Here is a 55051-nt window from a genome sequence, read left to right on the forward strand (position 1 = left end):
GGGACAGCCGGGGCGCGGGCCCGTGCCGTCCCCTCTCCGACCGTCGCTGTTCCCGTGCGATGCGCATGGGAAAAAGCTAAGTGCCGCGCGCGCCCCCTGCGACGGGCCGAGTGGCGAACGGGTGGCACCCGTGCCCCGTGGTGCGCCATCCGAGTTGCCGTTCCCAGGAATTTTCTGACGGTCCGTGACCTGCGGCTATATCCGATTGTCAGGTTGTCGTGCGGTGTGTCGGATCACCAGGACGGACCATTCTCGACATGCGGGCGTGTTCCGCGCGCCCGAGGGTCTATGCGGGAGGCGCTTTCTCGCCGATCGACCGGGGACGGGCCCCGGGGTGCCTTCCGCGGAGGATCACATGCGAAACCAACGCGCCCTGGCGGCCGCGTGCACCGCTGCCGCCGTGCTCGGGCTCGCCGCCCCCGTGGCCGTCGCGGACGGCATGGGCAACGGGGGCGGCGCCACGGGGGGGACGGGCACGGGGAGCATCGTGGGCCCGGGCACCGGCGTAGGGAACTTCGGGAACGGCAACGGGGACTTCGGGGGCGGCGGCGGTGGTGGTGGCGGCAACTTCGGAGGCGGTGACAACGGCAGAGGCAACGGCAACTTCAACGGCAACGGCGGCTTCAGCGGCAACGGCCGCTTCGAGGGCCACTTCAACGGCACCATCAGCGGCAACGGCCGGATCAGCAGCAACGGCAGGGGCGACGAGTTCGGCAACGGCAGGGGCGACAACGGCGAGCGGGGGCGCGGGAACGGACGGGGTGACGAGTTCGGCGGTCCCGGCGACAACGGCCTCGGCGGCGACTTCGGCAACCGGCCCGGCGGCGAGGGCCTGCGCGACATCGTCGTCACGCCCGGTGTGGTCGCCGCCGGAGGCCGGCTCACCGTCACCGTGCACGGCTGCCGGGGTGGTCAGATGGCCTCCCGCGCCTTCCGGACGGCCCCGCTGACACCGTTCCGCGACGACATCTCACGGGGTGTCGTCTACGTCGACCGCGACGCCCGCCCAGGCCGGTACGACATCACCATCCGCTGCGAGCGCCACACCCTGACCCGTTCTCGGGCCTTCACCGTGATCGGCGGCGTCAACGGTGGCATCGGCGGCAGCCGGACCAGCGGTGCGACGACCGCCGACATGGCCATCGGAGGCGCCCTGGTCGGCGCGGCCGTGATCGGCGGTGGCGTCTACTGGCTGCGCCGCAGGGGCGAGAGGCGCGCCTGAGACCCCAAGAACCCCCGGACCGGCGGCCACCGTGCGCGGGCCGCCGGTCCGGGTCTGTCGCGTCGGCCCGGTCAGCCCTTGATGCCCGGGAACAGGTTCCAGAACGGCTCGGCGGTCACGGCGATGCCCCGGCTGTAGGGGGCGTCGAGGTCCCAGATGAGGAAGAGCATGAAGGCGATGGTCGCGGAGAACAGCCCGGCCAGCACCAACTCCCGCCTGGTGCGCCGGATCTGGAGCGCGAACACCATGCCGACGGTGATCACCGCCCCGATGAGCAGCCCCCACCACACCACGGTCGGCATGGTGGCCCCGGTTGAGTCGGCACGCTCGTTGCGCGCCTGGTCGGCGGCGGTCATCTGGTCCAGCAGCGGCTGGTAGGCCTGCGCCTCGAAGTCGTTCTTCGGCCGGTAGTCCGTGACGTCCTGACGGACCTTCTGCAGCAGCGTGGCACCGCGGTCGGTGACGCGCTCGTGGCGGGTCATCGTCGACCACTCGGTGTGCACGACATAGCTCACATAGGCGTTGACATCAGCCCGGATGTGGTCACGCACGTCCGGGGGATAGACGCGGACCCGCTCCGAGATCTCGTGCAGGGCCTGCGCCTCGGACTGCACGTAGTCCTGCGCGGAGCTACGGGCCTCCCACACGCCCGCGATGGCCAGACCCAGGACGATCGCGTAGACCACGCCGATCCACATCGTCATGTACTCGATGACGTCCGGGGTCTCGTTGGGATCCTCGTCCTCGGGTGCCCGCTTGTGCCGTAGGAAGGTCACGGCGACCACCACGGCGCAGGCCCCCAGCATCCCGAGGACGAGAACAAGCCAATCCGACAAGGGATACCTCCAGAGTTGAGCGGCCCGGCAGGTCAGCGCGGGCGGAGGGCCGCGACGGCGACGATCGCGGGCAGAGCGATGAGCAGGACGTAGGTGACGGGCCGGGTGTGGCCCGCCGCGGGCCGGGTGGCCGGATGCGGGTGGTACGCCGGGTAGCTGACCGGGGTGATCGCCGGGCGCGGGGCACTTCGGACCGCCCGGCGCACCGGCAGTCCCGCCCCGGGCGCCCCGCGCCGGCCCGGCCCCGCCGTCGCGGGGCCCGAGCACCCTCACCGTTCCCTCAGCATCCGCTGAAGCTCCCGCGCCGCCCGCGGTGGAGCGACGTCCGTGCGGTGGGCCAGGGCGATGGTCCGGTGCAGGCCGGGGCGGGCCAGCGGGGTGACCCGCAGGCCCAGGCCCGCCCGGGTCGCCACCATCCGCGGCACGACCGCCACCCCCAGGCCCGCCCGGACGAACCCCAGCACCGCGTCCATCTCGCCGCCCTCCACCGCGAAGTCCGGCTCGAAGCCCTCGGCGCGGCACGCCGCCACGGTCAGTTCCCGCAGGTCGTAGCCGTGCCGGAACATCACCAGACGCTCGCCCGCCAGCTCGGCGATGCGCACCACCCGCCCGCCGCGCCCTGGGGCCGGCGCCTCCGGCGAGGAGACCACCACCAGGTCCTCGCGCAGCACCTCCAGGGTGGTCAGCGCGGGTGAGGACGGCGGCAGCGGCAGCACGATCAGCGCCAGGTCGAGCGCGCCCCGGGCCAGCTCGCGCACCAGGTCGTGCGAGCCGCCCTCCTCGATCAGCAGCCGGATGCCGGGGTAGCGGTCGTGGAAGGCGCGCAGCACGTCCGGCAGCAGGCCCGTGCACAGGCTCGGCGTCGCCCCGAGCCGCACCCGGCCGCGCCGCAGCTGCACCAGTTCCTGCACCTCCTGCCGGGCGGTGTCCGCGTCCGCGAGGATCCGCCGGGCCAGCGGCAGCAGCGCCTCGCCCGCGTCGGTGAGCGTGATGTTGCCCCGCGCGCGCAGGAACAGATCCGCCCCCAGCTCCCGCTCCAGCGCCTTGATCTGCTGGGACAGCGAGGGCTGGGCCACGTGCACCAGCTCGGCGGCCCGGGTGAAGTGCCGGGCCTCGGCGACGGCCACGAAATACTGGAGCTGCTGGAGCTGCATACAGCAACGATAGCCGCTTCCTATGGAAACAAGCTGCACCATGTCTTGGACCGATCGGGACCTTCGGCCCTAGCGTGCTGTTCCATGGCTCTGGCAACGCGGACGGACCGACGGCCGTCCATGGCACGCACGATGTGGGACTCCTCCGTCGGCAAGAAGACGGTGATGGCCGTCAGCGGTCTGATCATGCTGCTCTACCTGGTGGTGCACATGATCGGAAACCTGAAGATCTACTTCGGGGCGGGCGAGTTCAACCACTACGCCCACTGGCTGCGCACCATCGGCGAACCCTTCATGCACTACGAGTGGACGCTCTGGATCATCCGGGTCGTCCTCGTCGTCGCCGTGGTCGCCCACGCCACCTCCGCGTACCAGCTCAGCCGCCGCGACATCAAGGCGCGGCCCAGCAAGTACGTGCACCCGAGGCCCCGGGCGAGCTACGCCACCCGCACCATGCGCTGGGGCGGGATCATCCTCGGCCTGTTCATCGTGTGGCACATCCTCGACCTGACCACCGGCACCGTGCACTCCGGCGGCTTCCAGCCGGGCCACCCGTACCAGAACGTCGTGGACACCTTCTCCACCTGGTACGGCAACGTGATCTACATCGTCGCGATGCTCGCGCTCGGCCTGCACGTCCGGCACGGCTTCTGGAGCGCCGCGCAGACCCTCGGCGTCGGCAGCCGCGCCCGCGACCGCGCCCTGAAGACCGTCGCCAACGTTCTCGCGCTGCTGCTCACGGCCGGCTTCATCGCCGTACCCGTGGGCGTGATGACCGGAGTGGTGAGCTGACATGACCGACTACGTGAACTACCGCACCGGCGAACCGGTCGCCGACACCAAGGCCCCGGCCGGCCCGATCCACGAGCGCTGGGACACCCGCCGCTTCCAGGCCAAGCTGGTCAACCCCGCCAACCGGCGCAAGCACACCGTCATCGTGGTCGGCACCGGTCTCGCCGGCGGCTCCGCGGGCGCCACCCTGGCCGAACAGGGCTACCACGTCGTCCAGTTCTGCTACCAGGACTCCCCGCGCCGCGCCCACTCCATCGCGGCGCAGGGCGGCATCAACGCGGCGAAGAACTACCGCAACGACGGCGACTCGATCCACCGGCTCTTCTACGACACCGTCAAGGGCGGCGACTTCCGCGCCCGCGAGTCCAACGTGCACCGCCTGGCGCAGATCTCCGTCGAGATCATCGACCAGTGCGTGGCCCAGGGCGTGCCCTTCGCCCGCGAGTACGGCGGCCTGCTCGACACCCGTTCCTTCGGCGGTGTCCAGGTCTCCCGCACCTTCTACGCCCGCGGCCAGACGGGCCAGCAGCTGCTGCTCGGCGCCTACCAGGCGCTGTCCCGGCAGATCGCCGCCGGGAACGTGGAGATGCACCCGCGCACCGAGATGCTGGACCTGATCGTCGTGGACGGGCGGGCACGCGGCATCGTGGCCCGGGACCTGATCACGGGCCGGATCGACACCTACTTCGCGGACGCGGTCGTCCTCGCCTCCGGCGGCTACGGCAACGTCTTCTACCTGTCGACCAACGCCATGAACTCCAACGCGACCGCGATCTGGCGGGCGCACCGGCGCGGCGCCTACTTCGCCAACCCCTGCTTCACCCAGATCCACCCGACCTGCATCCCGCGCACCGGCGACCACCAGTCCAAGCTCACCCTGATGAGCGAGTCGCTGCGCAACGACGGCCGGATCTGGGTGCCCAAGGCCAAGGGCGACAACCGTCCGCCGAACCAGATCCCCGAGGACGAGCGCGACTACTACCTGGAGCGCATCTACCCCTCCTTCGGCAACCTGGTCCCGCGGGACATCGCCTCCCGCGCCGCGAAGAACGTCTGCGACGAGGGCAGGGGCGTGGGCCCCGGCGGCCAGGGCGTCTACCTGGACTTCGCCGACGCGATCAAGCGCATGGGGCGCAAGGCCGTGGAGGCCAAGTACGGCAACCTCTTCGACATGTACCAGCGGATCACCGACGAGGACCCGTACGAGGTGCCGATGCGCATCTACCCGGCCGTGCACTACACGATGGGCGGGCTGTGGGTCGACTACGACCTCCAGACCACCGTCCCGGGCCTGTTCGCGGTCGGCGAGGCCAACTTCTCCGACCACGGCGCCAACCGGCTGGGCGCCTCCGCGCTGATGCAGGGCCTGGCCGACGGCTACTTCGTGCTGCCGGCGACCATCAACGACTACCTGGCCCGCAACCCGCACCAGGACCCGGTCACCCCCGAACACCCGGCGGTACAGGAGGTGCTGGCGGAGACCGAGGACCGGCTGAACCTGCTGCTGGCCGTCGACGGAGACCGCACCCCCGACTCCTTCCACCGCGAACTCGGCGAGCTGATGTGGGAGTTCTGCGGCATGGCGCGCACCGAGCAGGGCCTGCGCAAGGCCCTGGAGCGCATCCCGCAGATCCGCGAGGAGTTCTGGCGGCGGATCAAGGTCCCCGGCACCGGCGAGGAGTTCAACCAGTCGCTGGAGAAGGCCAACCGCATCGTCGACTACCTCGAACTCGCCGAGCTGATGTGCCTCGACGCGCTGCACCGCGCCGAGTCCTGCGGCGGCCACTTCCGCGAGGAGTCCCAGACCCCGGACGGCGAAGCAGCCCGCAAGGACGAGGAGTTCGCGTACGCGGCCGCCTGGGAGTTCGCCGGTACGGGCGCCGCTCCCGTCCTGCACAAGGAAGACCTGGTCTTCGAGTACGTCCACCCCACCCAGCGGAGCTACGCATGAAGCTCACCCTGCGCGTCTGGCGGCAGAAGAACGCCGACGCCGACGGCACCATGTCCACCTACGAGGTGGACGGCATCTCGCCCGACATGTCCTTCCTGGAGATGCTGGACGTCCTCAACGAACAGCTCATCCTCTCCGGCGAGGACCCCGTCGCCTTCGACCACGACTGCCGCGAGGGCATCTGCGGCGCCTGTTCCCTCGTGATCAACGGCGACGCCCACGGGCCCGAGCGGACCACCACCTGCCAGCTGCACATGCGGTCCTTCAAGGACGGCGACACCATCGACATCGAGCCGTGGCGGGCCGCCGCGTTCCCGGTGATCAAGGACCTCGTGGTGGACCGCTCCGCCTTCGACCGGATCATCCAGGCCGGCGGCTACATCACCGCGCCCACCGGCTCCGCGCCGGAGGCCCACGCCACGCCGGTGCCCAAGGCGGACGCCGACTTCGCCTTCGAGCACGCCGAGTGCATCGGCTGCGGCGCGTGTGTGGCCGCCTGCCCCAACGGCGCGGCGATGCTGTTCACCTCCGCGAAGATCAACCACCTCAACGTGCTGCCGCAGGGGGCGCCCGAGCGGGAGACGCGGGTGCTCGACATGGTGACGCAGATGGACGCGGAAGGCTTCGGCGGCTGCACGCTGACGGGGGAGTGCGCCACGGCCTGCCCCAAGGGCATCCCGCTGATGTCCATCACGAGCATGAACAAGGAGTGGCTGCGGGCGACCCGCAAGGCCGGGAAGCGTTAGCAGCACGCGGAAGCGGTCGGTACGACACACAGACGTTCGCCGGCTTCGTGCGGACGGGCGGGGTCGGGACGGTGCTCCCCGGCCCCGTCTCGCATGTCCGCGGGCGGTCCGGCACGCACGTCCCGACGGGGTTCAGCGCAGGAAGTCGCGCCGGATCAGGGTGCTGCCCAGCGCCGCGGCCGCCGCGCGCACCGCCGTCGCCTGGGCCTCGGGGCGGAACCGGCTGCCCGGTCCGGCCACGCTGATCGCGGCCAGCGGCTCGTCCTGACGGCCGAGGACGGGCGCGGCCACGCACACCAGCCCCACGGCGGACTCCTCCCGCTCGAACGCCACCCCCGTCTCGGTCACCCGCTGCAACTGACGGCGCAGGATGCCCGGTGCCACCACGGTGTGCGGGGTACGGCGCTCCAGCGGCCCGGTGAGCACCGCGCGCCGCAGGTCGGCGTCCGCGTGCGCGAGCAGCGCCTTGCCGATCGCGGTGCAGTGCAGCGGCATCCGCCCGCCGGTGCGCGAGGGCACCCTGGCCTGGCGGTGCCCGCCGATCTTGGCGACGTAGACGACGTCATGGCCCTCGCGCAGCCCGAGGTGCACGGTTTCGTGCGTGCGTTCGTAGAGGTCCTGGAGGAAGGGCATCGCCACTTCGAGGAGGCTGCGCTCCAGCGAGGCGAGCATGCCGAGTTCGAAGAGGCCGCCGCTGAGCCGGTACCCGCCGTCGGTCCGCTCCAGCAGCCGGTTGGCGACCAGCTCTCCGGAGAGCCGGTGCACCGTCGCCTTGTGCAGGCCGGTGCGCTGTACCAGTTCCGCGAGGCTCACGGCCTGGTCGTCGGGCCGGAAGGCGCGCAGGATCGTCACCGCCTTGCCCAGCACCGTGTTCAGGTCGGCCGTCTCGGTCATGTCCGCCAGCGTATCGCTGAGCGAGACGAAGTGCTGGTCCGAGGGGTTCGGCCGACCGCACAGTGAGGGGCGTGGACGAAAGCAATCGGCTCGCCCCCGCGAGCCCCTCCGACATCGCGGCCGCGGCCGAGCGCATCGCCGAGGCCCTCGCCTCCGGCGTGCCGTGCGCGCCGGTGCGCGACCTGATCGGCCGGGACGACCTGGCCGCCGCGTACGCCGTGCAGGACCGGCTCACCGAGCGGCGGCTCGCCGCGGGCGCGGCGGTCGTCGGCCGCAAGATCGGGCTCACCTCCGAGGCCGTGCAGCGGCAGCTCGGCGTCGACCGGCCCGACTTCGGGTTCCTCTTCGACGACATGGCGTACGCCGAGGGCGACACCATCCCGTTCGGCGAGGTCCTCCAGCCGCGGGCCGAGGCGGAGATCGCCTTCGTGCTGGGCGCCGACCTGGCCGACGGCGCGCTCACCCGCGAGCAGGTCGCCGCGGCCATCGCGTACGCCGTGCCCGCGCTGGAGATCTGCGGCAGCCGGATCGCCGGATGGGACATCAGCTTCGGCGACACCGTCGCCGACAACGCCTCCGCGGGCGCGTACGTGCTCGGGGAGCAGCGCCTCGGACTCGACGCGTTCGATCCGGTGGCCGTCGCCATGACGATGACCGTCAACGGCGAGGAGGTCTCCACCGGGTCCGGCGCGGACTGCCTCGGCGACCCGGTCGAGGCGGTCGTCTGGCTCGCCCGCACCGCCCGCGAACTCGGCGAGCCGCTGCGCGCCGGCCAGGTCGTCCTCTCCGGGGCCCTCGGCCCGATGCGCCCGGTCGCCGCCGGTGACACCGTCACCGCCACCCTGTCCGGCCTCGGCGCCGTCACAGTCCGCTTCAGCGAGGGAGCAGCATGAGCAGGACGAAGGTCGCGATCATCGGCTCGGGCAACATCGGCACCGACCTGATGATCAAGGTGCTGCGCGGGTCGCGGCACCTGGAGATGGGCGCGATGGTCGGCATCGATCCGGCCTCGGACGGGCTGGCCCGTGCCGCCCGGCTCGGCGTGCCGGTCACCCACGAGGGCGTGGACGGGCTGGTCGCGCTGCCGGGCTTCGACGAGATCGAGATCGTCTTCGACGCCACCTCCGCCAAGGCCCACGAGGCGAACGCCGCCACGCTGCTGCCCCTCGGGAAGCGGCTGATCGACCTGACGCCGGCCGCCATCGGCCCGTACGTCGTCCCCGCCGTCAACCTCGAAGAGCACCTGGACGCGCCCGACGTCAACATGGTCACCTGCGGCGGCCAGGCCACGATCCCGGTCGTCGCCGCGGTCGGCCGCGTCGTGCCGGTCGCGTACGCCGAGATCGTCGCCTCCATCGCGTCGAAGTCGGCCGGTCCGGGCACCCGCGCCAACATCGACGAGTTCACCGAGACCACCTCGGCCGCCATCGAGCGGGTCGGCGGTGCCCGCCGCGGCAAGGCGATCATCGTCCTCAACCCCGCCGAGCCGCCGCTGATGATGCGCGACACGGTCTTCTGCCTGGTGACGGCACCGGACCCGGCGACGCACGACGAGATCCGCCGGTCGGTGCAGAAGATGGTCGCCGACGTCGCCGCGTACGTCCCCGGCTACCGGCTCAAGCAGCAGGTGCAGATCACCGAGCTGCCCGCCGACCAGCCGGTGGGCACGCTCCTGTCCGACGGCGGCGCCGCCCTGCCCACCCACCAGGTGTCGGTCTTCCTCGAGGTCGAGGGCGCCGCGCACTACCTTCCGGCCTACGCCGGCAACCTCGACATCATGACCTCCGCCGGCCTCCAGGTCGCGGAGCGCATCGCAGCACGGAAGGCGGGCCGCTGATGGGCACCCCGATCTTCGTCCAGGACGTGACCCTGCGCGACGGCATGCACGCCGTACGGCACCGGATCACTCCCGAGGACGTCGCACGCGTCGTCGCCGCGCTCGACCGGGCCGGCGTCGACGCCATCGAGGTCGCGCACGGCGACGGCCTCGCGGGGGGCTCGGTCAACTACGGCCCCGGCTCGCACACGGACTGGGAGTGGATCGAGGCGGCGGCCTCCGTGCTGGAGCGCGCCCGCCTCACCACCCTGCTGCTGCCCGGCGTCGGCACCATCCACGAGCTGAAGCGCGCCCACGAACTGGGCGTCCGCTCGGTCCGCGTCGCCACGCACTGCACCGAGGCCGACATCTCGGCCCAGCACATCGCCGCCGCGCGGGAACTGGGCATGGACGTGTCGGGCTTCCTGATGCTGTCCCACATGGCCCCGCCCGAGGAACTGGCCCGGCAGGCCAAGCTGATGGAGTCCTACGGCGCGCACTGCGTCTACGTCACCGACTCCGGCGGCCGGCTCACCATGAACGACGTGGCCGCGCGGGTACGGGCCTACCGTGACGTCCTGGACGCCGGCACCGAGATCGGTATCCACGCCCACGAGAACCTCTCGCTGGCGGTCGCGAACTCGGTCGTCGCGGTGGAGAACGGGGTGCGCCGCGTCGACGCGTCGCTCGCCGGGCACGGCGCGGGCGCGGGCAACTGCCCGCTGGAGGCGTTCATCGCGGTCGCGAACATCTCGGGCTTCGAGCACGGCTGCGATCTGTTCGGGCTCCAGGACGCCGCCGACGACATCGTCCGGCCGCTCCAGGACCGACCGGTGCGCGTCGACCGCGAGACCCTCACCCTGGGCTACGCCGGTGTCTACTCGTCGTTCCTGCGGCACGCGGAGGCCGCCGCCGAGCGCTACGGCCTCGACGTGCGCGACATCCTCGTGGAGTGCGGCCGGCGCCGTCTCGTGGGCGGCCAGGAGGACATGATCGTCGACGTGGCGCTCACGCTGGTCGCCGAGCGCGCGGACCAGGCCGCCTGAACCGTGGCCGGCTCAGCGGCCGGGCAGGAGGGCCTCGCCGAGCGACACCAGGCCGTCGGCCAGTTCCGTCATGAACCGCGCGATCGGAATGCCGTCCGCGGACTGGAAGGAGACGAAGGCGCCGTCGAACCCCGCCATGCCGAAGGGGGCCAGGGCGTCCGCGACCGCGTCGGCCGCCGCCCCGCCCGCGCCCGCGAAGGCGGAACGGATCATGTGCCGCATATAGGTGCGGCCCTCGTCGCGGACGGTCCGCACGGTCCGCAGCGCCTCCGGCGCCTCGGCCGCCTCGTGGCTCATCACCAGGACCAGCAGGAGCCGCAGGAACTCTTCGCGGTTCTCGATGACCTCACCGGTCCTCAGCAGATACCAGCGCATGCGCTCGCGCGGCGTGCCGCCCTCGGGCGGATCGCGGTGCGCGTCGCGCATCGCGTCGAAGAAGCCCTGCGCGCCCTGCGCCATCACCGCCGACAGCAGTCCGGCCTTGGACTCGAAGTGGTGGTAGAAGGCGCTCTTCGGCAGGCCCGTCTCCTTGACGAGCGTCGACATCGACGTGCCGGCGTACCCGCGCACGGACATGACCCGTGCGGCCGCGTCCAGGATCTCCTGCCGTGACCGCCGGCCCCGGCGGTTGCTGGTGTGCGCTTTCGGCGCGGGCGTTTCCACCTGCCGAAGTCTAGGCCGCGCCGCCCGGACCATGATCCGCGCGTCGATCGGCCGTCCGCTTTTGTCAGTTGATCATCTGACAACCCTTGACATATCGCCGTGACGGGTTGTTAACCTCCCGGCAAATGGACCGACCGATCGGTCCAAAACTTCCGCACGCGGGACGTGCGGACAGGACAACGGAGTCTGCGCATGCCCCAGAGCCACGACGCGGATGTCGCGATCGTCGGGTACGGCCCGACCGGTGTGATCGCCGCCCTCACCCTCGCCCGCCACGGCGTCAGCGCCATCGCCCTGGAACGGGACAAGGACCTCTATCCCCGCGCCCGTGCCGTCACCGTCAACGACTGGACCATGCGGATCTTCCAGGACCTCGGCGTCGACGAGCGCGTCGAGAAGAAGATCGATCCGCAGCGGGCCCTGCGCTGGATGACCTACGACGGCACCGAGATCCTGCGGATCGAACACCCGCCGTCCACGCTCGGCCGCACGCCGCGCTTCTACAACATCTACCAGCCCACGATGGAGGCCGAACTGCGCGCGGCGGCCCAGGAGGCCGGCGACCTCGTCACCGTCCGCTACGGCGCCGAGGTCACCGGCATCGACCAGGACGCCGACGGGGTCACCCTCACCACGACGGACACCACGACCGGTGAGACGCGCACCGTCCGCACCCGGTACGCGATCGCCGCCGACGGCGGTTCCAGCGCCACCCGCGGCCGCATCGGCTGCCGGCTCGACGGCGACACCAACACCGTCACCTGGGTGGTCATCGACTGCCGCGTCAAGCGCTGGTGGCCCGACCGCGACTTCCTGACCTTCTGGTCCGACGCGGAGCGCCCGGTCGTGGACATCGCCCTGTCCGCGGGCAACCACCGCTGGGAGATCCCGCTCAAGCCCGACGAGACCCCGGAGGACTACCCGACCAGCACCGAGGTGTGGCCGCTGCTCAAGGCGCTCGGGGTGACCGAGGACGACGTCGACATCCATCAGCACGCCTTCTACCGGCACCACGTGCGCATGGCCGACACCTGGCGCCAGGGCCGGGTGTTCCTGGCCGGCGACGCGGCCCACCTGATGCCGCCGTGGGCCGGGGCCGGCATGCAGACCGGCATGCGCGACGCCCACAACCTGGGCTGGAAACTCGCCCGCGTCGTCAAGGGCGAGCTGCCCCAGGCCTGGCTCGACACCTACGAGGCCGAGCGGCGCCCGAACGCCGCCTTCTACACCTCTCTCGCGGTCGGCCTCGGGCGCGTCATCAAGCGGGAGGCCTCCGAGGAGGAGCAGGCGGCGATGAACGCGGTGCCCGAGAACACGGTCACCCCGTACGAGCCGCCGCTGATCGCCCCGCCGGTGCTGGAGGGCGGCTGGCTGCGGGGCCCGCTGGGCGACGCCAGCGTCGTCGGCCGGATGGTGCCGCAGCCCGTCATGGGCGACACCGCCGGCCGGATGGCCCGCCTCGACGACCTCCTCGGCCACGGCTTCGTCCTGCTCGGCGACGACATCGACCCCGCGACCCTGCTGACGCCCGAGGAGAAGGCCGGCTGGGACGCGCTCGGCGCCCGCTACCTCGCCGTCCGGCCCAAGACGGCGTACACGCAGGGCCCGGACGAACTGGTCGACCTCTACGAGGCGCTGCTGCCGTGGCTGCGCCGCTACGGCGCCCGCGCGGTGGCCGTGCGCCCCGACCGGTTCGTGGCCGCGGCGGACGTCAGCGGCCTCGCCGTCCCCACGCTCTGAGAAGCCCGAGAGCCCGAGAGAAGGAGAAGGACATGTCCTCAGTCAAGGAACTCGGATACGTCGTCTACGAGGTCAGCAGCCTCACCGACTGGGAACACTTCGGCGTCGAACTGCTGGGCATGCAGTACGGCGAGAGGACCGACGACGGATTCACGCTGCGCACCGACGAGAAGGCCCACCGCTGGGTCGTCACCGAGGGGCCCGCCGACGACCTCGTCGCCACCGGTTACGAGGTCTCGGACGCCACCGCGCTCGACGCGCTCGTCGCCCGGCTGCGCGCCGCCGGGATCGAGGTCGCCGACGGCGGCGAGGCCCTGGCCGCCGCCCGCAAGGTGGAGCGGATCTTCGTCACCGCCGACCCGATGGGCAACCGCGTCGAGCTGGTCACCGGTCTCGCCGACGCCGCCACCCCGTTCGAGTCGGCGAAGCTGCTCGGCGGCTTCGTCACCGGCGCCGGCGGCGCGGGACACCAGGTGCTGCTCGCCCACGGCGTCTCCCGCGAGACCTACCTCGGCTTCTACATCGACCTGCTCGGCTTCAGGATCAGCGACATCATCGTCGAGGAACTGGCCCCGGGCGTGGTCGCCGACCTGATCTTCCTGCACTGCAACGGCCGCCACCACACCGTGGCCTTCGGCGACATGCCCTCGCCGAAGAAGACCCACCACTTCATGGTCGAGGTCACCGACATCCGCGACGTCGGTCTCGCCTACGACCGCTGCATGGACGCCAAGCAGCCGTTCGAGATGACCCTCGGCATGCACCCCAACGACCAGATGTTCAGCTTCTACGTCTTCACCCCCTCGGGCTTCAGCGTCGAGTACGGCTGGGGCGGGCTGATCATCGATGACGAGACCTGGGAGGTGAGGACGCTCGACAGGCTGCACAGCTGGGGCCACCGCCCGCCGGGTGTCGTCGCCGACCTGCTCGCCGCCGCACCCGCACCGCACGGAGAGGCCCACTGATGACCCTGGACCCGAACGCCATCGCCCGCACCGTCGAGACCCCCGACTGGACGCTCCGCTACTACGAGGCCGGCTCCGGCCACCCCCTCGTGCTGCTGCACGGCAGCGGGCCCGGCGCGACCGGCTGGAGCAACTTCGCCGGCAACATCGAGGCGCTGGCCGAGCACTTCCACGTGTACGCCGTCGACATGCCCGGCTGGGGCGAGTCGTCCGCGGCCACCGTCGACCGGCTCGACCATGTCACGGCGGCGATCCAGTTCCTGGACGCCCTCGGCATCGACAAGGCCGCGTTCGTCGGCAACTCGATGGGCGGCCAGACCTCGCTGCGGCTCGCCACCGAGCACCCCGACCGCATCTCGCACCTGGTCACCATGGGCCCGCCGGTCGGCCGGATGCCCACCCTCTTCGGCGCCGGCGACGGCCCCTCCGAGGGACTCAAGGTGCTGATCGAGGCCTACCGGGACGCGAGCCCCGAGAACATGCGCCGCCTCGTCGAGATCATGGTCTACGACAAGGCCCGCTTCGCCACCCTCGAGCTGTGCAAGGCCCGCTCCGACGCCGCGCTCGCCCGGCCCGAGCACCTGCGCAACTACGTGGACGGCCTGCCAGGGGGCGCGCCGCTGCCCAAGTGGGTCAAGCCCGAGCTGCTGCCGGCCATCCAGGTGCCGACCCTGCTCATCCACGGCCGCGACGACCGCGTCGTCTCCTACGAGAACTCGCTGTTCCTGCTGGCGAACATCCCGAACAGCCGGCTGGTCGTGCTCAACCACTGCGGCCACTGGGCGATGATCGAGCACGCCGACGAGTTCAACCGGTTGGTCGTAGACTTCGTCGCGAACAACTGACCCGCACCCACCGGGGGTTCGCCCGGCACCCCCACCCGTTCAGCAACCGCACATCCGCTCTCCGGGCGCATGTCACGCGCCGGCCAACCGGCGTCGGAAGAACAGGAGTGGCGGGCCGTACGCCACGGCCCGCCGCCGCTGTCGCCGAACCGGCCCCGTGACCAGGAGAGTGCCATGACCGGCGTTTCCACCCTCGACCGTCCGCCGCAGCCCGCGGCGCCCGCCCGCTACACCGTCGCCCTCGCCCGCGACGAGGACGACGTGCGGGCCGCGCAACGGCTGCGGCACGACGTCTTCGCCGGGGAGCTGGGCGCCCTTCTCACCACCCCCGAGCCGGGCCTGGACATCGACGCCTTCGACGCCCACTGCGACCACCTGCTGGTCCGCGACACCGGCAGCGGGGAGGTCGTCGGCACCTACCGGCTGCTGCCGCCCGAGCGCGCCGCGATCGCCGGACGGCTGTACTCCGAGGGCGAGTTCGAGCTCGGCGCGCTCGACGTGATACGGCCCGGGCTGGTCGAGGTCGGCCGGTCCTGTGTGCACCCCGACCACCGCGACGGCGCGGTCATCGGCCTGATCTGGGCCGGCATCGCCCGCTACATGACGGACCGCGGCCACGAGTGGCTGGCCGGCTGCTGCTCCATCCCGCTCGCCGACGGTGGCACCCTCGCCGGCGCCGCCTGGGACCGGGTGCGCGCCGGGCACCTGGCGCCCGAGGAGTTCCGGGTACGGCCGCTGCTGCCCTGGACCCCGAAGGCCGGGGCACCCGCCGCGCGCGGTGAACTCCCGGCCCTGCTGCGCGGCTATCTGCGCCTGGGCGCCTGGGTGTGCGGCGAACCCGCCCACGACCCGGACTTCGGGGTCGCCGACCTGTACGTGCTGCTGTCGATGCGCCGGGTCAACCCGCGCTACCTGCGGCACTTCCTCTCCCTCGTGCCGTCCCGGTGAGCGGCTGGCTGCCCAGCGCGCCCTGCACCCCCGACGCCTGTGTGGAACCGGCGCCCGCCACCGTGGCCCTGCCCCGCGCCGTGCTGCGGCTGACCGCCGTCGCGGCCCTGGTGCTGGCCGCGATCGCCCTGTCTCCGCTCGGCGGGAGGCTCCCCGCCGAGTGGGTCAGGCGGTGGTGCCGGGCGGTCGTACGGGCCATCGGGGTGCGGACGCGGATCACCGGCGCCGCGGCGCCGGCCGGCGGGCTGCTGCTCGTCGCCAACCACGTCTCCTGGCTGGACGTCCCACTGCTCACCGCCGTACGACCGGCCCGGATGCTCGGCAAGACCGAGATCCGGCGGTGGCCGGTGGCGGGCCCACTGGCCGCGCGGGCCGGCACCCTGTTCATCGAACGGGACCGGCTGCGTGCCCTGCCCGCCACGGTCTCCCGGATCGCCGACGCCCTGCGCACCGGCTCGGCCGTGGCCGCCTTCCCCGAGGGCAGCACCTGGTGCGGGCGCGCCCACGGCCGCTTCCATGGGGCCGTCTTCCAGGCCGCGCTGGACGCGGGCGTCGCCGTGCAACCGGTCGGCCTGCGCTACCGGCTCACGGACGGCGGCACCGGCACCCCGGCCGCCTTCGTCGGCGAGGACACCCTGCCGGCCTCCCTGTGGCGGGTGGCCCGGACCAGGGGCCTGGTGGCCGAGGTCGAGGTCCGCCCGGCGATCGCGCCCGGCACCCACCCGGACCGCCGCACCCTCGCCACGGCGGCCCAGCCGATCGCCCCGGCCCCCCGCTGGACCCACGCGGCCCTGGTCGCCGGCCACCGCTCCCTCCCCCCCCCCCCCACGGCAACCCGAGCGGGCGACCCACGGGGGATGACGCGGGCGGGCTAGTGCTGTGGCCGGGCGTCGCGAGCCGGTGGACCTTTCCGGTCGCAGCACCGGCCGGCGCCACCCGCGTCCGCCCTCCCGCTTCGAGCGCGCGCATGTGCCGGGTACGGTGCGGTCGCGTTGCCTGCGCGGGACGCGGCGGTCCGGGTGCCGCACCGTCGTCGCGGCGGTGCGGCCGGGCCGCGGGCTACGGCATGACCCGGGCCAGATACGGTGCCGTCGCGCTGTCCCGCGCACGGGCCACCCGCTGTGGCGGGCCCGCGGCGACGATCCGGCCGCCCTGGTCGCCGCCGCCCGGGCCCAGGTCGATCACCCAGTCGGCGCCCGCGACCACCGTCATGTCGTGCTCGACCACGACGACCGTGTGCCCGGCGTCCACCAGTCCGTGCAGCCGCTCCATCAGCACCTCGACGTCGGCCGGGTGCAGCCCGGTGGTCGGCTCGTCCAGCAGGTAGAGGGTGTGGCCGCGCCGCCCGCGCTGCAACTCGCTGGCCAGCTTGATCCGTTGGGCCTCGCCGCCGGACAGCTCGGTCGCGGGCTGGCCGAGCCGGAGATAGCCGAGGCCCACGTCGAGCAGCGTGCCGAGGCTGCGGGCGGCGGCCGGGACGTCCGCGAAGAACTCCGCCGCCGACTCCACCGTGAGGTCCAGCACCTCCGCGATGTTCCGCCCCCGGTACGTCACCCGCAGCGTCTCGGGGTTGTAGCGGGCGCCGCCGCAGTCCGGGCAGGGCGCGTACGTGCTCGGCAGGAACAGCAGCTCCACGCTGACGAACCCCTCGCCCTGACAGGTCTCGCAGCGTCCCCCGGCGACGTTGAAGGAGAACCGCCCGACGCCGTACCCGCGCCCGCGCGCCGCGTCCGTCGCCGCGAACACCTTCCGTACGACGTCGAACAGGCCCGTGTACGTGGCGAGATTGGAGCGCGGCGTGCGGCCGATCGGCTTCTGGTCGACCCGCACCAGCCGGTCCACTCCCTCCAGTTCCTCCGTCAACTCGCCGATCAGCGTGGACTTCCCGGACCCGGAGACCCCGGTGACGGCGGTGAACGCGCCCAGCGGGAACTCGGCCGTCACCTCGCGCAGGTTGTGCCGGGTGACCGGACCGATCTTCGACCAGCCACGCGGCTCGCGGACGTGGCGGGCCGGGCCGGGCGCCTCGTCGAAGAGGAACGCGGCCGTCGCCGACTCCTCGACCGACGCCAGCTCGGCCGGCGGCCCGCTGTACAGCACGCGCCCGCCGTGCTCGCCCGCACCCGGGCCGACGTCCACCAGCCAGTCGGCGCCGCGCACGACCTCCAGATGGTGCTCCACGACGAACACCGAGTTGCCCGCCGCCTTCAGTCGCTCCAGCACGGTCAGCAGCGCCTCGGTGTCCGCCGGGTGCAGCCCCGCGGACGGCTCGTCCAGCACGTACACCACGCCGAACAGCCCGGACCGCAACTGCGTGGCCAGCCGCAGCCGTTGCAGCTCGCCCGCCGAGAGCGTCGGGGTGGAACGGTCCAGGCTGAGGTAGCCCAGGCCGAGTTCGACCACCGGGGCGATCCGGGACTTCAGGTCGTCGGTGAGCACCCGGGCCGTCTCCGAGTCGCCGTCGAGCAGTTCGGCCAGGGCCGTCAGCGGCAGCGACGCCAGCTCGGCGATGGTGCGGCCGCCGAAGGTCACCGCCAGCGCCTCGGGCCGCAGCCTGCTGCCCCCGCAGCCCGGACAGGGCGCGCTGGTCAGAAAGCGTTCCGCCTTGGTGCGCAGGGTCGGCGACCTGGTGTCGGAGAACGTCTTGAGCACATACCGGCGGGCGCTCGTGTACGTGCCCTGGTACGGACGTTGGATGCGATCCGCGTCCCGCACCGGATGCACCGTGACGACCGGCTGCTCGTCGGTGAACAGGATCCACTCCCGCTGCTCGGCGGGGAGTTCCCGCCAGGGCCGGTCCACGTCGTAGCCGAGCGCGTCCAGGATGTCCCGCAGGTTCTTGCCCTGCCAGGCCCCCGGCCAGGCCGCGATGGCGCCCTCGCGCACCGACAGCGACGGATCGGGCACCAGCAGCTCCTCGCTGGTGTCGTGCACCTGCCCCAGACCATGGCACCGAGGGCAGGCGCCGGCCGCCGTGTTCGGCGAGAACGCGTCGGAGTCCAGCCGCTCGGCGCCCGGCGGATAGTCCCCGGCGCGCGAGAACAGCATGCGCAGGGAGTTGGAGAGATTGGTGACCGTGCCCACCGAGGAACGCGAGGTGGGGGCCGCGCGGCGCTGCTGGAGCGAGACCGCGGGCGGCAGCCCGGTGATCTCACCGACCTTGGGCGCTCCGACCTGGTGGATCAGCCGACGCGCGTACGGCGCGACCGACTCGAAGTAGCGGCGCTGGGCCTCGGCGTAGATCGTGCCGAAGGCCAGGGACGACTTCCCCGAGCCGGACACGCCGGTGAACACGGCCAGTACGTCACGCGGTACGTCCACGTCGACGCCCTTGAGGTTGTGCTCACGGGCGCCGCGGACGCGGACGTAGGGATCATGGGGGCTGTGGTGCATGGAAAACACACCCTATCCGCCCCCGTTCCCTAGGGCTGCGGAGGGCTGCCCGGATCCTGCGGCCGGGTGCCGAACTCGTCCCGCGCCCTGTCCTGGGCGGTGTCGACCTGCTTCTGGTACTTGTTCCCGGTGCGGTCGTCGACGTAGTCGCCGCCCTTGTCGATGCCCTTGTCGGCCATGCCCTCGTGGCCCTTGAGCATGCCCTTGATCTTGTCCATGAAGGACATGGCAGTCCTCCTCGTCGCTCGGGACTTGCCCTCCCAGGGTCACCGGCCGGGGCCCTCCTCGCATCTCGGGGCGAAGAGCGCGGCCAGCCGGCGGTAGGAGTCCAGCAGCGCCGCGCGGTCGTGGCCGCTGGTGGTGACCAGCACCTCCGCGGCGCCGGTCTCCTTCACCACCGTCTCCAGCTCGTGGGCGACCTCCTCCGCGGTGCCCGCGAGCTGCCCGGCGAGCTGGGACTCGTACACCTCCCGCTCCCGCGCGGTCATCACCCGGGACTCGATCTCCGCGGCCGGGGCGAGCGGCGGGAAGGTGCCGTGGGTGCGCGCGTACGCCATCGACCAGGCCTCCGGGACCAGCAGCCGGCGCGCCGCCTGCGGGGTGCCGGCGACCGCTACCGTCCCGGAGATCACCACATACGGCTCGGCCGCCCAGCGCGAGGGGCGGAAGGCGGCGCGGTACCGCTCGACGCCGCGCAGCAGCTTCTCCCGGTCGCGCAGGTCCCCGATGACCAGGGGCAGTCCGGCGCCGGCCGCGATCGCCGCGCCCTCGCCGACGGCCAGCACGAACGGCGGCACCGTCAGGCCCTCCGCGGGGCGGGCGTGCACCCCGGTCGGCGAGGACCCGGTGAACCAGTCGAGCAGCTCGCCGAGCTGGGCCGCGAAGTCCGCCGCGTCCCCCTTGTCGCGGCCGAGCGCCCGCCGCACCCCGTCCGTGAAGCCCACCGAGCGTCCCAGCCCCATGTCGATCCGGCCGGGGAACAGCGACTCCAGCACCCCGAACTGCTCGGCGACCACCAGCGGCCGGTGGTTGGGCAGCATCACCCCGCCGGTGCCGACCCGGACGGACGAGGTGGCGGCGGCCACGGCGGCGGCCAGCACGGTCGGCGCGGAACCGGCGACACCGGGCACTCCATGGTGCTCGGAGACCCAGAACCGGTGGTAGCCGAGCGCCTCCGCCTCCCGTGCCAGCGCCACGGTGTCCCGCAGCGCCTCGGCGGGCGGCCGCCCCTGCCGGGTGCGGGAACGGTCGAGGACGGAGAACCGGGTACGGGCGATCACTGAACTGCTCACGAACGGTTCAACGTCCTGACCGTCCGCGGATTCCCGGCCCGCGGATTCCCGTGGCCGGCTGGTGCCGCGACCGAAACCTTTCCGGCCACAGCACTAGGGTCGTGTCGTGACCGAAAGCAGCGAGCGGCCGATCGCCGTGTTCGACCTCGACAACACCCTGGCGGACACCGCCCACCGGCAGCACTTCCTGCGGGCCCGCCCCAAGGACTGGGACGGCTTCTTCGCCGCCGCGCCCGCGGACCCGCCGCTCGCGGAGGGCGTCGCGCTGGCCGTGCGCAGCGCCCGGGACTGCGAGATCGTCTATCTCACCGGCCGCCCGGAGCGGTACCGCCAGGACACCCTGGACTGGCTCGCCGCGCACGGACTGCCCGCGGGGGAGCTGCACATGCGGGGCGACGCCGACCGCAGGCCCGCCCGGTTCACCAAGCTGACCGTCCTGCGCCGGCTCGGCCGCGGCCGTGCGGTGCGGTTCCTCGTGGACGACGACGACCTGGTGTGCGACGACGCCGAGCGCGCCGGATTCCCCGTGGTGCGGGCCCGCTGGGCCGAGCGGTCGCAGGTGCTGCGCGAGGCCCAGGAGCAGGAGGGGCGCACCTGACGCGCGGGTCCCTCAGTCGCCGTCCTCGATGCGGAAGCCCACCTTCAGGCCCACCTGGTAGTGCTCGATCCGCCCGTTCTCCAACTGGCCGCGGACCTGGGTCACCTCGAACCAGTCGAGGTTGCGCAGGGTCTGGCCGGCGCGGGCGATGCCGTTGCGAATGGCCTGGTCGAGGCCCTCGTGCGAGGTGCCGACGATCTCGGTGACCCGGTAGGTGTGGTTCGTCATGGGGGCTCCTTGGGCCGGGGGACACGCCGTGGACACGCCGTACTCCACCGTGCCGCATCACGGCCCGCTCCGCACGGCGTCGCCGTCGTAACCATCGGTAGCCCTTGACCTCCGCATTGGTCCATACCAAAATCCACCCACACCCGCACGAGCGTTCCCGCTCGTCCCCCCACGTCGGGCCCCCACCCCTGTGCGCATCCGCCATGCCAGACAGAAGGACCCCTCGTGAGACGTCGTCTGCTCCCCCTCATCTGTGTCACCGGTACGCTCGTGAGCGCCTGCGGGACGCTTCCCGGCACGCAACCGCGCGAGACCGTGACCGTGTGGCTGATGAAGGGCAGCGCCTCGGCGGACTTCCTCAAGCGCTTCACCGCGGACTTCGAAAGCACCCACAAGGACCTGCGCCTGGACATCCGCACCCAGGACTGGACAGGCATCGTGGCCAAGGTCCGCAAGGCGCTCGCGGACACCTCCGGTGACGCCCCCGACGTCATCGAGGTCGGCAACACCCAGGTGCCGCTGTACGCCGACGGCGGCCGGCTCGCCGACCTGACGCTGGAGTCGATGCGCGACTGGGGCAAGGACAAGTGGCTGCCGGGCCTGGCCGAGCCCGGCAAGGAGGGCAACCAGCAGTACGGCATCCCCTGGTACGCGGCCAACCGGGTGGTCGTCTACCGCAAGGACCTGTTCGCCCAGGCCGGCATCGCCCGCCCGCCGCGCACCCGCGACGAATGGCTCGCCGACACCGAGAAGCTGAACACCGGGGACACCCAGGGCATCTACCTGGCCGGCCAGGACTGGTACACGCTCTCCGGCTTCATCTGGGACGAGGGCGGCGACCTCGCCCGGAAGGTCGACGACTACCAGTGGAAGGGCGCCCTGGACACCCCGGAGGCGCTGCGCGGCATGGACTTCTACCGCCGGCTCCAGTCGCTCGGCGACGGTCCGAAGGACGCCGACGAGGAACACCCGCCCCAGGCCGGGGTGTTCGCCGGCGGCAAGGTCGCGCAGATCGTCGCCGTACCCGGGCTCGCCCAGTCGATCCTGGAGCGGAACCCCGCGCTGAAGGGAAAACTGGGCTTCTTCCCGGTGCCCGGCCCGACCGCGTCCCGGCCCGGCGCGGTGTTCACCGGCGGCTCCGACCTCGTCGTCCCGCAGCACACCGGGGACCAGTTCGCCGCGACCGCCGTGGTCGGGGCGCTGACCAGCGCCAAGTGGGACACCGAACTCGCCCGCACCATGAACTACGTGCCCAACAAGACCACGCTGGCGGGTGCCGTCTCGGGCGAGGAGGGGGTCGCCGCCATGGCCGTGGGCGCGGCGCACGGCCGGGCGACCCCCAACACCCCTCAGTGGGCGGACGTCGAGGCCGACAACCCGATCAAGCAGTACATGAGCCGGGTGCTGAACGGGGCCGATCCGGCGACGGAGGCCCGCCGGGCCTCGCGGAAGATCACCGAGGCGCTCACCCCGGATCTGTGAGCCGTCACCGGACCACGCTCAGCGACAGCGCGAACCGCTCCTGGCCGTCGGTCCACCAGTGCGTCAACTCCAGCCCGGCTTCCGCCAGTTCCCGGGTCACGCCCGCCTTGCGGAACTTGGCCGACACCTCGGTGCGCAGTTCCTCGCCCGCCGCGAACTCCACGGCGAGGTCCAGCGCGGGCACCTTCACGGTCTGCTCGGTACGGGCGCGCAGCCGCATCTCGATCCACTCGCGCCGCGCGTCCCACAGCGCCACATGGTCGAAGGCGTCCGGGTCGAAGTCGGCGCCGAGTTCGCGGTTGACGACGTTCAGCACGTTCTTGTCGAACGCGGCCGTCACCCCGGCCGCGTCGTCGTACGCCCGGACCAGGACCCGCTCGTCCTTGACCAGATCGGTGCCGAGCAGCAGCCCGTCACCGGGGGCGAGCAGGGCCCGCACCGAGGCGAGGAACGCGGCGCGTTCGACGGGCAGCAGATTGCCGATCGTGCCGCCGAGGAACGCCACCAGCCGGGGCCCCGGCGTCGGGGGCAGGTCCAGCGGGGCGGTGAAGTCGGCGATCAGCGCGTGCACGTCGAGGCCCGGGCGTTCGGCGATGAGCGCCTCGCCGGCCTGGACGAGGGCGCTCTCGCTGACGTCGACCGGGACGTATGCCGCGAGCGAGGTGAGCGCGTCGAGCAGATAACGGGTCTTCTCCGAGGAGCCCGAGCCCAGCTCGACCAGGGTGCGGGCGCCGCTCGCGGCGGCGATCTCGCCGGACCGGGCGGCCAGGATCTCCCGCTCGGCACGGGTGGGGTAGTACTCGGGCAACGCCGTGATCTCGTCGAAGAGTTCGCTGCCCCGGGCGTCGTAGAACCACTTCGGCGGCAGCCACTTGGGCTCGGCGGTCAGACCACGGCGCACATCGGCGCGCAGCGCCGCGCCCGTGGCGTCCTCGGGGAGGGTGCGGGTGACATGCAGGGGGCTCACGTGCAGGGCTCCTTCGATGGTACGGCGGCCGGATCGTCCGCCGGGGCGAGCAGCACGCCGGTGCTGTCCGCGGTGAGCACGGTGCGGTCGGGGACCTCCCGCCACAGCGGGTCGTCGTCGTACGGCTCGGAGGCGACGACCGTGCCCCGGCCGGGCTCCGTGCGGTACCAGAGGCTGTCGCCCCAGGCGGTGGCGGCGATGGTGGTGCCGTCCGTCAGCAGCAGGTTCAGCCGGGCGGCGGGGGCGGCCCGGGCGACCTCGCGCGCCGTCTCGCACAGGGCCCGCTCCGGGCCGTCCCCGGCGCGCAGCCGGTGCAGCACCAGCGCCCACACGAACGCCGAGTCGGTGCGCGCCGGCAGCGACAGCAGGTCGACCGGGGGCAGCGTGCGCACCAGCGGCGCCGCCGCGTCGGGCCAGCCCGGGACCGCCCCGTTGTGGCTGAACAGCCAGCGCCCGGAGGCGAACGGCGCCGCCGCGGCCTCCGCGTCCGCGCCCGCCAGGGTGGCGTCCCGGACGGCGGCGAGCACCGCGGTGGAGCGCACCACCCGGGCCAGGTCGGCGAAGGACAGGTCGGCCCAGATCGGCCCGGCCCGCCGGTAGCGGGCGGGCGCCCGGTCGCCGGGCGCGTACCAGCCGACCCCGAACCCGTCGGCGTTGACCGTGCCGTACCGCTGCCGCCGCGGCTCCCACGACTGCCGCAGCAGACTGTGCGCGGGCGCCACCAGCAGGTCTCCCAGGGACAACTCTGGCCCTACATAGGCAAGGTGGCGGCACATCAGGCGTCCTCCGAGCGGGCGGTGCGGAAGCCGGAGAAGATCTGCCGCCGGATCGGATAGTCCCAGTTGCGGAACGTCCCCCGGCAGGCCACCGGGTCCACGGCGAACGAACCGCCGCGCAACACCTTGTACTCCGGGCCGAAGAACACCTCCGAGTACTCCTTGTACGGGAATGCCCGGAACCCCGGGTACGGCAGGAAGTCGCTCGCCGTCCACTCCCACACGTCGCCGATCAACTGCCGAACCCCGTACGGGGATTCCCCCTCCGGGTAGCTGCCTGCCGGGGCGGGCCCCAGGTGCCGCTGACCCAGGTTGGCGTGGCGGGGTGCCGGGTCGGCGTCGCCCCAGGGGTAGCGCCGGGAGCGGCCGGTGGCCGGATCGTGCCGGGCGGCCTTCTCCCACTCCGCCTCGGTGGGCAGCCTGCGCCCGGCCCAGCGGGCGTAGGCGTCGGCCTCGTACCAGCACACGTGCACCACCGGCTCGTCCGGCGGCACCGCCTCGGTGGTGCCGAACCGGCGGCGCAGCCAGCGGTCGCCGTCGCGCCGCCAGAACAGCGGGGCGGTGATGCCGTGCCGCCGGATGTGCGCCCAGCCCTCCGGGGCCCACCAGCGTTCGGTGTCGTAGCCGCCGTCCTCGATGAACGCCTGGTACGCGCCGTTCGTCACCGGGGTGGTGTCGATCCAGAACGGCGCCACCTCCCGCACGTGCGCCGGGCGTTCGTTGTCCAGTGCCCACGGCTCACCGGAGGTGCCCATGGTGAACGGGCCGCCGGGTATCAGCACGTCGGCCGGGCCGGTGAACGGCGGCCCCGGCTCCGGCTCCGGCGCCGTCAGCACCGCCGGACCCGAGCGCAGCTGATGGGTGATCAGCATCGTCTCGTCGTGCTGCTGTTCGTGCTGAGCGATCATGCCGAAGGCGAACCCGGCCTCGGTCAGCCGGGTGCCGTGGAAGTCGGCGCCCGCCAGCAGGTCCAGCACCCGGCCGCGGACCTCGGCCGCGTAGCGCCGGGCCTCCGCGGGCGGCAGCAGCGGCAGCGAGGGCCGTTCCGCACGCGGATGCTCGAAGGCGTCGTAGAGGCTGTCGATCTCCGGGCGCATCGCCTCCCGGCCGCCGACCGCCCGGAGCAGCCACAGCTCCTCCTGGTTGCCGATGTGCGCGAGGTCCCACACCAGCGGGGACATCAACGGCGAGTGCTGCGCGGTCAGATCGGGTTCGTCCACGCACGTGGTCAGCAAGGTGGTGCGGTCCCGGGCGGTGGTCAGCGAGGCCAGTGCGCGCTCACGCAGGGCCTCGGTGTCCCACTTGGCGGTCGGGGTGTCGGTCTCGGGGGCGGTCATGTCGGGATGTCCTTCCTGCCGTGGGCGGTTCGGCCGCCCCCGACCGGGGAGATGCGCGTGCCGGGCAGCGCGTCCAGCAGGTCGTCGGCCGGGCAGCGGCCCCGGGCGACATAGCGCTCCAGGTACCCGGCGACGGCGTCCGTCACCTCGGCGGTGGCGCCGAGCCGGGGCAGCGCGTCCAGTGCCGCCGCGAAACACACGGCGGCCACCTCGCGCAGCTCCGGATCGGCGAGCCCCCGCCGGGCCGCGTCGGTCCACAGCGGATTGTGCGGGGCGGGCAGGCTCCGGGCCCGCTCCGCCAGTGTCTTCACGCTCCGGTAGGCGGTCTCGGCGGCCATCGGATCGTCGAACAGCGCCGCCGTCACGGCGAGCGGCACGATCCAGCCGTCCTCGCCGGGCTGCGCGTCGATCATCCGCAGCTCCAGATGGCCGCGCGGCCTGACCGGCGGGAAGAGGGTGGTGAGGTGGTAGTCCAGGTCCGCCCGGGTGGGCGGCCGGGGCAGTCGCGAGCGCGTCCACTGCCGGAAGGTCAGCTGCTCGGGCACCTCCCACGGCCCGTCGTCCCGGCGCACGCACATCACCGGGGAGTCCAGCACATGCCGGGCCCACGCGGCCCGTGGCTCCTCGTGCAGCGGGGGCGCGCCCGCCCGGCCCGCGCCGATCTCCATCCACATCAGCTGCCGGGTGGACAGCCAGCCCGTCGGCAGCCTGCCGACCAGCGGGGAGTTGGCGAACGCGGCCACCAGGACCGCGCCCAGCTGGTGCGCCAGCCACCAGCGCCGCCCGTGCCCCAGTGGGCCCGGCTCCTCATGGCCCGCGTCCACGCAGACCTGGACGGAGGCGGAGGCGCGCATCATGTGCCGGCCGGCCGGGCCGGCACGGTCCAGACACGTCTCCATCGCGTCGTAGCGCGGCTCGCGCAGGAACCGGCGCGGCAGCCGGAAGGGGTCGTGGCCGATGCCGACGAGGTCGAGCCCGTCCCCGGCGAGGACGGCGCGCACGGCGGCCAGGTCGGCGCGGACGGTACGAACGCACTCCATCAGGGAGGCGGCGGGCGGCGAGCTCAGCTCCAGCTGACCGCCGGGCTCCACGGTGAGCGCCGACCCGAGGGGCACGGCCCGCAGCGCGGCATAGGCCGCGGAAAGCCGTTCGGGTGTCACGGGGCGCTGTGGCGCACCACGCTCGTGGACGAGCCATTCGAGCTCCACCCCGAGCGTGCGGGGCGGTCCGGTCTTGAAGCAGATGCCCTGGACCAGGGCGTCCACCTCGGCCTCGGTGACGGCGGTACGGTCCTGCGGACAGTCGCCACCGTCGCTGATCGCATCGGACATGTCGGGATCCTCCTGAGATTCCACCATGCCGCCGGACCGGTGTTCGATGAGCCGGGCCGGCACTCGTCCCACCCAAGACCCTTGTGCCGGTTCGCACAAGACCGCCGTTCCGGGCGTTCTCGGACCGTTCGTCTCCGCGACCGTCCGTCGTTCCGGCGGGTTCCGCGAGCGGGAAACTCCGTTGCACCGCATACCAGCATCACTCAGGATGACCGCATGAGCACGACGGGGGAGACCGCGCGGCCCGCGGTCATGGCGTCCACGGGGGTGGCGCCATGAGCGCGCGCCTGCGCGGGATCGCCGCGGAGACGGAACAGATCGTGGCGGCGGGGCGCTACCGGGCCCCGGACGGCCGCGAGGTGCCGCTCGCGGCGGCCGTCGAGGCCGCCAGGGCCGGCACCCGGATGCACGGCCCCGGGCCGGTCCCGGTGCCGCCCGCACCCGGCACCGACCCGCTCGTCGAGGTCACCGGCGAGAGCAGCACCCAGGCGGCCCGCCGGCTGGCCGGCGCCCCGGTGGCCGTGCTGAACTTCGCCTCGGCCAGGAACCCCGGCGGCGGCTACCTCAACGGCGCCCAGGCCCAGGAGGAGGCCCTGTGCCGCGCCTCCGCGCTGTACACCTGTCTGCTGGAGGCCCGGGAGTTCTACGAGCACCACCGCGCCGACCGGGACCCGCTCTACTCCGACCGGGTGATCCACGCCCCGGCGGTGCCCGTCTTCCGCGACGACCGGGGGCGGCTGCTGGCCGAGCCCCACCTCGTGGGCTTCCTGACCGCCGCCGCTCCCAACGCGGGCGTGCTGCGGCGCCGTGCCCCCGAGCGCGCCGCCGAGATCCCGGCCGCCCTCGCCACGCGGGCCGAGCGGGTCCTGGAGACCGCCGCCGCCCACGGCTACCGGCGCCTGGTCCTCGGCGCCTGGGGCTGCGGCGTCTTCCGGAACGACCCGGCCCAGGTCGCGGAGGCCTTCCGCGCGCTGCTCGGCACCGGGGGCCGCTTCGCGGGCACCTTCGAGCACATCGTCTTCGGCGTGCTGGACCGGACGCCGGGGGCCACGGTGCGGGAGGCCTTCGTCCGGGCGTTCCCGCGCGCCGGAGGCTGAGGGGCGGGAGCCGGACGGCCTCGTGGCGCCCGGCCCCCTGAGAAGAGGCGCTCCGGCTCCTTGTCAGCCGATGCGGCCGGAGCGTCTCGTCGCGATCCTCGGTGGCGCACAGGCGCTATCGGCCATCGAGGTGCTGGTGGGACGTTCCCTGCGGCTCGCGGGACCGGTAGCGGTTCGCCAGGGCGTGGAACGCCTCCTTGGGTTCCCAGGGCATGTCCGGGTACGTACGCGCGTCCGCGGGGTAGCCGCTGTGCTCGTCGAGGATCTTGACGATGCCGTAGGAGGCGAGGTCGGGGTTCGGGCCGGACAGACGGTGGGGAGTGCCGTAGCCGGCGAAGCTGAACCAGAAGACGGAGTCGACCCCTTCGTCCTCGAAGACGGGCATGAGCTCGTCGAGATAGCGGACCTGCTCGCCCTCGTCACGCACCAGGTGGGGCTTGGGGGTGACACCGTCCGGCTCCATGGCCATGTACCAGCCCGAGCCGCCGAAGTCGCCCGCCCCGCGGAAGGTGCAGCAGCCGACTTCCATGATGGCCACCGGCTTGCCGTGGGTGAACTCTTTGCGCAGTTTGTCGCGGTATGTCGCGGCGTTGCGCAGACTCCGGAAGGCGTCCAGGCCGACGATGTCGAACGGGCTCCAGTCCACGCCGTCCAGGGGGCACGAGGCGTAGCTGACCGGGCCGGCGAAGAGAGGTCGGACGGTGCGGACGACCTCGCCGAGGAAGGTGTTGACCTTGTCGGGGAGGGGCCGGATCGCGGCCTCGCGATCGGGGCCGGCCAGGACCGGGATGCGCTCGTCGAAGGTGTCGCCGGGCAGGTACCCGCGGGCGAACAGGCTCAGTTCGCAGCCGGTGACAAGGACGACGTCGGCGCCGTCATGGCGCAGGCGTTCGGCTCGCTCGGCGCAGTCGGCGAAGTACGGCAGCATCTGTTCGTCGGTCATCTCGCAGGGGAACGGCGAGAACCAGACCTCCAGCCCGGCGGCGGCCGCATGCCGCGCGGTGGTCTCGATCCGGTCCGGGTCGCCGCCCGTGATGCGGATCGCGGTGCAGTGCAGGTCTTCGGCGATGATCCGCATGTCCCGCGCGACGACGTCGGCGTCGAAGACGGGGCGGGACGTGTCGCCGTTGGGAAAGGTGCCGGTGTCGTAGTGGATGCCTTTGCCTCGCATGCCGTGCGCCTCCGATGAGAATCCGCGTGTCGCCTACAGCGCGATCGTCAAGTCTCCAGCGGCGGCAGAGTCAAGCCCGGACGGTGACCAGCCGTTTGGAACCCGATCGCGGCCTCCTCGCCGATGGCTCCGTCCTCCTCGGATCGTCCTGTGGGCGGGTCGGGGCGAGCACTTGGCGGCATGCGATGAGAGGGCATGCGGGTCGCGAGAAGGCTTCGTGCATGTCAGCCCTGCGGTCCCGGCGGATGCGCAAGGGCCCGAAGCCATGGAGTCGGGCCAGGCCTCGGTGGTCGAGTTCGTAGGTCTTTCGGGGGTTGGCTTCGGAGCTGCTGGGAGCCTCTGAGCCCCGGCTTGACCTCCACCGCGCTTGACGTTCCACGCTGGGCGCACGGCGACGACAGGAGGTTTGTATGACAACGCTTCAGCTGCCGGATCTGGCCCGGGCCGACGCCGGGACCACGCTGATCAGCGAGTGGATTGTGGACACGCCGGACCGTCAGGACCGGGCGAGCCGTGCACTGCTGAGGGAGTGGGACGAGCTGTCGGCCAGGTTTCGCCCCGAGGCCTTCCTGCGGCTCAGCTGCTTCGCAAGCGCGGACGGGCGCGTGCTGCTCAGTGTCGCGCAGTGGACCAGCGACGATGCCCACCTTGCCTTCGTGCGCGAACACCGGGCTGAGATGGTCGGCCGCATCGACCGCGAGATCCCGGGCATCCGGCGTCCGGGGCTGGTCCGCTACCGGTTGGCGCACACCGTCGTGCCGGACGGCGCCGGCGACGACACGACCGACCTGATCGCCGTCGCGCGCGCCGAGGGCGAGCCGGCGTCCCATGCCGCGCGATGGGCTGAGGACACCGCCGACCGGCTACGGGCGGCTCCGCCCCCCGGCATGGGCACCGCGCACGTGTTCGTGAGCGAGGACGGTGCGCGTGGCCTGCTCTACGCGCCGGTGGCACAGGCGAATGCCGTTGCCGGGGCGCGTCCCCACCGGCTGCTCGGAGCCGTCGCAGGGCCGGGCGCGGGTGCGGACGGCGGAAGACCGGCGGGCCGGGGCTCAGCGTTCTGACGGTGCGGGAAGGCGTAGCCGGCCCTGGGCAACCGTTCCGGCGCTCCCACAGGCGGCCGGTCCCGGGGAGCATTGACCGGCGGCTTTCGGGCTCACCTCGGCGCTGCCCCAGCCGTCGGGTCTTCCCGCGTACGGGCCGCCGAGAGCCCCGGCCTTCGTGCGGTCCTTCCCGCGTACGGGCCGCCGAGGCCCCCGGCCTCCGTGGGTGCCTCTCCGCGCGCGGGCCTTCGCGACGGCCGGAATGCCGGACGCCGCGAAGGCGCCGCGCTCAGGTCCAGCCGTACCGCTCGTGCAGACGCTGCCGGACGAGATCGAACCGCATCCGGTCCAGGGCGCACGCCTCCCGGCGCATCCCCTCCTCGTGCAGCCGCAGCACCCGGTCCACGGCCACCCAGGAGTCGCGCCCCGAGCGGTCCCACGGCCCGCTGCCGATCGCCACCCACTCCCGGTCGCCGTCGTGCCGCTTGCTGGAGAGCTGGACGGCCAGGAAGGTGCCCGCCGCCTCCCGGGCGACGACCAGCACCGGCCGGTCCTTGCCCCGCCCGTCGTTCTCCTCGAACGGCACCCAGGTCCAGACGATCTCCCCGGGGTCCGGATCGCCGTCGCATGCGGGGGAGTACTCGGTCCGCACCCGGCCGACCTCGCGCGGGTCGGCCTCGGCGGTGGCGTTCGGGCCGTGACGGCCGGGGACGTTCTCATCGGTGTCGGTAAACGTGCTCACGGGGGCACCCTAGCCTCCCCGTCGAAGCCCGTGTCCTGGCCCCCGGTTGGCCGGCTTCGGCGGTCGAGGCGGTCGGGAAGATTGACATGACCGTGACGCACTTCCATCATGGGAGCGCTCCCAAGCCCCGCCCGCCGTCGCCTCGCCGACGTGTCGGCGCGGTCGCTGCACGCCGCACGTTCCCCGTTCATCGTCCGGCTCCGCGGCGTGGCCCCGGGCCGGCGCATCACCCGGGAGGAACACCCCCATGCTGTTCCGCAGGAGACGACCAGACGGGCGACCGGACGGGCCGCGTCGCCGGCTCGCCGTCGCGGCCTCGGCAGCCCTGGCCGTGGCGGCCGCGGTGCTGCCGCTCGCCACGCCCGCCGCCGCGGCCGACCCGGCCGACACCACGGTCACCGTCAACGCGAGCGCGGGCCTCGGCACCGTCAGTTCGACCGCGCTCGGCGCCAACACCGCCATCTGGGACGCGGACATGAACGACCCGGAGGTGGCCTCCCTGTACCGGGCCGCGGGGATCGGCGCGCTGCGCTACCCGGGCGGCTCCTACGCCGACATCTACCACTGGGTCGACAACACCGCGCCCGGCGGTTACGTCGCCCCGGGCACCGACTTCGACGCCTTCATGGGCACCGTCAAGTCCACCGGCGCCCAGCCGATCCTGATCGCCAACTACGGCTCCGGCACGGCCCAGGAGGCCGCGGACTGGGTCCGGTACGCCAACGTCACCAAGGGCTACGGGGCGAAGTACTGGGAGATCGGCAACGAGATCTACGGCAATGGCGTCTACGGCAGTGGCTGGGAGAACGACACCCACGCCGACAAGACCCCGGACCAGTACGCCCGGGAGGTCGAGGCCTACGCCAAGGCGATGAAGGCGGTCGACCCGACCGTGAAGATCGGCGCCGTGCTCACCATGCCCGGCAACTGGCCCGACGGTTCGGTGGCCACCGGGGACACCGGTGACTGGAACCACACCGTGCTCGCCGCCGTCGCCCACGACATCGACTTCGTGAGCGTCCACTGGTACCCCAACACCAGCACCGGCGAGCAGTCGCTGGCCGCCGTGCGGCAACTGCCCGGTGAGCTGCGCGAGGTGCGCAACCTGGTCGACCGGTACGCGGGCGCCGACTCCGCGCGGATCGGCATCGCGATGACCGAGATCAACTCCAACTCCGGCGGCGGCGCCTTCACCAGCCGGCCCAACGGCCTGTTCGCCGCGGAGGCCATGATCACGGCGATGGAGAACGGCGTCTTCACCGTGGACTGGTGGGACACCCACAACGGCGCGGGCGCCATCACCACCGTGGGTGGGGAGACCGACTACGGCGACATGGGCATGCTGTCGAACGGCAGTTGCACCGGCAGCGTCTGCGAACCGGCGGTGAACACCCCCTTCGCGCCCTACTACGGCATCAAGACGCTCGGTGCCCTCAGCGACCCGGGCGACACCATGGTGGCCTCCGGCACCTCCGGGGCCGAGGTCTCCTCGCACGCGGTGCTCCGGGCCGACGGCGACCTCAGCGTCCTGCTGCTGAACCGGAGCGCGACCACCGAGCACACCGTGGACCTGCGTTACCTGGGCTTCACCGCCGGCTCCGCCGCCCCGCAGGTACAGCGCTGGGCACCCGGTGACAACGGCCTGGTCGACGCGACCGGCACCGCCACGGCCGGCTCGGCGACCCTCGCGCCGTACTCCGTCACCGTGCTGACGATGCACCCGAAGAGCGGCACGGGTTCGTCCGCCGCCACCGTCGGCGCCCCCGGCACGCCCCGCACCACCTCGGTGGGGGCCGGCACCGCCACCCTGAGCTGGCCGGCCGCGACCGGCTCGGTGGACCGGTACGAGGTCTACGAGCAGCTCGGCACCAACATCCAGCTGCTCGGCTCGTCCACCGGCACCTCCGTCACGCTCTCCAACCTGCCGGCCGGCTCCCGGCACACCGTCAACGTGCTGGCCCGGGACAAGGCGGGACACCTCTCCCGCCCGTCCGTCCCGCTGACCTTCACCACCGGTACGCCGGACGACAGCACCTGCACCGTCTCGTACCAGGTGACCTCCGGCTGGGGCAACGGCTTCGTCTCCGACGTCGTGGTGAGCAACGTCGGCCCGGCGGACATCGACGGCTGGACGCTGACCTTCGACTGGCCCTCGGCCGGGCAGTCCGTCTCCTCGTGGTGGAACGCCGACATCACCAGCGACGGGCAGCACGTCCATGTGACCAACACGGAGAGCAACGCGAGGCTCGCGCCGAACGGCGGCAACTCCGCCGAGTTCGGCTTCGTGGGCGCCAACGACGGCGCCAACCCCGCTCCCACGGCCTTCCGCCTCAACGGAACGGTCTGCCGGACGATCTCCTGAGCACGGAGCCCTGGGTGGGGGCGACCCCACCCAGGGCGGGATTCCCGGTCGCGGAGCCCTCCGGGCTCAGACCGTGAGGACGATCTTGCCGCGGGTGCGTCCGGACTGGCTCAGCCGCCAGGCCTCGGCCGCCGCCGCCAGCGGCAGGGCCTTCTCCACGTGGACCCTGAGCTCGCCCGCGTCCGCGAGCTGGGCCAGGGTCGTCAGGTCGGCGGACGACGGGCGTACCCACACGTACTGGCCGCCCGCGTCGAGCGCGGCCTCGCCGTCGGCGATCGAGGCGACGCGGCCCGGCCGCCGCAGCAGCGGCAACGACTGCCGGACCGCGCCGTCGCCGACGAAGTCGAGCACCGCGTCGACGCCCTCGGGAGCGAGCTCCCGCACGCGGTCGACGAACCCCTCGCCGTAGGTGACCGGCTCCGCGCCGAGCGAACGCAGGAACTCGTGGTTGCGCTCGCTCGCCGTGCCGATGACGCGCGCGCCGCGGGCGACGGCGATCTGCACCCCGAGCGAGCCGACGCCACCGGCTGCGGCGTGCACGAGCACCACATCGCCCCGTCCGATGCCCAGCCGCTCGATCGACTGGTAGGCGGTGAGCCCGGCGAGCGGGACACCCGCCGCCTCCTCCCAGCTCAGCGACGCGGGCTTCTTCGCGAGGGCGCGCACGGGCGCCGAGACGAGTTCGGCGTACGCGCCGTTCTGCGCCCAGTCCTTGCGGATGTAGCCGTAGACCTCGTCGCCCACGGCGAACTCGGTGGCGTCGAAGCCGACCCGCTCCACCACGCCCGCGACGTCCCAGCCGGAGATCAGCGGGAAGCGGGTCTCCATGATGGCGTCCAGCATGCTGGCGCCGAGTTTCCAGTCGACCGGGTTGACCCCGGCCGCCTTCACCCGGATGAGCACCTCGCCGGGTGCCACCTTGGGCTCGGGCAGCTCCACGAGCCGCAGGTCGTCGGGTGATCCGTACGTGTCGAGTGCGATGGCCTTCATGTCACTGATCAACTCCCGAGCGGACCGGATCATTCCGGGCGGCCGGGACCGGCATCGACGAGCCGGGCGCTGCGGGCGTGGCCGCCGGCGGTCACCGTGACGGGGGCGGAGCGTTCGTCAGGACTGCGGGGCCGGGCCGTCGTCCGGCCGGGCGGTGATGTCCAGGCCGGGGCGGCGGGTGTGCACGGTGAGGTAGGTCAGGCCCTCGTCACCGGCGGTGATGCTGCGGGTGGAGCCGTGGGGCAGCCAGACCAGCGCGCCCCCGGCGACCGGGCACGGCGCCTCGGCGGATCCCGCGCCGAGGACACCGGACCCGGCGACGACCAGGAGCAGTACGTCCAGTCGCGCCTCCGCGTGCGCCGCGATCCGCCCGCCCGGGGCGAGCCGCACCACGTTGGCGTCCAACTGGCGCCCCGTCTCGGCGAGTTTCCACAGCACCCCGGACGGCAGCGGCGGCTGCGACGCCAGTGCCCGGGCGTCGCACAGAACCCGCGGAACCGGTTCCGCCCGCTGTGCCGGGCCGTCGCCTGCGGCGGACGATGACATCATCTGCACCCCTCGCTGTCCGTGGTCTCCGAAGCTCGACGTACGATTACTACACGTTGGACTTGTGAAAAATACACGCAGGTGAGAGGGGGGTAGGGCGTGGCGGAGAGCCCCCGTCGGCGCGCGGTGCTGGACGTGCTGCGGGCCGCGTCCGAGCCGCTCGGCGTCACGGAGACCGCCGAGCGGCTCGAGGTCCACCCCAACACCGTCCGCTTCCACCTGGCCGCCCTGGTGGCCGACGGCCTGGTCGAGCGCCGGGCCGAGGCGCCCGGTGGCCCGGGCCGGCCGCGCACCGTGTACACCGTCCGCCCCGGCATGGACCGCGGCGGTGCGCGCGGCTACCTCCTGCTGGCGCGGATGCTGCTCAGCCGACGGGCCCTCGCCGATCCGGCCGAGGCGCGCGAGGAGGCCCTGGAGACGGGCCGCGCGTGGGGCCGCTTCCTGGCCGACCCGCCGCCCCCCTTCGAGCGGCCCTCGGCCGAGCGGTCGGTCACCCGCCTCCTCGCCCTGCTGGACGACCTGGGCTTTGATCCGGAGCTCGTCCGGGGCGGTGCGCGGCCCCCGGAGCGGATCGGGCTGCGGCACTGCCCCTTCCTCGAACTCGCCGAGGAACACGGAGAATTGGTCTGCCCCCTCCACCTCGGCCTGATCCAGGGCGCCTTGGCCCGGCTCGACGCGCCGCTGACGGCCACCCGTCTGGAGCCGTTCGCCCGACCCGACCTCTGCCTCGCCCACTTGAGCGGGACGGGCACTCCCGCACGGGACATGAGAAAGGCGACACGTCGATGAGCGCCACGTCCGCCGCCGCCACCGCGGTCACCTTCGTCTGGCTCGGAATGGTGCTGGCGATCTCCTTCCTGGAGGCACCGCTGAAGTTCCGCGCACCGGGTGTGACCATCCCCATCGGGCTGGGCATCGGCCGGCTGGTGTTCCGGGCGCTCAACAGCGTCGAGGCGGTGTTCGCGGTCGTGGTGATCGTCGCGGTCGCGGCGCACGGCGCCGCCGCCTGGATCATCGGGCTCGCCGCCGCGGCCGCGGTCTTCCTGCTCGCCCAGCTGGCCGCCGTCCGCCCCTCGCTGAACCGCAGGTCCGACCGGGTCCTCGCGGGTGCGGAACTGCCCCGCTCCCGCAGCCACCTGTGGTACGTGGCCCTCGAACTCCTCAAGGTGTCCGCCCTGCTGGCCCTCGGCATCGGACTGCTCACGGCCTGACCTCTTGTCACCGGGCCGGTTCGGGCACCGCCGGCCATCGCTCGTACCAGCGCAGCTCCGCCTCCAGTTGCGCGGCGAGGGAGACCAGCAGGGGCTCGCCGCCGGCCGGGCCGAGGAGCTGGGCGCCCACCGGCAGCCCGTCCCCGGCGAACCCGGCGGGCACGTTCACCCCCGGCCACCCCAGCACGTTCCACGGCCAGGCATAAGGACACGCGGCGATCATGGCCCGGTCCGTGGCCGTCCCGCCGAGCCGGTACAGGGCGCCGATCCGGGGCGGGGGAGTGGCCGTGGTCGGGGCGAGGACCACGTCGTACGTCCGGAAGAAGCCGCCGATCCGCCGGTGCAGCACCGCCTCAGCCCGCCGGGCCGCCCGCAGCGGGGCCCCGCCGAGCAGCCGGCCGAGCCGGGCCGCGCTCCGGGTGCGCGGATCGAGCAGCGCGGGGTCGGGCACCTCGCGGGCGAACTCGGCGATCCCGGCGGTGGCGCGGGGCACGAAGGACAGCCCGATGAGACCGTAGGGGGGATCGGCCTGCGTCACCTCGTGCCCCAACCCGGCCAGACACTCGGCGAGTTCGGTGACCCGGGCGCGGATTCGCGGGTCCAGCCGGACCGGCACGGCGGTGAACGGCGGCTTCAGGGACAGCGCGATCCGCAGCCGGCCGGGGTCGCGGCCGACCGCGTCCGCCACCGTCAGCGCGGCCGGCCGGTGCACGTCCCGGTCGTGGCTGCCGCTCGCCGCGTCGAGGAGCAGGGCCGCGTCGGCGACCGTACGGGCCAGGGTGCCGTTGACCGTGATGCCCTGGAAGGGCTCGGCGCGCGGCCAGGTCGAGACGCGGCCGCGCTGCGGTTTGATGCCGATCAGATGGGTCCAGGACGCCGGTATGCGCACCGAGCCGGCGCCGTCGGAGCCGAGCGCGGCCGGCACCAGACCGGCCGCCACCGCCGCCGCCGAGCCGCCCGAGGACCCGCCCGGGGTGTGCCCGGTGTGCCAGGGGTTGCGGGTGTCGCCGAAGGCCCGCCCCTCGGTGAACGGCCACTGCCCCAGCTCACAAGTGTTCGTCTTGCCGACGATCACCGCGCCGGCCGCCCGCAGCCGCCGTACCGCCTCCCCGTCCGCGGCCGCCGGCGGGAAGTCGCCCGCGCAGCCGAACGCGGTCGGCTCGCCCGCCACGTCCATGTCGTCCTTCACGGCGACCGGCACCCCGAGCAGCGGCCGCCGCCCCCCGGCCGCCAGCTCCCGGTCGGCGGCCTCCGCCTCGGCGAGCGCGGCCTCGTGCCGTACGAGGCGGAAGGCGTTCAGCGTCGGCTGCGCGGCCTCGATCCGGGCCAGGGTCCGCGCCACCAGTTCCCGGGAGGTCACCTCGCCCCCGGCGAGCGCGCGGGCGGACTCGGCGAGACCGGCGGCACGGTCGGGCGTCATGGGCGGGCACCTCCGGGAGGCTCCGGACACGGGTCTACCGAACGGTAACGTCGGCGGGGGCCGGGTGAAAGGGGTTCCCCATGACCGGCGGCCCGCGCCTCAGCCGCCCAGCAGCCGCCGCAGCCAGCCGAGCCGGGCCGCCCGTGCCGCCCGGGACAGGGCCGCCTGCGGGGCCAGGGTGTCGAAGCCGTGGAACCCGCCCGGCCAGACGTGGAGTTCGGCCTCGCCGCCGGCCCGCCACAGGCGGGACGCGTAGTCGGCCGTCTCGTCCCGGAAGGTCTCCGCCGAACCGGCGTCGAGGTAGGCCGGGGGCAGTCCGGACAGATCCGTGGCGCGGGCCGGGGCCGCGTAGGGGGAGACGCCGGGGCCGCCCCGGCGCGCTCCGAGCAGGGCCGTCCAGGCGGTCTCGTTGGCGGTGCGGTCCCAGAGGCCGACGCCGGTCATCTGGTGGCTGGAGACGGTGTCGTTGCGGTCGTCCAGCATCGGACTCATCAGCAACTGGCCCATCGGGCGGGGCCCTCGGCGGTCCCGGGCGAGCAGGGTGACGGCCGCCGCCAGCCCGCCGCCCGCGCTGGCGCCCGCCACCACGATCCGCTCCGGGTCGCCGCCGATCTCCCGTGCGTGGCCGGCCGTCCACCGCAGGCCCGCGTACACGTCCTCGACCGGCGCCGGATGCGGGTGCTCGGGCGCGAGCCGGTACTCGACCGACACCACCACCGCGCCCAACTCCCTTGCCCAGTCCAGGGGCACGTCCACCCCGGCCCGGCCGGTGCCGGCCACCATGCCGCCGCCGTGCACGTGGTAGAGCACCGGCAGCGGACCCGTGGCGGACACCGGGCGGCAGACCGCCAGGGTGATCCCGGGGGCGCCCGGCGGCCCGGGCGCCGCGCACTCCGTCACCTCGAAGGCGCCGCCCAGGGTGAGGTCCGTCAGCATCGCACCGGCCCCCGCGCCGCGCCGGAGAGTGTCGAGGTCCGCCAGGGTGAACCCGGGCGCCGCCGCGTCCCCCAGCGACTCCAGGCATGCGGCGAGTTCCGGGTCGAACGGGGGCGGGACCAGGGGCACGGCTTCCTCCTCGGACGGCTCCGACACGGCGGTACGGTCACCGTCCGCATACCCCCCGGCGGTGCGGGGAGTCGGGTGCGGTGCGGAGCGTGACCCGGGTGCCGTAGCGTCCGGGGCTCCGCGATCCCGGCGAGGTCCGCGGGAGGGGCCCGACGCGGGAAGGGGCCGGAACCAGTGGGTTCCGGCCCCTTCGGGCGTGTGCGGTGCGACGGCTCAGGCGGCCGTGATCTCCGTGGCGACGCCGTGCAGACGGGTCACGACCTCGGACAGCTGGCCGGCGACCTCGGTGTCGTCGGCCGGGTGGGTCTCGGCGAAGCGGGTCATGGAGCCGGGGATGGAGAGCTTGATGTCCTCGATCACCTTGCCGCCGGCGATGCCCACGGACTTGCGGGTGTCGTCCTGCGCCCACACGCCGCCGTACTGGCCGAAGGCGGTGCCGATGACGGCGACCGGCTTGCCGCCGAAGGCGCCGGCGCCGAACGGGCGGGACAGCCAGTCGATGGCGTTCTTCAGCACGGCCGGCATGGTGCCGTTGTACTCGGGAGAGAACAGCAGGAAGGCGTCGGCGGCCTGCGCGGCCTCACGCAGCTTCGCGGCCGCGGCCGGGACGCTGCCCTCGACGTCGACGTCCTCGTTGTAGAAGGGCACGTCGGCCAGGCCCTCGAAGATCACGACCTCGGCACCTTCCGGGGCCAGCTTGGCGGCCGCCTCGGCCAGCTGGCGGTTGTGCGAACCGGCGCGGAGGCTGCCGACGAGCGCGAGGATACGAACAGACATGGGGAAACTCCAGGGGCTGAAACATCGCCGTTACGATCCGGACCAAGGTCCGTTTAACTTTCTACCACTCTAACCGGACCCTGGTCCAGTTCTGCTCCGGTGCTTTACGCTGTGTTCATGTCCAGCCTGCCGCACCCCTTCACGCCGCAGGAGCCGTCCTTGCTGGAGCTCGGCACGGCTCCGGAGGAGCCCTGCCTGCGCGCCGACGCGGCCCGCAACCGCGCCCGGCTGCTGGAGGCCGCCGCCCGGCTGATCGCGGAGCACGGCGTGGCCGGCGTCACCATGGAGGCCGTCGCGACGGCGGCCAAGGTCGGCAAGGGCACGGTCTTCCGGCGCTTCGGCGACCGCACGGGACTGCTCATGGCCCTGCTGGACCACTCCGGCCGGCAGCTCCAGGCCGACTTCCTGGGCGGCCCCCCGCCGCTGGGGCCCGGCGCACCGCCCCTGGAGCGGCTGCGCGCGTTCGGCATCGCGGTGCTCTACCGCTCGGCCGAACAGCTGGAACTCCAGCTGGCCGCCCAGCCCGAGGCCTGCCGCCGCTTCTCCCACCCCGCGCTCCAGGCGCTGCGCACCCATGTCACCATGTTGCTGCGGCAGATCGTGCCGGACGCCGACTGCGAACTGCTGGCCCAGACCCTGCTGGCCTCGCTCGACCCCGCGCTGATCCACCATCTGACCCGGCAGCTCGGGATGCCCATGGAGCGGCTGGAGGCGGCCTGGGTCGACCTGGTCGCCCGGGTGACCCGCACGGACCCGCCCGCCTGACCCCCGGGGCGAACAACCTTACGCCGCAGGGCACTTGGTGCCGCGGCGCACCACGGTCCCCCGCCCGCCGAGGCGCCGGACCGCTCTGCCAAGATGCGGTCTGTCATGGTGCAGAAAACGAACACGCCCACGAGTGCCGATGTGGCCCGCCTGGCCGGCGTCTCGCGCGCGACCGTGTCCTACGTCCTGAACAACACCCACGCCGTACGGATCAGCGAGCCCACGCGCCGCCGTGTCCACGAGGCCGCGCGGGAACTGGGGTACGTGCCGCACGCCGCCGCCCGCAGCCTGCGCGCCGGACACAGCCGTACGGTCCTCATGCCCGCCCCGGCGATCCCGGCCGGACCGCTCCACAGCGCGTTCCTGAGCGAGGTCCAAGGAGCCCTGGGACGGCTCGACTACACCGTCGTCCAGTACGGCTCCGTCGGCCTGGAGGGTGACGAAGCCGCCCGAGCCTGGGCCGAGTTGCGGCCCGTGGCCGTGCTGGTGCCCGGCGCCGGATGCGGGCCGCGGGGCGTGGCGATCCTCAAGCGCTCCGGCGCCCGCGCGGTGGTCACCCTCGGCCCCGAACGCGTCGAGGGCGCGCACGCCCTGCTGATGGACCATGACGCCGTGGGCCGGTGCGCGGCCACCCATCTGTACGAGCGGGGCAGGCGCCGCATCGGCGTCGTCGTCCCCGCCGAAGGCGCCCTCGACACCTGCTCGCGGCCCCGGCTCGCGGGCGCCCGCCAGGCCCTGCACGGCACCGGCGCGACCGTCAGCGAGGTGCCGCTCGCCTACACCGAGCGGTCCGCCGTCCGGCTCGCCGCCCGCTGGCCCGGCCTGGACGCCGTCTTCGCCTACAACGACGAGTACGCCATGCTGCTGATGCGCGCCCTCCAGGACGAGGGGCTGCGCATCCCCGAGGACGTGGCCGTGATCGGCGCCGACGACCTGATGCTCGGCCGGCTGCTGCGGCCCCGGCTCAGCACCGTCCGCATCGAACTGCCCTCGGGCCGCTACCTCGCCGCACTCGTCGACCGCCTGGTGCGCGAGACGGGCGGCGAGCCGGAGGTGCACAGGGTGCTGGGCGTCTCGGTCGTGCACCGCGACTCCACCTGAGCTCCGGCCCGCCCCCGGAGGCCGCCGGACGGGTTACTGGCCCTGGCTCCCCTGGGCCTGGCCCTCCTGTTCGGCGATGCTCTTGCGGACCTCGTCCATGTCCAGCTTGCGGGCCTGGCCGATGACGTCCGTGAGGGCCGCCTCGGGCAGCGCGCCCGGCTGCGCGAACACGGCCACCCGGTCCCGCACGATCATCAGCGTCGGGATGGACTGGATGCCGAACGCCTGCGCCAGCTCCGGCTGCGCCTCGGTGTCCACCTTGCCGAACACCAGGTCCGGGTTCTCCTCGGCGGCCTTCTCGTACACCGGCGCGAACTGCCGGCACGGCCCGCACCAGGACGCCCAGAAGTCGATGAGAACGAAGTCGTTCTCGGTGACCGTGCTGTCGAAGTTCTCCTTGGTCAGTTCCACGGTGCTGCTCATGGCCTGGTTCCCTCTTCCTGGTGTGGGGGTGTGCCGACGGCGGAAACGCGGCCGTCGGGCCGCCTATTCCGCACACTGTCGCGCGCGCCCGGATGCCCTTGGCGCCGGACGCCTGCGTGCCGCGCTCGTACCCATGTGGCCGACGCGCACACCACCCACCAGACTGGCCCCATGACGGAAACGGAAACCATCGCGTACGACGTCGTGGTGCTCGGGGCCGGGCCCGTGGGGGAGAACGTCGCCGACCGCACCCGCGCGGCCGGTCTCACCACCGGGGTCGTGGAGAGCGAACTGGTCGGCGGCGAGTGCTCGTACTGGGCGTGCATGCCCAGCAAGGCGCTGCTCAGGCCGGTCATCGCCCAGGCCGACGCCCGCCGGCTGCCCGGTCTCGCCCCGGCGGTCCAAGGCCCCCTCGACGCCCCCGCCGTGCTCGCCCGGCGCGACGACTTCACCTCCCACTGGCAGGACGACGGCCAGGTCGACTGGATCGAGGGCATCGGCGCCGACCTCTACCGGGGCCACGGCCGCCTCGCCGGACCCCGGACGGTGACCGTCACCGTCTCGGACGGCACGGTCACCACCCTCACCGCCCGGCACGCGGTCGCGGTCTGCACCGGCACCCGCGCCCAGCTGCCCGACCTGCCCGGCCTCACCGAGGTACGGCCGTGGACCAGCCGCGAGGCCACCAGCGCGGAGTCGGTGCCCGGCCGGCTGATCGTCGTCGGCGGTGGTGTCGTCGCCACCGAGATGGCCACCGCCTGGCAGGCCCTCGGCTCCCGGGTCACCCTGCTGGTGCGCGGCAAGGGGCTGCTCAGCCGGATGGAGCCGTTCGCCGGGGAACTGGTCGCGGAGTCGCTGACCGGGGCAGGCGTGGACGTGCGCGTCGGCGCGTCCGTGGAGTCCGTGACCCGGGAGAACGGCACCGTGGTGGCCCGCACCCGTTCGGGTGAGCGGTTCGAGGCCGACGAGATCCTCTTCGCCACCGGCCGCGTCCCGCAGACCGACGACATCGGGCTCGACACCGTCGGCCTGGAACCCGGTTCCTGGCTCGAGGTGGACGACACCCTGCGCGTCAGCGGCACCGATTGGCTCTACGCCGTCGGTGACGTCAATCACCGTGCGCTCCTCACCCACCAGGGCAAGTACCAGGCCCGGGTCGCCGGTGCCGCCATCGGCGCCCGCGCGGCCGGCGCCCCGCTGCTCGACGGCCCCTGGGGCGCCCACGCGGCGACCGCCGACCACGCGGCCGTACCCCAGGTCGTCTTCACCGACCCCGAGGCCGCCGCGGTCGGCCTCTCCCTCGCCGAGGCGGAACAGGCCGGGCACCGGGTCCGCGCCGTGGACGTGGAGTTCTCCTCCGTCGCCGGCGCGGCCCTGTACGGCGACGGCTACAAGGGCCGCGCCCGTATGGTCGTCGACCTGGAGGACGAGATCCTGCGCGGCGTCACCTTCGTCGGCCCGGGCGTGGGGGAGCTCATCCACTCCGCCACCGTCGCCGTCGCCGGGCAGGTGCCGGTCAGCCGGCTGTGGCATGTGGTGCCGTCGTATCCGACCCTCAGCGAGGTGTGGCTGCGGCTGCTGGAGGCGTACCGGGACAACTGAGCCCCGAACGGGGCGGCATCCCGTCCGGCCGACGTCCCCGCCGGCCGGACGGGGAGCCGTTCAGGGCCTGCGGCCGCGGAAGGTGCGGCGCAGGTCGCCCACCCAGGCGTCGGGGTTCTCCCAGGGGATGAAGTGGCCCCCGTGCTCGTGGGCGTTGACGTTGACGTGGTTGAACCAGCGGGCCTGCGGGCCGGTCTCGAACGCCCGCACGCGTTCCTCGGCGGTGTGGACGCCGGGCGGGTTCTCGTAACGGACGAAAGTGAGGCCGACCGGGGCCTGCACGACCGGGGTGCGGTCGTGGGCGGGGGACCAGGGGTGGCGGTTGGCGTTGGCGTAGTAACGCATCGACGTGGCGATGGAGTTGTTCACCCAGTAGATCGTGGCGTGGGTGAGCATGTCGTCCTTGGTGAAGACGGACTCGACGTCACCGCCGTTGTCGCTCCAGGCGTGCCAGCGTTCCAGCAGCCAGGCGAGCAGTCCGGCGGGTGAGTCGCTCAGGGCGTGGGCCAGGGTGGCGCCGTCGAGCATGTGCACGGCGAGGTGGGACGCCGAGCGGCGGTCCAGCTCGGCGATGCGGGCCCGGACGTCGGCGGGCTGGTCGTCGGTGAGGGGCCGGTTCCGGGCGAAGTCCCAGGCGCGCGGGCCGGTGAAGAAGTCGAGCGGCAGCCCGGAGCCGATGTGGATGCCGTACAGCTCGTCGGCGTACTTGTGGCCGAGCTGGCTCGTGACGATCCCGCCGATGTCGCAGCCCCCGGCGGCGTACTTCTCGTACCCCAGCGTCTCGGTCATCAGGATGTGCCAGAGGTCGGCGACCTTCCAGAAGTTGACGTCCGGGAAGCCGGTGAGCGGGCCGGGGAAGCCGAAGCCGGGCAGGGACGGCACGATGACGTCGAAGGCGTCGGCGGGGTCGCCGCCGAACGCGGCCGGGTCGGCGAGCGGCCCGATCACCTTCGACCAGTGCCAGAACGTCCACGGCCAGCCGTGCGTGAGGATCAACGGGATCGGGCGGGGGCCGCGGCCGGGCTCGCGCAGGAAGTGCACCGGGACTCCGGCGACGCTCACCTGGTAGTGCTCGTGGACGTTGAGGGCGGCCTCGGCCTTGCGCCAGTCGTAGCCGTCCCGCCAGTGGGCGATCAGCTCGCGGAGATAGCCGGCGGGGACGCCGTAGGACCAGTCCTCGTTCCCCTCGTCCACCGGCGCACGGGTCCACGCGAGCCGGGCGCGCAGGTCGTCGAGGACCTCGTCGGGCACACGGATCGGGGCGGGCTTCAGGGGAAAGGCCTGCGGGGCGGTCATGGCGGGGTTCCTTCCGGACGGCGGGAAAGCGGTGCGGCCGGCCGCCGGGTGGTCGGGCGGCGAACCGGCCGGGCACGGAATGCGGGCTTCGACGATAGGCCAACTCCCCCCGTGCACACGGCCGATGGGCCGTCCGTGAGGGCCGCGAGCCCGGGCCTGTTCCCGAGGTTGCGGCGACGTGGCCGATTCGTCACCGGCTTCGGCCGATTTCAGGGTGGCGCGGGGTGGCCGACGGCCGGCTGCTGCGCGGCACGGACGGGTGCGGCGGCGAGGCCGGCCACATGATCGTCAGCCCGTGTGACGGCAGCCTCCGCGGCTGTGGCGCGCGGCTGCCTCGAAGCGGAGGCGGTGGACGGGCCCTGCCCGCCACCGGCCGTGATCCGCAGGGCACCGGCCGGCAGGTGGTGCGCGCGGTCGTCTCCGCCGCCGACCGGGGCGACGTGGTCGCGGGTCGCGCCGCACCGGGTCGGCGACTGGCTACGCGTCGGCCGGCGCGGTGAGGACACCGTTCTCGTGGGCGCCGTCGAACCCGGGCTTCTCCGCCCTGCTCGCCGATCCGCCGGCCGTCCTCATCGGCGCCTCCGCAGAACAGCCGGCCCCACCGCTGCCCGGGGTGACGCCGGCCCCCGCCGGGCCGGGACGCCCTGGGCAAGGTGGCCCGGCCGGCAAGCATGTCTGCTCGGAGAAGCCGCTCGCCTCCACCTCCCGGAGGCGACCGAGCGCGTGCGCCAAGTCAGCGCAGCAGCAGCGCGGGATCGGCGTAGACGTGCTCGACGACCTGGCCCGCGGCGCCGAGTACGGCCGCGTTCTTGCCGAGCGAGGAGACCGCGACGGTCGGCACTTGTCCGTAGAGGCCGCCGGCGCGCAGCGCCGCCTCCACCGAAGGGGCCGTCCACGCGGCGAGCGCGGAGAAGATGCCGCCGAGCACGATCGAGTCCGGATCGAGCACCTTGACCACGGCCGTCAGCGCCCGGCCCAGGGCATCGCCCGCCCGCCGTACCGCCTCGATCGCCTCCCGGTCACCGGCGTCGAGCAGCGTCGTCAGCGCCGACAGCGGCTCCAACGAGCCCACGGCGGCGGCCGAGTCGCCGAGGCCGGCGGCCCGCAGGATCGCGTCCCGCCCCGCGACCCGCTCCAAGCAGCCGCGCGCGCCGCAGGCACACGGCTCGCCGGCCGGATCCACCTGGAGATGGCCGAGTTCCCCCGCGTAGCCGTGCGCCCCCTGGAACACCCGGCCGTCGAGCACCACGCCCGCGCCGACGCCTATCTCCCCGGACACGTGCACGAAGTCGCCCAGCGTGGCATGCCCGGCGCCGAACCACAGTTCACCGAGCGCCGCCAGATTCGCCTCGTTCTCCGCCCCGGTCGGCAGCTTCAGCCCGGACAGGCCCAGGTCGGTGAAGTCCTCCGCCGGCACGTCACGCCAGGCGAAGTTGGGGGCACGGAGCATTCCGGCGCGGTCGACCAGGCCGGGCAGCGCGACGTTCGCACCGATCACCGGCAGGCCCTGCTCGTTCGCGGAGTCCACCGCCTGCCGGGCCAGCCGGGCCAGCGCGGCGGCGATCTCACCGGGCTTGCGGTCGCGGTTGTCCGCCGCCACCAGGAGCCGGTAGCGCACCCGCCGGCCGAGGTCGAGCACGGCCGCGGCCAGGTAGTCGACGTTCACTTCGAGCCCGAGCCCCGCGGCGCCCGCGCCGTTGACTGCCACGCCGATACCCGGGCGGCCGCGGTCGCCCTCGTGCAGCATGTCCCCGTCGTGCACGAGGCCGGCCTCGGCGAGCACCGCGACGAGGTTCGAGACGGTGGTCTTGGTGAAGCCGGTGAGCACGGCGAGCCGGGCCCGGGTGACCGGCTGGTGCTCGGCGATCACCCCGAGCAGAACGGCCAGGTTCCGTTCCCGCATCGAGGCATGACGGATGGGCTCGCGGATGTCCGGTGGCATGGGTCAAGGCTAGTGGAGGGGACCCCGCCGACCGCGCCGGCCTGCTGTGAAGCCGCTCGGGTCGGCCTGGCGCGGCTCCCGGCGGACGGGGCCCGGCACACGCAGGCGACGGCCGCGTATTTCGGCAACCACCTGGATTAATATCCGCCATGCCCGCGCCCATGGCCCTGGCCCGATCGGGTCGAGGGGGGTGTGGGGGCTCTGGAATCGGGTTCCGGTGGGTCGGTCGTCACGTTATGCCCGTGTTCCTTCCGATCTCGGGGTGGCGCGAACGGGGTCGCACCGGCCTCGCCCCTGCCCGCGATCGCGGTCGTCGGACAGGAGCGCGCATGACGAGCTTTCAGCCCACTCCCGACGACCGGTTCTGCTTCGGACTGTGGACCGTCGGCTGGCAGGAGCGGGACCAGTTCGGCGAGGCGACCCGGGCGCCGCTGGACCCGGTGCGCACGGTGCACAGGCTGGCCGAACTCGGCGCCTGGGGCGTGACCTTCCACGACGACGACCTGCTGGCCGTCGAGCGCAACCGGGACGCCGCGATCGCCGCGTTCCGCAAGGCCCTGGACGAGACCGGCCTGGTGGTGCCCGCCGCCACCACGGACCTGTTCAAGCACCCGGTGTTCAAGGACGGCGCCTTCACCTCCAACGACCGCGACGTGCGCCGCCACGCGATCCGCAAGGTGATGCGCAACCTGGACCTGGCGGCCGAACTCGGCGCGAAGACCTATGTGTTCTGGGGCGGCCGGGAGGGCGCGGAGAGCGACGCGGCCAAGGACGTGCGCGTGGCGCTCGAACGCTTCCGCGAGGCGATCGACTACCTCGCCGGATACGTCAAGGAGCAGAACTACAAGATGCGCTTCGCCCTGGAGCCCAAGCCGAACGAGCCCCGCGGCGACATCCTGCTGCCGACCATCGGCCACGCCCTCGGCTTCATCTCCACGCTGGAGCACCACGACATGGTCGGGCTCAACCCGGAGGTCGGGCACGAGCAGATGGCCGGGCTCAACTTCGTGCACGGCATCGCCCAGGCCCTGTGGCAGGACAAGCTCTTCCACATCGACCTCAACGGCCAGCACGGTCCGCGCTACGACCAGGACCTGGTGTTCGGCCACGGTGACACCAAGAGCGCGTTCTTCCTCGTCGACCTGCTGGAGAGCAGCGGCTGGGACGGTCCGCGGCACTTCGACTACAAGCCCGGCCGCACCGAGGACGCCGAGGACGTGTGGGTCTCGGCCGAGGCGAACATGCGCACCTACCTGATCCTCAGGGAGCGCGCCCGGGCCTTCCGCGCCGACCCCGAGGTGCAGGAGGCCATGCGGGCCTGCCGGATCGACGAGCTGGCCGTGCCCACCGTCGCGGCGGACGAGAGCCACGCGTCCCTGCGCGAGGAGGAGTTCGACGTCGAAGCCGCCCGCGACCGCGGCTACCACTACTCCCGCCTCAACCAGCTGGCGGTCGAGCACATGCTCGGCAGCCGCTGAGGCTCGGCCGGGCCGGGGGCTTCCCGGCCGGGAGGTCACGAGGGGACGGCGGGCGCGGTCCCCGGCGGCCCGCGCCCGCCTCCGGGCCCTGCGGGCCCGCGCCTACGCGGACCGAGCGCGGCGGTGCGACCGGTCTTCGGGGCGCGGGCGGCGGACGGTCACGGCAGCCGGAAGCCGAGGGCCTCGGCGGCCGTCTCCGGGGACGGCTGGGACCACAGCGCCGCGACCGCCTCGTTGGTGGACAGCGAGCGCAGGTCGGCGCGGTCGAGGTAGAGGACCCCGTCGAGGTGGTCCGTCTCGTGCTGGACGATCCGGGCGGGCCAACCGGTGAAGATCTCGTCCAGCGGGCGGCCGTGTTCGTCCTCGGCGCGCAGCCGTACCTCGGCGTGCCGCGCGACCACCGCCTGCCAGCCCGGCACGCTGAGGCAGCCCTCGAAGAACGCGGCCCGCGCGGTGCCGACCGGTTCGTAGGAGGGGTTGACCAGCACCCGGAAGGGCTGCGGGCGGCGGCCCCGGGCCGCGGCGATCTCCTCCGGCACCGGCGCCGGGTCCTCCAGGACCGCGATCCGCAGCTCCACGCCGACCTGCGGCGCGGCGAGGCCCACGCCCGGCGCGGCGTGCATGGTCAGGCGCAGGGCCTCGACGAAGCGGGCCAGCAGGGCGGGGCCCAGCTGGCCGTCGTACGGCTCGGTGGCGCGGCGCAGCACCGGCCGGCCGGCGGCGACGATGGGCAGGGGGCCGCCGGCGGCGAGGAGTTCCTCGACCCGTTCGGTGAGCGGCGCGTGATCACGGTCGGGTGCCATCGCGCCAGGATGCCACGGCGGCCCCGGGGCGCACGAGGCGCCCGGCTCACTGCTCGGCGAAGTCGCCGGCGAGCGCCGAGGCGATGCGCAGATGCTGCCGCGCCTCCTCGTGCCGGGACTGCCGTTCGAGCGTGCGGCCCAGCATCAGCCGGGCGTAGTGCTCCACGGGGTCGCGGTCCACGATGGTCCGCAGCTCGGCCTCCGCACGGCGCAGCTGGGCCGAGTGGTAGTAGGCGCGCGCCAGCAGCAGCCGGGGCGCGGTCTGCTCCGGCACCTCCTCGACCAGCCCGGCCAGCACCCGCGCCGCCCCCGCGTAGTCCTTCGCGTCGAAGAACGCCCGCGCCCGCTCCCAGCGCTCGGCCGGCGTGCCGTGGTCGTAGTACTTGGTGTCCACTGGTGACCTCCTTCGCCGCTCACAACCGAGCCGGGTAGTTCAATATTCCACTACCTTGGCGGCCGCCGTCCCCCGCCCGGATTCGGCCGAATCCGCAGTCGATCGACGCGGCCGTGCCAGTGTGGAGCGCCCCCGCCACCCGCAGCGCCGAAGGAGATTGACGCATGGGCGTTCTGGAGACGATCCACGGCCCGCAGGACCTGAAGAAGCTCGACGCCGGCGACCTGGGGACGCTGGCCGACGAGATCCGCGCGTTCCTCGTCGACGCCGTCTCCCGCACCGGCGGCCACCTGGGGCCGAACCTGGGCGTGGTCGAGCTGACCATCGCGCTGCACCGGGTCTTCGACTCGCCCAGGGACCGCATCGTCTTCGACGTCGGCCACCAGACCTATGTGCACAAGCTGCTGACCGGCCGCCAGGACTTCTCCGGGCTCCGCAAGGAGGGCGGTCTGTCCGGGTATCCGAGCCGCGCCGAGTCGCCCCACGACATCGTGGAGAACCAGCACGCCTCCGCCGCCCTGAGCTGGGCCGACGGCATCGCCAAGGCCGACCGGCTGGCCGGCCGCCGGGACCGCTCGGTGGTCGCGGTGGTCGGCGACGGGGCGCTCACCGGCGGGATGACCTGGGAGGCGCTGAACAACATCGCCGCCGACAAGACGCTCCCGCTGGTCATCGTCGTCAACGACAACGGCCACTCGTACAACCCCACCATCGGCGGACTCGCCACCCATCTGGCCGCCCTGCGCACGACGGACGGCTACGAGCAGTTCCTGGAGCGCACCAAGGCCGTCCTCGACCGCACCCCGATCGTCGGCCGCTCGGTCTACGACGCGCTGCACGGCGCGAAGAAGGGCCTGAAGGACTTCATCGCCCCGCAGGGCATGTTCGAGGACCTCGGCCTCAAGTACGTCGGCCCGATCGACGGCCACGACACCGAGGCGCTGGAGTCGGCGCTGGCCCGCGCCAAGCGGTTCGGCGGGCCGGTCATCGTGCACTGCATCACCGAGAAGGGCCGCGGTTACAGCTTCGCCGAGGAGTCCGAGGAGCGCTTCCACCAGGTCAAGGTGATCGACCCCGAGACCGGCAGGCCGGTCTCCGTCTCCGGCAGGGACTGGACCACCGTCTTCGGCGAGGAGATGGTCCGGCTCGGCGCCGAGCGCGACTACATCGTGGCGATCACGGCGGCCATGCAGCGCTCCACCGGCCTCGGGCCCTTCGCCGAGCGGTTCCCCGACCGGTTCTTCGACGTCGGCATCGCCGAGCAGCACGCGGCGGCCTGCGCGGCCGGCCTCGCCACGGCCGGACTGCACCCCGTGGTCGCGGTGTACGCGACCTTCCTCAACCGGTGCTTCGACCAGCTGCTGATGGACGTGGCCCTGCACCGCTGCCCGGTCACCTTCATGCTCGACCGGGCCGGCATCACCGGTGACGACGGCGCCTCGCACAACGGCATGTGGGACATGGCCGTGCTCCAGGTGGTACCGGGCCTGCGCATCGCCGCGCCGCGCGACGCCGGACAACTGCGCGCCCAGATGCGTGAGGCCGTCGAGGTGGCGGACGGGCCCACGGTGGTCCGCTACTCCAAGGGCACGGTCGGCCCCGAGGTGCCCGCCGTCGGCACCGTGGCCGGCATGGACGTGCTGCGCGGCTCTGCCGAGGACGGCCGCGACGTGCTCGTCGTGTCCGTCGGCGCGCTCGCCCCGATGTGCCTCGAAGTCGCCGACCGGCTCGCCGAGCAGGGCATCGGCACGACCGTGCTGGACCCGCGCTGGATCAAGCCGGTGAACGCGGCGCTGCCCGGCATCGCCGCCCGGCACCGGCTCGTGGTGACCGTCGAGGACGGGGTGCGCGCCGGGGGCGTCGGCGCCGCCGTCGCCCAGGCCCTGCGGGACGCCGAAGTCGACGTAGCGGTACGGGACTTCGGCGTGCCCGTCGAGTTCCTCGAACATGCCGAGCGCGACCGGGTGCTGGCCCGCGTCGGCCTGACGGCGGCGGACATCGCCCGCCGGGTCTCCGGCGTCTTCGCGGGCCTCGGCCGCGACGAGATGGTCTTCCCCGGCTGAGCCGTCCCACCGGCGGCGGCCCGCGCAGGACCGCCGCCGACGGCCGGCGTCAGCGGTGGATGGGCAGCGGTGTCGTCTCGGTCAGCCGCCGCCCCGTCCCGCCCCATCGCAGCGCGATGATCTCCGCCATGATGGCGACCGCCGTCTCCTCGGGGGTGCGGGCGCCCAGGTCCAGGCCGATGGGCGCGGACAGCCGGGAGAGTTCGGCCTCGCTCATGCCCTCCTCGCGCAGCCGCCGCAGCCGGTCCTCGTGCGTACGGCGGCTGCCCATCGCGCCGATGTAGCGGGCCCGGGTGCGCAACGCCCGCCGGAGCAGGGGCACGTCGAACTTCGGGTCGTGGGTGAGGACGCAGATCACCGTGTTCTCGTCCACCTCCGCCGACTCCAGGTACCGGTGCGGCCAGTCGACCACCAGCTCGTCCGCGTCCGGGAAGCGCCGGCGCGTGGCGAAGACCGGGCGGGCGTCGCACACGGTGACGTGGTAGCCGAGGAACTTGCCGATCCGGGCCACCGCGGAGGCGAAGTCGATCGCGCCGAACACCAGCATCCGGGGCGGCGGCGCGAAGGACTCCACGAACACGGCGAGGTCGTCGCGCCGCTCCTCGCCCGACCGCCCGAGCCGCACCACACCGGTGGCGCCCTGCGCCAGCAGCCCCTGCGCCCGTTCGGTCACCGCCGAATCCAGCCGGGCGTCCCCGAGCGTGCCCTCCGTGCCGGAGGGGGTGACGATCAGCTGCCCGGCCGGGGCCCTCGTGGGCTCGGGCTCCGCACCGCCCCCCTCGACGGGCAGCGGCGACACCACCGCCACCGGCCGGCCCGCGCCGATCGCCGCCAGCACTCCGGGCAGCCCCGGGAAGCGGCCCGCACCCGCCGGCCGGACCAGGATCTCGATGATCCCGCCGCAGGTCAGGCCGACCGCCAGCGCGTCGTCGTCGCTCACCCCGTAGGTGACGAGGGCGGGCTCGCCGGTCCGCAGGACCTCGCTCGCCAGCTCGTACACCGCGCCCTCGACACAGCCGCCGGAGACGCTTCCGATCACCTCTCCGTCCTCGGCGACCGCCAGCGACGAGCCGGCCCGGCGCGGCGCCGACTTCCAGGTCCGCACGACCGTCGCCACCGCGAACCGCCTGCCCGACGCACTCCAGGAGGTAAGGCCCTGTGCGATGTCCCGCATCCGTGTGCCTCCTTCGGCAGCGCGCACCGCCGCCACACCGGACCGGATGTCTGTCCGCGGGCCGGTGCGGGCCGCACGGCACCCCGGTCAACGGCAGCTTAAGCGATCGGCACCCGGCCCGGGATGTCGCCGAAGGAGGCCGGCGCCGCCCGTCCGGCCGTCCCGGTGTCAGCTGAAGGTGCGACGGTAGGTCTGGGGGCTGACGCCGGTGGTGCGTTTGAAACGGTCGCGAAAGGCGGTCGGCGAGCCGAAGCCGACCTGGGCGGCGATGCGTTCCACCGAGTGCTCGGTGGTCTCCAGGAGGTGCTGGGCCTGGCGGACGCGGGCCCGGTGCAGCCACTGGAGCGGGGTGCTGCCGGTCTGCTCGCGGAAGCGGCGGATCAGGGTCCGGGTGCTGGTCCCGGCGCGGGCGGCGATGTCCGCGAGGGCGAGGTCGCGGCCGAGGTTGTCCTGGAGCCAGGTGAGCAGCGGTTCGAGGGCGGAGCCTCCCGGAGCGGGCGCGTGGTCGTGCGCGATGAACTGGGCCTGCCCGCCCTCGCGCTCCAGGGGCATGACGGACAGCCGGGCGGCGTCGGCGGCGACGGCCGAGCCGTAGTCGCGGCGGATCATGTGCAGGCACAGGTCCAGGCCCGCCGCCGCGCCGGCCGAGGTGAGGAACTGCCCGTTGTCGACGTACAGGACGTCCGGGTCGACCTCGATCCGCGGGTGGGCGGCGGCCAGCAGGCCGGCGGCGGCCCAGTGGGTGGTGGCCCGCAGCCCGTCCAGCAGGCCGGTGGCGGCCAGCGGGAAGGTGCCCGTGCAGATGGACGCGATACGCGTGCCGTCCGCCGCGGCGGCGCGCAGCGCGTCGCACACCTCCCGGCCGGGCGAGACCTGGGGGGTGGCCGTACCGGGCACGATGACCGTGTCCGCGCCGTCGAGCCCGTCCAGGCCCCAGGGCGCGCGCAGCGCGAAGGCCCCGGCGTCGATCTCCGGCCGCTGCGCGCACACCCGGACCTGGTAGCCGGCGCGGCCGTCCGGGAGCCGGGTGCGGTTGAAGACCTCGATCGGGGTGGCGAGATCGAACGGGATCACCCGGTCCAGGGCGAGAACGGCGACGGTGAGCATGGCGCGACGATACCCGCCCGCCGGACGGGAAATCCCCGCCCGGGCCTCCTGAAGCACCAGTTCACGGGCCATCTCCGAGGCTTGTCACTTTTCCGTTGAAGATCGTCGTCAATGCCACTGGGAGGCCCGGCGGCGGCCCGTTACGTTCGAGCCCTGCCCGGCGCTCGCCGGGCGTTCCCCCTGGCTCCGCTGGTGAAGGACCGCTCATGCATGCCCAGATCGTCCTGTTCGACGGCTTCGATCCGCTCGATGTCATCGCCCCCTTCGAGGTGCTGTACGCCGGAGGCACCGCCGCGTCCGGCGCCGTCGGTGTGGAACTGGTCAGCGCTGAGGGACCGCGCGAGGTGGTCGCAGGCACCGGCGGGCTGACCTTGCGCGCCACCGCCGCCCTCGACCCCGCGCGGCCCGGCCTGGTCCTGGTCCCCGGCGCCTCGGGCCGCGTGGGCGAACCCGGTGAGGTCCCCGGCGACGACGCGGGCGACGGGCCGTGGCGGCAGGACGAGTTCATCCCGGTCCTGCTCCGCCGCACCCTGGAGACCGAGCTGCCCGCGCTGCTGACGGCCGCCATGGAGAACCCCGAGGTGACGGTGAGCGCCGTGTGCGGCGGCTCCCTCGTCCTGGCCATGGCCGGCCTGCTGGAGGGCCGCCATGCCACGACCCACCACCTGGGCCTCGACCTGCTCGACGCGACCGGCGCCCACGCGGTGTCCGCCCGTGTCGTCGACGACGGCGACCTGGTCACCGGCGCGGGCGTCACCTCCGGGCTCGACCTGGCCCTGTACCTGCTGGAACGCGAGGTGGGCCCGCGCGTCGCACACGCCGTCGAGGAACTGTTCGCCCACGAGCGCCGGGGCACGGTCTGGCGCGCCCAGGGCCCGACGCCCGCCCGTTTCTGATCCGTCCGCACCCCCCGACAGAAGGAACACCCGCATGTCCCCCGAAGGCACCTGGGACCTGACCATCGCCACCCCCGTCGGAAGGATCGAGGCCGTCACGCGCTTCCGGTACGACGACGGTGTCCTCACCGGCACCGCCCAGGGCGCCGGCCAGGAGGTACCGCTCACCCACCTCGTGCGCGACGGCGACCGGCTCACCTGGCGGCAGTCCGTCACCAAGCCCCTGCGCCTCGACCTGACCTTCGCCGTCACCCTCGCCGGCGACACCCTCACCGGCACCTCCCGGGCAGGGCGCCTCCCGGCCTCCCGGGTCACCGGCGAACGCCGCGCCGAGCGGGCGGGGACGGGGCACCGACCGTGACGAAGCTCTTCCTCTGCCTGCACGTCCTGGCCGCCGTCGTGGCCGTCGGCCCGGTCACCGTCGCCGCCAGCATGTTCCCGCCGGCCCTGCGCCGCGCCCACCAGGCACCCGGCGACCGGGACGCGCTCGGCACTCTGCGGCTGCTGCACCGCATCTGCCGCGTGTACGCCGCCGTCGGCGCGGCCGTCCCGGTCCTCGGG

General features: G+C 73.3%; 54 protein-coding genes (1 of these 54 cut by a window edge). 27 read left to right on the forward strand and 27 right to left on the reverse strand.

Annotated elements, in window-relative coordinates:
• Nucleotides 1-355: 355 nt before the first annotated feature.
• Nucleotides 356-1222: a hypothetical protein gene (locus FRZ03_RS07870; protein WP_146464498.1), complete on the forward strand. Its 867-nt coding sequence runs from the start codon at nucleotides 356-358 to the stop codon at nucleotides 1220-1222.
• A 71-nt stretch (nucleotides 1223-1293) separates the two neighbouring features.
• Here the strand turns inward: FRZ03_RS07870 and FRZ03_RS07875 are convergent, their stop codons facing one another.
• The 3 genes from FRZ03_RS07875 to FRZ03_RS07880 form a co-directional block, all read right to left on the reverse strand.
• Nucleotides 1294-2058, reverse strand: coding sequence for a bestrophin-like domain (locus FRZ03_RS07875; protein WP_146464437.1), 765 nt, complete (start codon nucleotides 2056-2058; stop codon nucleotides 1294-1296).
• A 32-nt stretch (nucleotides 2059-2090) separates the two neighbouring features.
• The gene (locus tag FRZ03_RS38895) at nucleotides 2091-2264 is read right to left on the reverse strand and encodes a hypothetical protein (RefSeq protein WP_186785304.1); all 174 of its coding nucleotides are present in this window, start codon (nucleotides 2262-2264) and stop codon (nucleotides 2091-2093) included.
• Between the two features lie 63 nt (nucleotides 2265-2327).
• Nucleotides 2328-3212, reverse strand: a complete 885-nt coding sequence (locus FRZ03_RS07880; RefSeq protein WP_146464438.1) for a LysR family transcriptional regulator — start codon at nucleotides 3210-3212, stop codon at nucleotides 2328-2330.
• A gap of 120 nt (nucleotides 3213-3332) precedes the next feature.
• Between FRZ03_RS07880 and FRZ03_RS07885 the strand changes: the two genes are divergently transcribed.
• Genes FRZ03_RS07885 through FRZ03_RS07895 form a run of 3 tightly spaced genes read left to right on the forward strand, consistent with a single transcriptional unit; the run spans nucleotide 3333 to nucleotide 6701 of the window.
• The gene (locus FRZ03_RS07885; RefSeq protein WP_146464439.1) at nucleotides 3333-4004 is read left to right on the forward strand and encodes a succinate dehydrogenase; all 672 of its coding nucleotides are present in this window, start codon (nucleotides 3333-3335) and stop codon (nucleotides 4002-4004) included.
• Between the two features lies 1 nt (nucleotide 4005).
• Entirely contained in the window at nucleotides 4006-5955 is a 1950-nt protein-coding gene (locus FRZ03_RS07890; protein ID WP_146464440.1) for a fumarate reductase/succinate dehydrogenase flavoprotein subunit, read from the forward strand.
• Nucleotides 5952-6701 (forward strand): succinate dehydrogenase/fumarate reductase iron-sulfur subunit, encoded by a 750-nt coding sequence (locus tag FRZ03_RS07895; RefSeq protein WP_146464441.1) that lies wholly within the window; start codon nucleotides 5952-5954, stop codon nucleotides 6699-6701. The genes FRZ03_RS07890 and FRZ03_RS07895 overlap by 4 nt, the downstream gene beginning before the upstream one ends.
• Before the next feature lie 132 nt (nucleotides 6702-6833).
• On the opposite strand, the gene FRZ03_RS07900 is transcribed toward FRZ03_RS07895, so the two are convergent.
• Nucleotides 6834-7595 carry an IclR family transcriptional regulator gene (locus tag FRZ03_RS07900; RefSeq protein WP_146464442.1) on the reverse strand — a complete coding sequence of 254 codons (762 nt, stop codon included), beginning with the start codon at nucleotides 7593-7595 and terminating at the stop codon, nucleotides 6834-6836.
• A 71-nt stretch (nucleotides 7596-7666) separates the two neighbouring features.
• Between FRZ03_RS07900 and FRZ03_RS07905 the strand changes: the two genes are divergently transcribed.
• The 3 genes from FRZ03_RS07905 to dmpG are packed head-to-tail and all read left to right on the forward strand — an operon-like array spanning nucleotide 7667 to nucleotide 10457.
• Complete coding sequence (locus FRZ03_RS07905) at nucleotides 7667-8488, forward strand: 2-keto-4-pentenoate hydratase (RefSeq protein ID WP_146464443.1); 822 nt, start codon at nucleotides 7667-7669, stop codon at nucleotides 8486-8488.
• On the forward strand, nucleotides 8485-9432 hold the full coding sequence (locus tag FRZ03_RS07910) for an acetaldehyde dehydrogenase (acetylating) (RefSeq protein WP_146464444.1): 948 nt from the start codon (nucleotides 8485-8487) through the stop codon (nucleotides 9430-9432). The genes FRZ03_RS07905 and FRZ03_RS07910 overlap by 4 nt, the downstream gene beginning before the upstream one ends.
• Nucleotides 9432-10457: a 4-hydroxy-2-oxovalerate aldolase gene (gene dmpG, locus FRZ03_RS07915; RefSeq protein WP_146464445.1), complete on the forward strand. Its 1026-nt coding sequence runs from the start codon at nucleotides 9432-9434 to the stop codon at nucleotides 10455-10457. The genes FRZ03_RS07910 and dmpG overlap by 1 nt, the downstream gene beginning before the upstream one ends.
• A gap of 12 nt (nucleotides 10458-10469) precedes the next feature.
• On the opposite strand, the gene FRZ03_RS07920 is transcribed toward dmpG, so the two are convergent.
• Entirely contained in the window at nucleotides 10470-11120 is a 651-nt protein-coding gene (locus tag FRZ03_RS07920; RefSeq protein WP_261398694.1) for a TetR/AcrR family transcriptional regulator, read from the reverse strand.
• Between the two features lie 192 nt (nucleotides 11121-11312).
• On the opposite strand from FRZ03_RS07920, the gene FRZ03_RS07925 reads away from it, so the two are divergent.
• The 5 genes from FRZ03_RS07925 to FRZ03_RS07945 all read left to right on the forward strand — a co-directional run bounded on the left by FRZ03_RS07925 (nucleotide 11313) and on the right by FRZ03_RS07945 (nucleotide 16493).
• The gene (locus FRZ03_RS07925) at nucleotides 11313-12860 is read left to right on the forward strand and encodes a bifunctional 3-(3-hydroxy-phenyl)propionate/3-hydroxycinnamic acid hydroxylase (protein WP_146464447.1); all 1548 of its coding nucleotides are present in this window, start codon (nucleotides 11313-11315) and stop codon (nucleotides 12858-12860) included.
• Between the two features lie 32 nt (nucleotides 12861-12892).
• Entirely contained in the window at nucleotides 12893-13825 is a 933-nt protein-coding gene (locus FRZ03_RS07930) for a VOC family protein (RefSeq protein ID WP_146464448.1), read from the forward strand.
• A complete protein-coding gene (locus FRZ03_RS07935; protein ID WP_146464449.1) occupies nucleotides 13825-14670 on the forward strand; it encodes an alpha/beta fold hydrolase in 846 nt (281 codons plus the stop codon). Before FRZ03_RS07930 ends, FRZ03_RS07935 begins: the two co-directional genes overlap by 1 nt.
• Nucleotides 14671-14844: 174 nt before the next feature.
• Entirely contained in the window at nucleotides 14845-15618 is a 774-nt protein-coding gene (locus FRZ03_RS07940) for a GNAT family N-acetyltransferase (protein WP_146464450.1), read from the forward strand.
• Nucleotides 15615-16493 (forward strand): lysophospholipid acyltransferase family protein, encoded by an 879-nt coding sequence (locus FRZ03_RS07945; RefSeq protein WP_146464451.1) that lies wholly within the window; start codon nucleotides 15615-15617, stop codon nucleotides 16491-16493. The genes FRZ03_RS07940 and FRZ03_RS07945 overlap by 4 nt, the downstream gene beginning before the upstream one ends.
• A gap of 184 nt (nucleotides 16494-16677) precedes the next feature.
• Here FRZ03_RS07945 and FRZ03_RS07950 read toward each other — a convergent pair whose 3' ends face one another.
• From FRZ03_RS07950 to FRZ03_RS07960, 3 genes are read right to left on the reverse strand one after another with little or no spacing between them, the layout of a single operon-like run.
• The gene (locus FRZ03_RS07950) at nucleotides 16678-19011 is read right to left on the reverse strand and encodes an ATP-binding cassette domain-containing protein (protein ID WP_146464452.1); all 2334 of its coding nucleotides are present in this window, start codon (nucleotides 19009-19011) and stop codon (nucleotides 16678-16680) included.
• A 29-nt stretch (nucleotides 19012-19040) separates the two neighbouring features.
• Nucleotides 19041-19238, reverse strand: coding sequence for an antitoxin (locus FRZ03_RS07955; RefSeq protein WP_146464453.1), 198 nt, complete (start codon nucleotides 19236-19238; stop codon nucleotides 19041-19043).
• A gap of 39 nt (nucleotides 19239-19277) precedes the next feature.
• Complete coding sequence (locus FRZ03_RS07960) at nucleotides 19278-20303, reverse strand: MsnO8 family LLM class oxidoreductase (protein ID WP_146464454.1); 1026 nt, start codon at nucleotides 20301-20303, stop codon at nucleotides 19278-19280.
• 106 nt (nucleotides 20304-20409) lie between these two features.
• On the opposite strand from FRZ03_RS07960, the gene FRZ03_RS07965 reads away from it, so the two are divergent.
• A complete protein-coding gene (locus FRZ03_RS07965) occupies nucleotides 20410-20901 on the forward strand; it encodes a phosphatase domain-containing protein (protein ID WP_146464455.1) in 492 nt (163 codons plus the stop codon).
• A 12-nt stretch (nucleotides 20902-20913) separates the two neighbouring features.
• On the opposite strand, the gene FRZ03_RS07970 is transcribed toward FRZ03_RS07965, so the two are convergent.
• Nucleotides 20914-21129, reverse strand: a complete 216-nt coding sequence (locus tag FRZ03_RS07970; RefSeq protein WP_146464456.1) for a dodecin — start codon at nucleotides 21127-21129, stop codon at nucleotides 20914-20916.
• A gap of 225 nt (nucleotides 21130-21354) precedes the next feature.
• Here FRZ03_RS07970 and FRZ03_RS07975 point away from each other — a divergent pair, with 225 nt between their 5' ends.
• Complete coding sequence (locus FRZ03_RS07975; RefSeq protein WP_146464457.1) at nucleotides 21355-22611, forward strand: extracellular solute-binding protein; 1257 nt, start codon at nucleotides 21355-21357, stop codon at nucleotides 22609-22611.
• A gap of 4 nt (nucleotides 22612-22615) precedes the next feature.
• Here the strand turns inward: FRZ03_RS07975 and egtD are convergent, their stop codons facing one another.
• From egtD to egtA, 4 genes are read right to left on the reverse strand one after another with little or no spacing between them, the layout of a single operon-like run.
• Nucleotides 22616-23578, reverse strand: coding sequence for an L-histidine N(alpha)-methyltransferase (gene egtD, locus FRZ03_RS07980; RefSeq protein WP_146464458.1), 963 nt, complete (start codon nucleotides 23576-23578; stop codon nucleotides 22616-22618).
• Entirely contained in the window at nucleotides 23575-24354 is a 780-nt protein-coding gene (gene egtC, locus FRZ03_RS07985; RefSeq protein ID WP_146464459.1) for an ergothioneine biosynthesis protein EgtC, read from the reverse strand. The genes egtD and egtC overlap by 4 nt, the downstream gene beginning before the upstream one ends.
• Nucleotides 24354-25691: an ergothioneine biosynthesis protein EgtB gene (egtB, locus tag FRZ03_RS07990; RefSeq protein WP_146464460.1), complete on the reverse strand. Its 1338-nt coding sequence runs from the start codon at nucleotides 25689-25691 to the stop codon at nucleotides 24354-24356. Before egtB ends, egtC begins: the two co-directional genes overlap by 1 nt.
• Nucleotides 25688-27022 carry an ergothioneine biosynthesis glutamate--cysteine ligase EgtA gene (egtA, locus tag FRZ03_RS07995; RefSeq protein WP_146464461.1) on the reverse strand — a complete coding sequence of 445 codons (1335 nt, stop codon included), beginning with the start codon at nucleotides 27020-27022 and terminating at the stop codon, nucleotides 25688-25690. Before egtA ends, egtB begins: the two co-directional genes overlap by 4 nt.
• 275 nt (nucleotides 27023-27297) lie before the next feature.
• Here egtA and FRZ03_RS08000 point away from each other — a divergent pair, with 275 nt between their 5' ends.
• On the forward strand, nucleotides 27298-28119 hold the full coding sequence (locus FRZ03_RS08000) for a TIGR02452 family protein (RefSeq protein WP_146464462.1): 822 nt from the start codon (nucleotides 27298-27300) through the stop codon (nucleotides 28117-28119).
• A gap of 115 nt (nucleotides 28120-28234) precedes the next feature.
• Here the strand turns inward: FRZ03_RS08000 and FRZ03_RS08005 are convergent, their stop codons facing one another.
• On the reverse strand, nucleotides 28235-29290 hold the full coding sequence (locus FRZ03_RS08005; protein ID WP_146464463.1) for a hypothetical protein: 1056 nt from the start codon (nucleotides 29288-29290) through the stop codon (nucleotides 28235-28237).
• A 410-nt stretch (nucleotides 29291-29700) separates the two neighbouring features.
• Here FRZ03_RS08005 and FRZ03_RS08010 point away from each other — a divergent pair, with 410 nt between their 5' ends.
• On the forward strand, nucleotides 29701-30354 hold the full coding sequence (locus FRZ03_RS08010; RefSeq protein WP_146464464.1) for an antibiotic biosynthesis monooxygenase: 654 nt from the start codon (nucleotides 29701-29703) through the stop codon (nucleotides 30352-30354).
• A gap of 268 nt (nucleotides 30355-30622) precedes the next feature.
• On the opposite strand, the gene FRZ03_RS08015 is transcribed toward FRZ03_RS08010, so the two are convergent.
• Nucleotides 30623-31075 (reverse strand): type II toxin-antitoxin system PemK/MazF family toxin, encoded by a 453-nt coding sequence (locus tag FRZ03_RS08015; protein WP_146464465.1) that lies wholly within the window; start codon nucleotides 31073-31075, stop codon nucleotides 30623-30625.
• Nucleotides 31076-31322: 247 nt separating this feature from the next.
• Here FRZ03_RS08015 and FRZ03_RS08020 point away from each other — a divergent pair, with 247 nt between their 5' ends.
• Nucleotides 31323-33437: a cellulose binding domain-containing protein gene (locus FRZ03_RS08020; protein WP_146464466.1), complete on the forward strand. Its 2115-nt coding sequence runs from the start codon at nucleotides 31323-31325 to the stop codon at nucleotides 33435-33437.
• A gap of 66 nt (nucleotides 33438-33503) precedes the next feature.
• Here FRZ03_RS08020 and FRZ03_RS08025 read toward each other — a convergent pair whose 3' ends face one another.
• Together FRZ03_RS08025 and FRZ03_RS08030 are read right to left on the reverse strand one after the other, a co-directional pair.
• Nucleotides 33504-34427 (reverse strand): NADP-dependent oxidoreductase, encoded by a 924-nt coding sequence (locus FRZ03_RS08025; RefSeq protein ID WP_146464467.1) that lies wholly within the window; start codon nucleotides 34425-34427, stop codon nucleotides 33504-33506.
• 117 nt (nucleotides 34428-34544) lie between these two features.
• The gene (locus tag FRZ03_RS08030) at nucleotides 34545-34976 is read right to left on the reverse strand and encodes a cupin domain-containing protein (RefSeq protein WP_146464468.1); all 432 of its coding nucleotides are present in this window, start codon (nucleotides 34974-34976) and stop codon (nucleotides 34545-34547) included.
• Nucleotides 34977-35072: 96 nt separating this feature from the next.
• Here FRZ03_RS08030 and FRZ03_RS08035 point away from each other — a divergent pair, with 96 nt between their 5' ends.
• Both FRZ03_RS08035 and FRZ03_RS08040 read left to right on the forward strand, forming a co-directional pair.
• Nucleotides 35073-35762 carry a helix-turn-helix transcriptional regulator gene (locus FRZ03_RS08035; RefSeq protein WP_146464469.1) on the forward strand — a complete coding sequence of 230 codons (690 nt, stop codon included), beginning with the start codon at nucleotides 35073-35075 and terminating at the stop codon, nucleotides 35760-35762.
• Complete coding sequence (locus tag FRZ03_RS08040) at nucleotides 35759-36184, forward strand: hypothetical protein (protein ID WP_146464470.1); 426 nt, start codon at nucleotides 35759-35761, stop codon at nucleotides 36182-36184. Before FRZ03_RS08035 ends, FRZ03_RS08040 begins: the two co-directional genes overlap by 4 nt.
• A gap of 7 nt (nucleotides 36185-36191) precedes the next feature.
• On the opposite strand, the gene FRZ03_RS08045 is transcribed toward FRZ03_RS08040, so the two are convergent.
• From FRZ03_RS08045 to FRZ03_RS08055, 3 genes are all read right to left on the reverse strand, one after another.
• Nucleotides 36192-37604, reverse strand: a complete 1413-nt coding sequence (locus FRZ03_RS08045) for an amidase (RefSeq protein WP_146464471.1) — start codon at nucleotides 37602-37604, stop codon at nucleotides 36192-36194.
• Between the two features lie 99 nt (nucleotides 37605-37703).
• On the reverse strand, nucleotides 37704-38696 hold the full coding sequence (locus FRZ03_RS08050; protein ID WP_398659914.1) for an alpha/beta hydrolase: 993 nt from the start codon (nucleotides 38694-38696) through the stop codon (nucleotides 37704-37706).
• A gap of 186 nt (nucleotides 38697-38882) precedes the next feature.
• Nucleotides 38883-39446, reverse strand: a complete 564-nt coding sequence (locus FRZ03_RS08055) for an NAD(P)H-dependent oxidoreductase (RefSeq protein WP_146464472.1) — start codon at nucleotides 39444-39446, stop codon at nucleotides 38883-38885.
• A gap of 99 nt (nucleotides 39447-39545) precedes the next feature.
• Between FRZ03_RS08055 and FRZ03_RS08060 the strand changes: the two genes are divergently transcribed.
• Together FRZ03_RS08060 and FRZ03_RS08065 are read left to right on the forward strand one after the other, a co-directional pair.
• On the forward strand, nucleotides 39546-40211 hold the full coding sequence (locus FRZ03_RS08060) for a TetR/AcrR family transcriptional regulator (protein WP_186785301.1): 666 nt from the start codon (nucleotides 39546-39548) through the stop codon (nucleotides 40209-40211).
• A 105-nt stretch (nucleotides 40212-40316) separates the two neighbouring features.
• On the forward strand, nucleotides 40317-41312 hold the full coding sequence (locus FRZ03_RS08065; protein ID WP_146464473.1) for a LacI family DNA-binding transcriptional regulator: 996 nt from the start codon (nucleotides 40317-40319) through the stop codon (nucleotides 41310-41312).
• 33 nt (nucleotides 41313-41345) lie between these two features.
• On the opposite strand, the gene trxA is transcribed toward FRZ03_RS08065, so the two are convergent.
• Complete coding sequence (trxA, locus tag FRZ03_RS08070) at nucleotides 41346-41735, reverse strand: thioredoxin (RefSeq protein ID WP_146464474.1); 390 nt, start codon at nucleotides 41733-41735, stop codon at nucleotides 41346-41348.
• 171 nt (nucleotides 41736-41906) lie between these two features.
• On the opposite strand from trxA, the gene FRZ03_RS08075 reads away from it, so the two are divergent.
• Nucleotides 41907-43337 carry a dihydrolipoyl dehydrogenase family protein gene (locus FRZ03_RS08075; protein WP_146464475.1) on the forward strand — a complete coding sequence of 477 codons (1431 nt, stop codon included), beginning with the start codon at nucleotides 41907-41909 and terminating at the stop codon, nucleotides 43335-43337.
• A gap of 60 nt (nucleotides 43338-43397) precedes the next feature.
• Here FRZ03_RS08075 and FRZ03_RS08080 read toward each other — a convergent pair whose 3' ends face one another.
• Nucleotides 43398-44633, reverse strand: coding sequence for an epoxide hydrolase family protein (locus FRZ03_RS08080; protein WP_146464476.1), 1236 nt, complete (start codon nucleotides 44631-44633; stop codon nucleotides 43398-43400).
• A 733-nt stretch (nucleotides 44634-45366) separates the two neighbouring features.
• Nucleotides 45367-46575, reverse strand: coding sequence for an ROK family transcriptional regulator (locus tag FRZ03_RS08085; protein WP_261398707.1), 1209 nt, complete (start codon nucleotides 46573-46575; stop codon nucleotides 45367-45369).
• 329 nt (nucleotides 46576-46904) lie between these two features.
• Between FRZ03_RS08085 and xylA the strand changes: the two genes are divergently transcribed.
• Entirely contained in the window at nucleotides 46905-48053 is a 1149-nt protein-coding gene (gene xylA, locus FRZ03_RS08090; protein WP_146464477.1) for a xylose isomerase, read from the forward strand.
• Between the two features lie 158 nt (nucleotides 48054-48211).
• On the opposite strand, the gene FRZ03_RS08095 is transcribed toward xylA, so the two are convergent.
• Together FRZ03_RS08095 and FRZ03_RS08100 are read right to left on the reverse strand one after the other, a co-directional pair.
• Nucleotides 48212-48856 (reverse strand): peptide deformylase, encoded by a 645-nt coding sequence (locus tag FRZ03_RS08095; RefSeq protein ID WP_146464478.1) that lies wholly within the window; start codon nucleotides 48854-48856, stop codon nucleotides 48212-48214.
• Nucleotides 48857-48902: 46 nt separating this feature from the next.
• Nucleotides 48903-49250, reverse strand: coding sequence for a tetratricopeptide repeat protein (locus tag FRZ03_RS08100; protein WP_146464479.1), 348 nt, complete (start codon nucleotides 49248-49250; stop codon nucleotides 48903-48905).
• Nucleotides 49251-49414: 164 nt separating this feature from the next.
• Here FRZ03_RS08100 and dxs point away from each other — a divergent pair, with 164 nt between their 5' ends.
• Nucleotides 49415-51313 (forward strand): 1-deoxy-D-xylulose-5-phosphate synthase, encoded by a 1899-nt coding sequence (gene dxs, locus FRZ03_RS08105; protein ID WP_146464480.1) that lies wholly within the window; start codon nucleotides 49415-49417, stop codon nucleotides 51311-51313.
• Between the two features lie 49 nt (nucleotides 51314-51362).
• On the opposite strand, the gene FRZ03_RS08110 is transcribed toward dxs, so the two are convergent.
• Both FRZ03_RS08110 and FRZ03_RS08115 read right to left on the reverse strand, forming a co-directional pair.
• Entirely contained in the window at nucleotides 51363-52487 is a 1125-nt protein-coding gene (locus FRZ03_RS08110; protein ID WP_146464481.1) for an XdhC family protein, read from the reverse strand.
• A 168-nt stretch (nucleotides 52488-52655) separates the two neighbouring features.
• Complete coding sequence (locus FRZ03_RS08115; RefSeq protein WP_146464482.1) at nucleotides 52656-53594, reverse strand: GlxA family transcriptional regulator; 939 nt, start codon at nucleotides 53592-53594, stop codon at nucleotides 52656-52658.
• Nucleotides 53595-53800: 206 nt separating this feature from the next.
• On the opposite strand from FRZ03_RS08115, the gene FRZ03_RS08120 reads away from it, so the two are divergent.
• The 3 genes in view from FRZ03_RS08120 to FRZ03_RS08130 are tightly spaced (at most 34 nt apart) and all read left to right on the forward strand, a layout consistent with a single transcriptional unit that may run on beyond the window.
• A complete protein-coding gene (locus FRZ03_RS08120; protein ID WP_146464483.1) occupies nucleotides 53801-54490 on the forward strand; it encodes a DJ-1/PfpI family protein in 690 nt (229 codons plus the stop codon).
• A 34-nt stretch (nucleotides 54491-54524) separates the two neighbouring features.
• Entirely contained in the window at nucleotides 54525-54851 is a 327-nt protein-coding gene (locus tag FRZ03_RS08125) for a hypothetical protein (RefSeq protein ID WP_146464484.1), read from the forward strand.
• Nucleotides 54848-55051, forward strand: partial view of a hypothetical protein gene (locus tag FRZ03_RS08130; RefSeq protein WP_146464485.1) — the 5' portion only. The gene runs 264 nt beyond the window's last position; only the first 204 of its 468 coding nucleotides appear in the window; it begins with the start codon at nucleotides 54848-54850; its stop codon lies off the right edge, out of view. Before FRZ03_RS08125 ends, FRZ03_RS08130 begins: the two co-directional genes overlap by 4 nt.

Origin of the sequence: Streptomyces misionensis (genome assembly GCF_007896895.1) — a bacterium.
GTDB lineage: Bacteria > Actinomycetota > Actinomycetes > Streptomycetales > Streptomycetaceae > Streptomyces > Streptomyces misionensis_A.

Bases quoted from the DNA above. Each gene is read 5' to 3' on its own strand.
- FRZ03_RS08125 (WP_146464484.1), top strand. From the start codon at position 54,525: ATGTCCCCCGAAGGCACCTGGGACCTGACCATCGCCACCCCCGTCGGA.
- dmpG (WP_146464445.1), top strand. From the start codon at position 9,432: ATGGGCACCCCGATCTTCGTCCAGGACGTGACCCTGCGCGACGGCATG.
- FRZ03_RS07880 (WP_146464438.1), bottom strand. From the start codon at position 3,212: ATGCAGCTCCAGCAGCTCCAGTATTTCGTGGCCGTCGCCGAGGCCCGG.
- FRZ03_RS07935 (WP_146464449.1), top strand. From the start codon at position 13,825: ATGACCCTGGACCCGAACGCCATCGCCCGCACCGTCGAGACCCCCGAC.
- FRZ03_RS08115 (WP_146464482.1), bottom strand. From the start codon at position 53,594: ATGCTCACCGTCGCCGTTCTCGCCCTGGACCGGGTGATCCCGTTCGAT.
- FRZ03_RS07950 (WP_146464452.1), bottom strand. From the start codon at position 19,011: ATGCACCACAGCCCCCATGATCCCTACGTCCGCGTCCGCGGCGCCCGT.
- FRZ03_RS07885 (WP_146464439.1), top strand. From the start codon at position 3,333: ATGGCACGCACGATGTGGGACTCCTCCGTCGGCAAGAAGACGGTGATG.
- egtB (WP_146464460.1), bottom strand. From the start codon at position 25,691: ATGACCGCCCCCGAGACCGACACCCCGACCGCCAAGTGGGACACCGAG.
- FRZ03_RS08030 (WP_146464468.1), bottom strand. From the start codon at position 34,976: ATGATGTCATCGTCCGCCGCAGGCGACGGCCCGGCACAGCGGGCGGAA.
- FRZ03_RS08120 (WP_146464483.1), top strand. From the start codon at position 53,801: ATGCATGCCCAGATCGTCCTGTTCGACGGCTTCGATCCGCTCGATGTC.
- FRZ03_RS07910 (WP_146464444.1), top strand. From the start codon at position 8,485: ATGAGCAGGACGAAGGTCGCGATCATCGGCTCGGGCAACATCGGCACC.
- egtC (WP_146464459.1), bottom strand. From the start codon at position 24,354: ATGTGCCGCCACCTTGCCTATGTAGGGCCAGAGTTGTCCCTGGGAGAC.
- FRZ03_RS07890 (WP_146464440.1), top strand. From the start codon at position 4,006: ATGACCGACTACGTGAACTACCGCACCGGCGAACCGGTCGCCGACACC.
- FRZ03_RS07955 (WP_146464453.1), bottom strand. From the start codon at position 19,238: ATGTCCTTCATGGACAAGATCAAGGGCATGCTCAAGGGCCACGAGGGC.
- FRZ03_RS08010 (WP_146464464.1), top strand. From the start codon at position 29,701: ATGACAACGCTTCAGCTGCCGGATCTGGCCCGGGCCGACGCCGGGACC.
- FRZ03_RS07925 (WP_146464447.1), top strand. From the start codon at position 11,313: ATGCCCCAGAGCCACGACGCGGATGTCGCGATCGTCGGGTACGGCCCG.
- FRZ03_RS08075 (WP_146464475.1), top strand. From the start codon at position 41,907: ATGACGGAAACGGAAACCATCGCGTACGACGTCGTGGTGCTCGGGGCC.
- FRZ03_RS08065 (WP_146464473.1), top strand. From the start codon at position 40,317: ATGGTGCAGAAAACGAACACGCCCACGAGTGCCGATGTGGCCCGCCTG.
- FRZ03_RS08110 (WP_146464481.1), bottom strand. From the start codon at position 52,487: ATGCGGGACATCGCACAGGGCCTTACCTCCTGGAGTGCGTCGGGCAGG.
- FRZ03_RS08000 (WP_146464462.1), top strand. From the start codon at position 27,298: ATGAGCGCGCGCCTGCGCGGGATCGCCGCGGAGACGGAACAGATCGTG.
- FRZ03_RS08025 (WP_146464467.1), bottom strand. From the start codon at position 34,427: ATGAAGGCCATCGCACTCGACACGTACGGATCACCCGACGACCTGCGG.
- dxs (WP_146464480.1), top strand. From the start codon at position 49,415: ATGGGCGTTCTGGAGACGATCCACGGCCCGCAGGACCTGAAGAAGCTC.
- FRZ03_RS07895 (WP_146464441.1), top strand. From the start codon at position 5,952: ATGAAGCTCACCCTGCGCGTCTGGCGGCAGAAGAACGCCGACGCCGAC.
- FRZ03_RS07970 (WP_146464456.1), bottom strand. From the start codon at position 21,129: ATGACGAACCACACCTACCGGGTCACCGAGATCGTCGGCACCTCGCAC.
- FRZ03_RS08040 (WP_146464470.1), top strand. From the start codon at position 35,759: ATGAGCGCCACGTCCGCCGCCGCCACCGCGGTCACCTTCGTCTGGCTC.
- FRZ03_RS08045 (WP_146464471.1), bottom strand. From the start codon at position 37,604: ATGACGCCCGACCGTGCCGCCGGTCTCGCCGAGTCCGCCCGCGCGCTC.
- egtA (WP_146464461.1), bottom strand. From the start codon at position 27,022: ATGTCCGATGCGATCAGCGACGGTGGCGACTGTCCGCAGGACCGTACC.
- FRZ03_RS07940 (WP_146464450.1), top strand. From the start codon at position 14,845: ATGACCGGCGTTTCCACCCTCGACCGTCCGCCGCAGCCCGCGGCGCCC.
- FRZ03_RS08085 (WP_261398707.1), bottom strand. From the start codon at position 46,575: ATGCCACCGGACATCCGCGAGCCCATCCGTCATGCCTCGATGCGGGAA.
- FRZ03_RS07900 (WP_146464442.1), bottom strand. From the start codon at position 7,595: ATGACCGAGACGGCCGACCTGAACACGGTGCTGGGCAAGGCGGTGACG.
- FRZ03_RS08020 (WP_146464466.1), top strand. From the start codon at position 31,323: ATGCTGTTCCGCAGGAGACGACCAGACGGGCGACCGGACGGGCCGCGT.
- trxA (WP_146464474.1), bottom strand. From the start codon at position 41,735: ATGAGCAGCACCGTGGAACTGACCAAGGAGAACTTCGACAGCACGGTC.
- FRZ03_RS08005 (WP_146464463.1), bottom strand. From the start codon at position 29,290: ATGCGAGGCAAAGGCATCCACTACGACACCGGCACCTTTCCCAACGGC.
- FRZ03_RS07930 (WP_146464448.1), top strand. From the start codon at position 12,893: ATGTCCTCAGTCAAGGAACTCGGATACGTCGTCTACGAGGTCAGCAGC.
- FRZ03_RS08080 (WP_146464476.1), bottom strand. From the start codon at position 44,633: ATGACCGCCCCGCAGGCCTTTCCCCTGAAGCCCGCCCCGATCCGTGTG.
- xylA (WP_146464477.1), top strand. From the start codon at position 46,905: ATGACGAGCTTTCAGCCCACTCCCGACGACCGGTTCTGCTTCGGACTG.
- FRZ03_RS07870 (WP_146464498.1), top strand. From the start codon at position 356: ATGCGAAACCAACGCGCCCTGGCGGCCGCGTGCACCGCTGCCGCCGTG.
- FRZ03_RS08095 (WP_146464478.1), bottom strand. From the start codon at position 48,856: ATGGCACCCGACCGTGATCACGCGCCGCTCACCGAACGGGTCGAGGAA.
- FRZ03_RS08055 (WP_146464472.1), bottom strand. From the start codon at position 39,446: ATGTCTGTTCGTATCCTCGCGCTCGTCGGCAGCCTCCGCGCCGGTTCG.